Annotated in this window: 47 protein-coding genes and 1 pseudogene (1 of these 48 only partly in view); 29 read left to right on the top strand and 19 right to left on the bottom strand. The window is 66.4% G+C overall.

The annotated features are described in order from the left end of the window. From AC1RMG_RS06165 to AC1RMG_RS06150, 4 genes are all read left to right on the top strand, one after another. Positions 1-682, top strand: partial view of an isopenicillin N synthase family dioxygenase gene (locus AC1RMG_RS06165; RefSeq protein ID WP_011061475.1) — the 3' portion only. 356 nt of this gene lie to the left of the window's left edge; 682 of the gene's 1,038 nt are visible here — the last part of the coding sequence; its start codon lies off the left edge, out of view; its stop codon occupies positions 680-682. Between the two features lie 28 nt (positions 683-710). Beyond that, positions 711-1,520 (top strand): MetQ/NlpA family ABC transporter substrate-binding protein, encoded by an 810-nt coding sequence (locus AC1RMG_RS06160; protein WP_011061474.1) that lies wholly within the window; start codon positions 711-713, stop codon positions 1,518-1,520. Next, positions 1,517-2,494, top strand: coding sequence for a methionine ABC transporter ATP-binding protein (locus tag AC1RMG_RS06155; protein WP_015635741.1), 978 nt, complete (start codon positions 1,517-1,519; stop codon positions 2,492-2,494). Before AC1RMG_RS06160 ends, AC1RMG_RS06155 begins: the two co-directional genes overlap by 4 nt. A 65-nt stretch (positions 2,495-2,559) precedes the next feature. Further along, on the top strand, positions 2,560-3,162 hold the full coding sequence (locus tag AC1RMG_RS06150; protein WP_169891845.1) for a methionine ABC transporter permease: 603 nt from the start codon (positions 2,560-2,562) through the stop codon (positions 3,160-3,162). A gap of 18 nt (positions 3,163-3,180) precedes the next feature. On the opposite strand, the gene AC1RMG_RS06145 is transcribed toward AC1RMG_RS06150, so the two are convergent. Beyond that, positions 3,181-4,092 (bottom strand): AraC family transcriptional regulator, encoded by a 912-nt coding sequence (locus AC1RMG_RS06145; protein ID WP_011061472.1) that lies wholly within the window; start codon positions 4,090-4,092, stop codon positions 3,181-3,183. 104 nt (positions 4,093-4,196) lie between these two features. Here AC1RMG_RS06145 and AC1RMG_RS06140 point away from each other — a divergent pair, with 104 nt between their 5' ends. The 5 genes from AC1RMG_RS06140 to AC1RMG_RS06120 are packed head-to-tail and all read left to right on the top strand — an operon-like array spanning position 4,197 to position 8,642. Continuing rightward, on the top strand, positions 4,197-4,757 hold the full coding sequence (locus AC1RMG_RS06140; protein ID WP_015635738.1) for a carboxymuconolactone decarboxylase family protein: 561 nt from the start codon (positions 4,197-4,199) through the stop codon (positions 4,755-4,757). A gap of 49 nt (positions 4,758-4,806) precedes the next feature. Beyond that, on the top strand, positions 4,807-5,877 hold the full coding sequence (locus AC1RMG_RS06135; protein ID WP_011061470.1) for an acyl-CoA dehydrogenase family protein: 1,071 nt from the start codon (positions 4,807-4,809) through the stop codon (positions 5,875-5,877). Then, a complete protein-coding gene (locus AC1RMG_RS06130) occupies positions 5,874-6,713 on the top strand; it encodes an ABC transporter ATP-binding protein (protein ID WP_011061469.1) in 840 nt (279 codons plus the stop codon). Before AC1RMG_RS06135 ends, AC1RMG_RS06130 begins: the two co-directional genes overlap by 4 nt. Next, positions 6,679-7,878 (top strand): ABC transporter substrate-binding protein, encoded by a 1,200-nt coding sequence (locus tag AC1RMG_RS06125; RefSeq protein WP_493168698.1) that lies wholly within the window; start codon positions 6,679-6,681, stop codon positions 7,876-7,878. Before AC1RMG_RS06130 ends, AC1RMG_RS06125 begins: the two co-directional genes overlap by 35 nt. Continuing rightward, positions 7,878-8,642 carry an ABC transporter permease gene (locus tag AC1RMG_RS06120; protein ID WP_011061467.1) on the top strand — a complete coding sequence of 255 codons (765 nt, stop codon included), beginning with the start codon at positions 7,878-7,880 and terminating at the stop codon, positions 8,640-8,642. The genes AC1RMG_RS06125 and AC1RMG_RS06120 overlap by 1 nt, the downstream gene beginning before the upstream one ends. Positions 8,643-8,938: 296 nt before the next feature. On the opposite strand, the gene AC1RMG_RS06115 is transcribed toward AC1RMG_RS06120, so the two are convergent. From AC1RMG_RS06115 to AC1RMG_RS06065, 11 genes are all read right to left on the bottom strand, one after another. Further along, the gene (locus AC1RMG_RS06115; RefSeq protein ID WP_011061466.1) at positions 8,939-9,736 is read right to left on the bottom strand and encodes an ABC transporter ATP-binding protein; all 798 of its coding nucleotides are present in this window, start codon (positions 9,734-9,736) and stop codon (positions 8,939-8,941) included. 9 nt (positions 9,737-9,745) lie between these two features. After that, on the bottom strand, positions 9,746-10,507 hold the full coding sequence (locus tag AC1RMG_RS06110) for an ABC transporter permease (RefSeq protein WP_015635737.1): 762 nt from the start codon (positions 10,505-10,507) through the stop codon (positions 9,746-9,748). 10 nt (positions 10,508-10,517) lie between these two features. After that, positions 10,518-11,285 carry an ABC transporter permease gene (locus AC1RMG_RS06105; RefSeq protein WP_125062340.1) on the bottom strand — a complete coding sequence of 256 codons (768 nt, stop codon included), beginning with the start codon at positions 11,283-11,285 and terminating at the stop codon, positions 10,518-10,520. Between the two features lie 250 nt (positions 11,286-11,535). Continuing rightward, positions 11,536-14,007 carry a TonB-dependent receptor plug domain-containing protein gene (locus AC1RMG_RS06100; protein WP_493168696.1) on the bottom strand — a complete coding sequence of 824 codons (2,472 nt, stop codon included), beginning with the start codon at positions 14,005-14,007 and terminating at the stop codon, positions 11,536-11,538. Positions 14,008-14,197: 190 nt separating this feature from the next. After that, the gene (locus tag AC1RMG_RS06095) at positions 14,198-16,468 is read right to left on the bottom strand and encodes a TonB-dependent receptor (RefSeq protein ID WP_404672656.1); all 2,271 of its coding nucleotides are present in this window, start codon (positions 16,466-16,468) and stop codon (positions 14,198-14,200) included. Positions 16,469-16,971: 503 nt separating this feature from the next. Continuing rightward, positions 16,972-18,030 carry an ABC transporter substrate-binding protein gene (locus tag AC1RMG_RS06090; protein ID WP_011061460.1) on the bottom strand — a complete coding sequence of 353 codons (1,059 nt, stop codon included), beginning with the start codon at positions 18,028-18,030 and terminating at the stop codon, positions 16,972-16,974. A 37-nt stretch (positions 18,031-18,067) separates the two neighbouring features. Beyond that, complete coding sequence (locus AC1RMG_RS06085) at positions 18,068-19,120, bottom strand: ABC transporter substrate-binding protein (protein WP_011061459.1); 1,053 nt, start codon at positions 19,118-19,120, stop codon at positions 18,068-18,070. Positions 19,121-19,139: 19 nt separating this feature from the next. Then, positions 19,140-20,297 carry an LLM class flavin-dependent oxidoreductase gene (locus AC1RMG_RS06080; RefSeq protein ID WP_041118346.1) on the bottom strand — a complete coding sequence of 386 codons (1,158 nt, stop codon included), beginning with the start codon at positions 20,295-20,297 and terminating at the stop codon, positions 19,140-19,142. 272 nt (positions 20,298-20,569) lie between these two features. Beyond that, positions 20,570-22,477 carry an ABC transporter ATP-binding protein gene (locus AC1RMG_RS06075; RefSeq protein ID WP_493168693.1) on the bottom strand — a complete coding sequence of 636 codons (1,908 nt, stop codon included), beginning with the start codon at positions 22,475-22,477 and terminating at the stop codon, positions 20,570-20,572. Then, on the bottom strand, positions 22,470-24,251 hold the full coding sequence (locus AC1RMG_RS06070; RefSeq protein ID WP_493168691.1) for an ABC transporter ATP-binding protein: 1,782 nt from the start codon (positions 24,249-24,251) through the stop codon (positions 22,470-22,472). The genes AC1RMG_RS06075 and AC1RMG_RS06070 overlap by 8 nt, the downstream gene beginning before the upstream one ends. A gap of 241 nt (positions 24,252-24,492) precedes the next feature. Then, positions 24,493-25,740: an acyl-CoA dehydrogenase family protein gene (locus AC1RMG_RS06065; protein WP_103291222.1), complete on the bottom strand. Its 1,248-nt coding sequence runs from the start codon at positions 25,738-25,740 to the stop codon at positions 24,493-24,495. Positions 25,741-26,312: 572 nt separating this feature from the next. On the opposite strand from AC1RMG_RS06065, the gene AC1RMG_RS06060 reads away from it, so the two are divergent. The 9 genes from AC1RMG_RS06060 (at position 26,313) to glsB (ending at position 36,529) form a co-directional block, all read left to right on the top strand. Beyond that, the gene (locus AC1RMG_RS06060) at positions 26,313-27,368 is read left to right on the top strand and encodes an ABC transporter substrate-binding protein (protein WP_493168689.1); all 1,056 of its coding nucleotides are present in this window, start codon (positions 26,313-26,315) and stop codon (positions 27,366-27,368) included. Between the two features lie 15 nt (positions 27,369-27,383). Beyond that, positions 27,384-28,115, top strand: a complete 732-nt coding sequence (locus AC1RMG_RS06055; RefSeq protein WP_493168687.1) for a class II aldolase/adducin family protein — start codon at positions 27,384-27,386, stop codon at positions 28,113-28,115. Between the two features lie 187 nt (positions 28,116-28,302). Further along, positions 28,303-29,502: an LLM class flavin-dependent oxidoreductase gene (locus AC1RMG_RS06050; RefSeq protein WP_493168683.1), complete on the top strand. Its 1,200-nt coding sequence runs from the start codon at positions 28,303-28,305 to the stop codon at positions 29,500-29,502. Positions 29,503-29,512: 10 nt separating this feature from the next. Beyond that, positions 29,513-31,084 carry an ABC transporter substrate-binding protein gene (locus AC1RMG_RS06045; protein ID WP_493168679.1) on the top strand — a complete coding sequence of 524 codons (1,572 nt, stop codon included), beginning with the start codon at positions 29,513-29,515 and terminating at the stop codon, positions 31,082-31,084. Beyond that, positions 31,077-32,138 (top strand): ABC transporter permease, encoded by a 1,062-nt coding sequence (locus AC1RMG_RS06040; protein ID WP_493168675.1) that lies wholly within the window; start codon positions 31,077-31,079, stop codon positions 32,136-32,138. Before AC1RMG_RS06045 ends, AC1RMG_RS06040 begins: the two co-directional genes overlap by 8 nt. A gap of 23 nt (positions 32,139-32,161) precedes the next feature. Beyond that, positions 32,162-33,007, top strand: a complete 846-nt coding sequence (locus AC1RMG_RS06035; protein ID WP_052470412.1) for an ABC transporter permease — start codon at positions 32,162-32,164, stop codon at positions 33,005-33,007. Beyond that, the gene (locus AC1RMG_RS06030) at positions 33,004-34,794 is read left to right on the top strand and encodes a dipeptide ABC transporter ATP-binding protein (RefSeq protein WP_493168671.1); all 1,791 of its coding nucleotides are present in this window, start codon (positions 33,004-33,006) and stop codon (positions 34,792-34,794) included. Before AC1RMG_RS06035 ends, AC1RMG_RS06030 begins: the two co-directional genes overlap by 4 nt. 185 nt (positions 34,795-34,979) lie before the next feature. Beyond that, positions 34,980-35,438, top strand: a complete 459-nt coding sequence (locus AC1RMG_RS06025) for an REP-associated tyrosine transposase (protein WP_125063969.1) — start codon at positions 34,980-34,982, stop codon at positions 35,436-35,438. Positions 35,439-35,620: 182 nt separating this feature from the next. Further along, on the top strand, positions 35,621-36,529 hold the full coding sequence (gene glsB, locus AC1RMG_RS06020; protein WP_011061446.1) for a glutaminase B: 909 nt from the start codon (positions 35,621-35,623) through the stop codon (positions 36,527-36,529). Here glsB and AC1RMG_RS06015 read toward each other — a convergent pair whose 3' ends face one another. Next, on the bottom strand, positions 36,530-36,991 hold the full coding sequence (locus AC1RMG_RS06015; protein WP_011061445.1) for an LEA/WHy family protein: 462 nt from the start codon (positions 36,989-36,991) through the stop codon (positions 36,530-36,532). Positions 36,992-37,158: 167 nt separating this feature from the next. Then, a complete protein-coding gene (locus AC1RMG_RS06010) occupies positions 37,159-38,598 on the bottom strand; it encodes a nucleobase:cation symporter-2 family protein (protein WP_011061444.1) in 1,440 nt (479 codons plus the stop codon). 258 nt (positions 38,599-38,856) lie between these two features. Here AC1RMG_RS06010 and AC1RMG_RS06005 point away from each other — a divergent pair. From AC1RMG_RS06005 to chrA, 8 genes and pseudogenes are all read left to right on the top strand, one after another. Then, positions 38,857-39,354, top strand: a pseudogene (locus AC1RMG_RS06005) (RNA polymerase sigma factor); the annotation flags it as partial. Between the two features lie 7 nt (positions 39,355-39,361). Then, positions 39,362-40,321: a FecR family protein gene (locus AC1RMG_RS06000; RefSeq protein ID WP_041118335.1), complete on the top strand. Its 960-nt coding sequence runs from the start codon at positions 39,362-39,364 to the stop codon at positions 40,319-40,321. A gap of 122 nt (positions 40,322-40,443) precedes the next feature. Beyond that, positions 40,444-42,921, top strand: coding sequence for a TonB-dependent receptor (locus tag AC1RMG_RS05995; RefSeq protein WP_210484056.1), 2,478 nt, complete (start codon positions 40,444-40,446; stop codon positions 42,919-42,921). A gap of 276 nt (positions 42,922-43,197) precedes the next feature. Further along, positions 43,198-43,914, top strand: a complete 717-nt coding sequence (locus AC1RMG_RS05990) for a helix-turn-helix transcriptional regulator (RefSeq protein ID WP_015635716.1) — start codon at positions 43,198-43,200, stop codon at positions 43,912-43,914. A 52-nt stretch (positions 43,915-43,966) separates the two neighbouring features. Then, positions 43,967-44,296, top strand: coding sequence for a nuclear transport factor 2 family protein (locus tag AC1RMG_RS05985; RefSeq protein WP_493168669.1), 330 nt, complete (start codon positions 43,967-43,969; stop codon positions 44,294-44,296). 176 nt (positions 44,297-44,472) lie between these two features. After that, entirely contained in the window at positions 44,473-45,600 is a 1,128-nt protein-coding gene (gene zapE / locus AC1RMG_RS05980) for a cell division protein ZapE (RefSeq protein WP_072441752.1), read from the top strand. 158 nt (positions 45,601-45,758) lie between these two features. Next, entirely contained in the window at positions 45,759-46,250 is a 492-nt protein-coding gene (locus AC1RMG_RS05975) for a GNAT family N-acetyltransferase (protein WP_011061437.1), read from the top strand. Further along, the gene (chrA, locus tag AC1RMG_RS05970; protein WP_493168666.1) at positions 46,250-47,437 is read left to right on the top strand and encodes a chromate efflux transporter; all 1,188 of its coding nucleotides are present in this window, start codon (positions 46,250-46,252) and stop codon (positions 47,435-47,437) included. The genes AC1RMG_RS05975 and chrA overlap by 1 nt, the downstream gene beginning before the upstream one ends. Here chrA and AC1RMG_RS05965 read toward each other — a convergent pair. From AC1RMG_RS05965 to AC1RMG_RS05945, 5 genes are all read right to left on the bottom strand, one after another. Further along, a complete protein-coding gene (locus AC1RMG_RS05965) occupies positions 47,434-48,855 on the bottom strand; it encodes a heavy metal sensor histidine kinase (RefSeq protein ID WP_072450262.1) in 1,422 nt (473 codons plus the stop codon). The two genes, chrA and AC1RMG_RS05965, sit on opposite strands and share 4 nt — an antisense overlap. Then, complete coding sequence (locus AC1RMG_RS05960; protein ID WP_011061434.1) at positions 48,852-49,526, bottom strand: heavy metal response regulator transcription factor; 675 nt, start codon at positions 49,524-49,526, stop codon at positions 48,852-48,854. The genes AC1RMG_RS05965 and AC1RMG_RS05960 overlap by 4 nt, the downstream gene beginning before the upstream one ends. Before the next feature lie 318 nt (positions 49,527-49,844). Beyond that, positions 49,845-50,069 (bottom strand): hypothetical protein, encoded by a 225-nt coding sequence (locus AC1RMG_RS05955; RefSeq protein ID WP_015635710.1) that lies wholly within the window; start codon positions 50,067-50,069, stop codon positions 49,845-49,847. Positions 50,070-50,361: 292 nt separating this feature from the next. Beyond that, positions 50,362-52,104: a phosphoethanolamine transferase CptA gene (locus AC1RMG_RS05950; protein WP_053151775.1), complete on the bottom strand. Its 1,743-nt coding sequence runs from the start codon at positions 52,102-52,104 to the stop codon at positions 50,362-50,364. A 244-nt stretch (positions 52,105-52,348) separates the two neighbouring features. After that, entirely contained in the window at positions 52,349-52,525 is a 177-nt protein-coding gene (locus tag AC1RMG_RS05945; RefSeq protein ID WP_015635709.1) for a DUF6026 family protein, read from the bottom strand. Positions 52,526-52,934: 409 nt separating this feature from the next. Here AC1RMG_RS05945 and gnd point away from each other — a divergent pair, with 409 nt between their 5' ends. The 3 genes from gnd to AC1RMG_RS05930 are packed head-to-tail and all read left to right on the top strand — an operon-like array spanning position 52,935 to position 56,247. Beyond that, positions 52,935-53,915 (top strand): phosphogluconate dehydrogenase (NAD(+)-dependent, decarboxylating), encoded by a 981-nt coding sequence (gene gnd / locus AC1RMG_RS05940; protein WP_015635708.1) that lies wholly within the window; start codon positions 52,935-52,937, stop codon positions 53,913-53,915. After that, positions 53,912-55,429 (top strand): glucose-6-phosphate dehydrogenase, encoded by a 1,518-nt coding sequence (gene zwf, locus AC1RMG_RS05935; protein WP_047286745.1) that lies wholly within the window; start codon positions 53,912-53,914, stop codon positions 55,427-55,429. The genes gnd and zwf overlap by 4 nt, the downstream gene beginning before the upstream one ends. After that, positions 55,411-56,247, top strand: coding sequence for an HAD family hydrolase (locus AC1RMG_RS05930; protein WP_065364119.1), 837 nt, complete (start codon positions 55,411-55,413; stop codon positions 56,245-56,247). The genes zwf and AC1RMG_RS05930 overlap by 19 nt, the downstream gene beginning before the upstream one ends. Positions 56,248-56,282 lie beyond the last annotated feature (35 nt).

Here is a 56,282-nt window from a genome sequence, read left to right as displayed (position 1 = left end):
CCCGCCCTGGACCCGCTTGCAGGGCCCCAACCAATGGCCGGCGCAACTGCCGGCGTTCAAGCCCGTGCTGCTGGAGTGGCAGCAGGCAATGACCGCCATGTCCCTGCGCCTGTTGCGCGGCTTTGCCCAGGCATTGTCACTGCCGGAACAGGCCTTCGATGGGCTGTACGGCGAACGGCCCAACGAGCACATCAAGCTGATCCGCTACCCTGGCCGCGCGCCGGGGCAGAGCAACCAGGGCGTGGGAGCCCACAAGGATTCCGGGTTCCTCAGCTTTCTGCTGCAGGACCAGCAGGCCGGCCTGCAGGTGGAAGTGGAGGAGGGCCGCTGGATCGACGCGCCGCCCCGGGACAACACCCTGGTGGTGAACATCGGCGAGCTGCTGGAGCTGGCCACCCACGGCTATCTGCGCGCCACCGTGCACCGGGTGCAGTCGCCGCCCGCGGATCGCCAGCGGCTGTCCATCGCGTTTTTCCTCGGTGCCCAACTCGATGCCCGGGTGCCGCTGTATCCCTTGCCCGAAGCCTTGTTGCGCGAAGCCCGGGGCCCGGCCAGCGACCCCGACAACCCGCTGTTTCGCGAAGTGGGCTGGAACTACCTCAAGGGCCGCCTGCGTTCGCATCCGGACGTGGCCCGGCGTTTCTACCCCGATGCCCTGGTGCCCAAGGCACTGAGTGCCTGACCTTCATCCGCTGCTCAAGGACACTGCCATGCTGAAGAACACCGTCTTGACCCTGGCGTTGCTGGCCAGCCTGGGGGCGGCCCTGCCGACCACTGCGGCGCAGCCGTTGCGGGTAGCCGCCGACCCGGTGCCCCATGCCGAGATCCTCGCCTACGTACAAAAACTCGACCCGCAATTGCAGCTCAAGATCATCGAGATTCCCAATGGCGTGAACTCCAACGAACTGCTGGCCCACGGCGATGTGGACGCCAACTACTTCCAGCACCTGCCGTACCTCAAGTCTCAGGAGCAGGCCCTGGGCCAGCCCTTCGCCGTGGCTGCCAGCGTGCACATCGAGCCCCTGGGGATCTATTCCAAGCGTCACCAGCGCTTCGAGCAGTTGCCCCAGGGCGCCAGCGTCGCGGTGCCCAACAATGTCACCAACCTCAGCCGCGCGCTGTACCTGTTGCAGAGCTACCAGTTGATCCGCCTCAAGCCCGGTTTCACCGACCCGGCCCGGGATCAGGCGACCCCCAGGGACATCGCCGACAACCCGAAACAGCTGAAGATCCTGGAGATCGAATCGCCGCAGATCCCCCGGGCCCTGGACGACGTGGACCTGGCGGTGATCAATGGCAACTACGCCCTGGAGGCCGGGCTGGTGCCGGCCAAGGATGCCCTGGGCCTGGAAAAGGCCGAGCACAATCCCTACGCCAACATCCTGGTGACCACCCCCAAGCTGCAGGATGACCCGCGCATCCGTCAGTTGGCCAAGGACCTCAACTCGCCGGAAGTAGCGGCGTTCATTACCCGCACCTACTCGGGCTCGGTGATTCCCGTCACGGACCGCCAGCCATGATCGAGGTCCAGCAGCTTTGCAAGGTCTACGGCGAAGGCCAGCCCGCGGCACTGGATCGGGTTTCGCTGACGGTTCCCGACAGGGCGGTGTACGGCATTCTCGGGCGCAGCGGCGCCGGCAAGTCGACCCTGTTGCGCTGCCTGAACCTGCTGGAGCGGCCCAGCAGCGGGCGCATCCTGATGGACGGCCAGGACCTTGGCGCCTTGTCCGCGAGCGAGCTGCGCCGGCAGCGCCAGGGCATCGGCATGATCTTCCAGGGCTTCAACCTGCTGCATTCGCGCACGGTTCAGGACAACGTCGCGGTGCCTCTGGAAATTGCCGGCCTGGGCAAAAGCCAGCGCCGCGCGCGGGTTCTGGAACTGCTGGAACTGGTGGGTCTTGGCGACAAGGCCCAGGCCTATCCTTCGCAACTGTCCGGTGGCCAGAAGCAGCGGGTGGGCATCGCCCGGGCCCTGGCCGCCGGGCCGCGTTACCTGCTGTCGGATGAGGCCACCAGCGCCCTGGACCCGGAAACCACGGCGTCGATCCTGCAATTGCTGGCGCAGATCAACCGCGAGCTGGGGTTGACCATTGTGCTGATCACCCACGAACTGGAAGTGGTCAAGGCCATTTGCAGCCACGCCGCGTCCCTGGCGGGCGGCCGGCTGATGGAGAGCGGGGCGGTGGCCGAACTGCTGGGCAACCCGCAGTCGGCCCTGGGCCGGGCGCTGTTGCCGGGCTACAACCTGCCGTTCAACGGCAGCCAGCCCCAGGCCGAACTGACCTTTTTCGACAACCAGCGCGCGGCGCCGCTGCTGGAGCAACTGAGCCGCCAGCAGGCGCTGGAGCTCAAGGTCCTGGCCGGTGGTGTCGAAGCGGTAGGCGGCCGGCGGGTAGGGCGCCTGCGCATCGCCGCCGCCCCCGCCGACGCCGGCAAATTCCAACAACTGCTGACGGCCCTGGCCCAGCGAGGAATTCGGAGTGAACGCCTGTGAACCGCAGCCTCGATTGGCAGGAACTGGCGCAGCTGCTGCTGACCGCCACGGGTGAAACCCTGTACATGGTGCTGCTGGCCTCGCTGTTCACCCTGTTGATCGGCCTGCCCCTGGGGGTGCTGCTGTTCATCAGCCGCAAGGGCGGCCTGTACCCCATGCCAAGGCTCAACCGGCTGTTGGGCGGGCTGGTCAATCTGGGGCGCTCGCTGCCCTTCGTGGTGCTGCTGATTGCGCTGATCCCCCTGACCCGGCTGGTGGTGGGCACCACCCTGGGCAGCACTGCCGCGGTGGTGCCCATCACCATCGGCGCCTTTCCGTTTTTTGCGCGGATCGTCGAGAACGCCCTGGATGAAGTGGACCGCGGTCGGGTCGAGGCGATCCTGGCCATGGGCGGGCACATCGGCCATGTGATCTTCAAGGCGCTGCTGCCGGAAGCCTTGCCGGCCCTGCTGGCAGGGCTGACCCTGACCCTGGTGATGCTGATCGGTTTTTCCTCCATGGCCGGCGTCATCGGCGGTGGCGGCCTGGGGGACCTGGCGATCCGCTACGGCTATCAGCGGTTCAACAACCAGATCATGGTGGCCACGGTGCTGGTCCTGGTGCTGCTGGTACAGGGGGTACAGAGCTGCGGCGACCGCCTGGTGCGGGCCCTGGCCCATCGCCGCTGAGTACATTCGGGGCGCGTTTCAGCGCCCTTCGTGCTGCTTGCGATAGGCCCCGGGCTGCAGGCCCACGGCCTTGGTGAAGGCCCGGGTGAAGGCGGCGATCGACTGATAGCCCACGGCGGCGCCCACTTGCTCCACTGTCTGGTTGGCCTTGAGCAACTGGCAGGCGTGGCGCATGCGCAGGGCCAGCAGTACCTGCCCCGGGGATTGCCCGGCCAGTTCATTGAACCGCTTGAAGAACGCCGAGCGCGAAAGCCCGGTCAGGGCCGCCATGCTTTCCAGGGGCCAGGCTTCGCCGGGGCGCTGGATCAACTGCTCCAGCAGCGGTGCAAACCCCGGGTGGCGGGCCAGGGCCACCAGGCCGCCGAGGTCCTGGTTGGCGTTGACCTGTTGGCGCAGCACATACAAAAACAGCAGATGGCTCAGGCGTTCCAGCAGCGCCGAGGAGGGCGCCGGGGTGCGCTGGCATTCTTCGAGAATCAGCTGGAACAGCGCCCGGGCGGCGCTCAGGGACGGGTCGCCGGCCCGCAGGATGAGCCAGCCCGGCAGGCTGTCGATGATCAGCGAGGACAGCCCGGGCTTGAAATGGAAAAAGCCGCAGACCAGCCCCACACCGTCCTGGGCTCCCGGCTCCAGGGGCACCATGGGCGTGCGCGGCAGTTGCTGCGCCGCTTCAGCTTGCTGGGCACTGGACAGCCGGTAGCCCAGGTCCTGCAGCAGGAATACCGCGTCCCCGGCATCCAGGCGCAGGGCCTGGGGCGCGCCGTCGATATGCAGCCAGCAATGGCCCTGGACGATCAGGTGGAAGCTGGCCCGGGCCAGGCCCTGGGTGCTGGCGTGCCAGCCTCCGCAGTAGCGTCCGACGTGAAACAGGCTGGCATCGAGTTCCAGGCCTTCTAATAACCAATCAACCAGTGGGCTTGACGAAATCATCTAAGGGAAACACTCAGAAGCAAGTAATCGCTACTTTAGAATATGGATCGGAATTCTTATAACCAACAGACTTGACGCACACCTACACAGCAGGAGTCCACTCCATGTCCCGCGTCACTCTACACACCTTGCACACGGCTCCAGAAGCCGCTCGGCCCTTTCTTGAGAACGCGCTGAAGAACTCGGGCTTTATCCCCAATCTGCTGGGCATCCTGGCCAATGCCCCGGCGGCCCTGGAAACCTACGTCACGGTGTCCGCCCTCAACGGCAAGGCCGAGTTGAGCCTGGCGGAGCGTGAAGTGGTGCAATTGGTGGCCGCCACCACCCATGGCTGCGATTTCTGTGTCGCAGGTCATACCTCGGTGGCCCTGAACAAGGCCAAACTTGCGGACCCGGTGGTCAGCGCCCTGCGCGAGCAGAGCACCTTGCCCGAAGCCCGGCTGGAAGCCCTGGCGGCATTTGCCCGGGAAGTGATCGCCACCCGGGGCAAGGTCAGCGACGCCGGCTATGCCCAGTTCAAGGCGGCAGGATACAGCGAAGGCAATGCCCTGGAAGTGATCCTGGGCATCAGCCTGGCCACCCTGTGCAACTTCGCCAACGTGTTCGCCGGCACTGAACTGAACCCCGAGCTGGCCAAGTATCGCTGGTCAGTGCAAGGTCAATGAGCCAGGGCGCCGGCGGTTGCGCGGCGCCCCCTTTCAAGGAGAAAACCACATGCTCGATGCGCAATTGAGTGAATGGCTGGATGCCCAGGCCCAGGCACTCGACCAGGGCCAGTGCGACCCGCAGCAGGTCCTCGCCCGGCTGGCGGGCGCCGAGGTACTGCGGGTCGGTATCGACCCGGCTCAGGGCGGCAGCGGCGGCGACCTGACCGATGCTCTGGAAGTCATGGCCAGCGTGGCCAGCCATTCCCTGGCGGCGGCCTTTGTCTGCTGGGGCCAGCGAGCCTTTATCGAATACCTGCTGCACAGCCCCAATGCCGGTTTGCGCCAGCGCCTGCTGCCCTCGTTGCTCAGCGGCGAGCTGGCCGGTGCCACCGGGCTGTCCAATGCCATGAAGTTTCTCTCGGGGATCGAGGCCTTGCAGGTCCGGGCCCGGGAACAGGAGCAGGGCTGGAGCCTCAACGGTCGTTTGCACTGGGTCACCAACCTGCGCAAGAGCGGGTTCGTGGTGGCGGCGGCCATCGAGCGCGAGGAGGGCGGCGCGCCGTTCATCCTGGCGATCCCCGATGCCTTGCCCGGGTTGCAGCGCTCCGATGACCTGCAACTGATGGCCCTGCAATCGAGCAACACCGCTGCCCTGGAACTGAACCAGGTGGCGGTGGCCCGTGACTGGCTGCTGCACGAGGATGCCCGAGTGTTCCTGCCGGCGGTGCGCCCGGCCTTTCTCGGCCTGCAATGTGCCCTGGCCATCGGCCTGGCGCGCCGGGCCCTGAGCGAGGTGGAAAAGCACGTCGAGGGCGCCCGTTCGATCCTCCACGAACCCTTGCTGGAACAACGCCAGCACCTGGAGCAGACCGTCGGCGAACTCAAGAGCGGCCTGCTCGACGGGCGCTTCCTGAGCCAGCCCGGGGCGCTGTTCCGGGTGCGCATCGCTCTGGCGGAAGCCACCGCCAACGCCGTGCAACTGGAGCTGCAGGCCAGCGGCGGCAAGGCCTACCTCAGCGAGTTCGGCAGCGGCTTTGCCCGGCGCTGGCGCGAGTCGGCCTTCGTGCCCATCGTCACCCCGAGCCTGGTGCAACTGCGCGCCGAACTGCAACGCCAGGCGCGGAATGCGGCAGCATGAGCGGCCTGTTGAACGCACAGGCGATCAGCCTCGGCTACCCCGCGGCGCAAGGCTGGCACACGGTGCTGGAGGATTTCGACCTGCACCTGCAGGCCGGCGAGGTGGTGTCCATTCTCGGCCCCAGCGGGGTCGGCAAGTCCAGCCTGCTGCGGGTCCTGGCCGGCCTGCAGAAGCCCCACGCCGGGCAGGTCAGCCTGTTGGGCGAGCCCCTCGACGGCCCTCATCCGCGGGTCGCGGTGGCATTCCAGGACCCCAGCCTGCTGCCCTGGCTGAACCTGGAGCACAACGTCGCCTTCGGCCTGGATTTTGCCCGCCAGCCGCACCTGAGCCCGCGCCAGCGCAAGGAGCGCATCGACCAGGCGATTGCCGCAGTGGGCCTGGAACACGCCCGCCAGCGCTATCCGGCCCAACTGTCCGGCGGCATGGCCCAGCGCACCGCACTGGCCCGCTGCCTGGCGCGCCAGCCCCAGGTGCTGCTGCTGGATGAACCCTTCGGCGCGCTGGACGAGGTGACCCGCGCCGACATGCAGCAACTGCTGCTCAAGGTGATCGGCCAGCACCGTACCGCGGCGCTGCTGATCACCCACGACATCGACGAAGCCCTGCTGCTGTCCGATCGGGTGCTGCTACTGGGTAACAGCCCGGCGCGCACCCTCGGCCAGTGGCACATCGAGCTGCCGGCGCCGCGCGCCGAGCGGATCGAGGAACTGGGCGCGCTGCGCATCGAGATTCTCAAGACCCTTCGGCGGGCGAGCCGCAACCCCCACACTTCCCCTTTGCCTGCACCGTCGGAGATTGACCATGTGCCTGGACGACTTCACTCATACCCGTCGTGACTTTCTCAAGCTCAGTGCGCTGCTGACTGCCGGCGGCGCCTTGCCGCTGCTCAACAGCCTGCAGGCCCGCGCCGCCCAGGAACCGGACGCGCCGGTGCGCATCGGCTACCTGCCGATCACCGACGCCACGCCCTTGCTGGTGGCCCACAACAACGGCCTGTTCGAGGCCGAGGGCATCAACGCCGAGCGCCCGGTGCTGCTGCGCAGTTGGGCCCAGGTGATCGAGGCGTTCATTTCCGGGCAGGTCAACGTGATTCACCTGCTGTCGCCGATGACCGTCTGGGCCCGCTACGGCAGCCGGGTGCCGGCCAAGGTGGTGGCCTGGAACCACGTCGGCGGTTCCGGCCTGACCGTGGCCCCGGGCATTACCGAGGTCAAGCAACTGGCGGGGCAGTCGGTGGCAATCCCGTTCTGGTATTCGATCCATAACGTGGTGGTGCAGCAACTGTTTCGCGACAACGGCCTGGTGCCGGTGAGCAAGGCCGCCGGCAGCGCCCTGGGGGCCAACGAGGTCAACCTGGTGGTGCTGCCGCCTTCGGACATGCCGCCAGCCCTGGCCAGCAAGCGGATTGCCGGCTACATCGTCGCCGAGCCGTTCAATGCCCTGGCCGAGGAACTCAAGGTGGGCCGGGTGCAGCGCTTTACCGGGGACGTGTGGCGCAACCACGCCTGCTGCGTGGTGTTCATGCACGAGCATGACCTGGACAACCGTCCCGAATGGTCGCAGAAGGTGGTCAACGCCATCGTCAAGGCCCAGCTGTGGACCCGCGACCACCGCGCCGAGGCCGCGCAACTGCTGTCCAAGGATGGCGCCAACCGCTACACGCCCCATGCGCCCCAGGTGCTCAACCGGGTGCTGGCGCCGGCGGCGGCCGACCGCGAGGCCTACCTGGCCAGCGGCGCGATCCAGCACAGCCACTGGGACGAGCAGCGCATCGACTTCCAGCCGTATCCGTTCCCCAGCTACACCGAAGAGTTGGTCAAGCGCCTCAAGGACACCCTGATCGAGGGCGACAAGGGCTTTCTGGCCGGCCTTGACCCGGCACACACCGCCAAGGACCTGGTGGACGATCGCTTCGTGCGCAACGCCATCGCCTCGGTGGGCGGGCTGAAGGCCTTCGGCCTGGCGGACAGCTTCGAGCGCAGCGAGGAGTTCGGTCTTTGATGGGCAAGCAACCTTCTTCCCTGAGCCATTGGCTCCTGGGGCTTGCCGGGCTGTCGAGCCTGCTGCTGGGCTGGTGGCTGGGGGTGCACCTGCTGGGCGATGGCAACGGCCTGGCTGCGCGTTTCTCCCCCGAGGCGACCTTCGCCAGCCTGCTGGAACTGCTGGGGCGTGGCGAGCTGTACGAGCATGTGCTGGTGAGCCTCAAGCGGATCCTGGTGGGTTTGCTCCTGGCCTTGCTGATCGGCGTGCCCCTGGGCCTGCTGGTGGGCAGCTACCGGCACCTGGAGGCAGCCACCACCCCGGCGTTCCAGTTTCTGCGGATGATCTCGCCGCTGTCCTGGATGCCGGTGGTGGTGATGCTGATGGGGGTAGGGGACCAGCCGATCTACTTCCTCCTGGCGTTCGCCGCGCTGTGGCCGATCCTGCTCAACACCGCGGCCGGCGTGCGCCAGCTGGACCCGCGCTGGCTGCAACTGAGCCGCAGCCTCAGCGCCACCCGCTGGGAGACCCTGCGCAAGGTGATCCTGCCCGGGGTGCTGGGGCATGTGCTGACCGGGGTACGGCTGTCCATCGGCATCTTGTGGATCGTCCTGGTGCCCTGCGAAATGCTTGGGGTCAGCGCCGGCCTGGGCTACTTCATCCTCGACACCCGGGACCGCCTGGCCTATTCGGAACTGATGGCCATGGTGCTGCTGATCGGCGTGCTGGGTTTTGCCCTCGACGCCCTGGCCCGTGGCCTGCATCGCCGCTGGTCCCACGCCTGATGCCCGCCGGTGGGCCCGGCGCGACACCGGCGGCGCCCCCGTAGGAGCCGGCTTGCCGGCGAATGGGCCCTCAAGCCTTTCACCGCTCCAGCGGGCGCCTTCGCTGGCAAGCCAGCTCCTACGGCCCAGCGTAATCGCGGTGCTACCTGCGTAGGAGCCGGCTTGCCGGCGAATAGGCCCTCAAGCCTTGCACCGCCTCTGCGGGCGCCTTCGCTGGCAAGCCAGCTCCTACGGCCCCGGCGTAATCGCGGCGCTACCTGCGTAGGAGCCGGCGCAGCGCCGGGGTGCCTGGACGATCAATGCCCCACCAGTTCCTCCAGCAACTGCTCTTTGTAGCCTTGCAACACGGGTGAAGAGCGGTCCCGGGGATGGGGCAGGTCGACGCGGATCTCATGCTTGATCCGCCCCGGATGCGCGTCCATCACGATTACCCGGTCCCCCAGGTACAGGGCTTCTTCAATGTCATGGGTGACCATGATCACCGTGCAGCGCTGCTGCACCCAGATACGTTGCAGTTCGTGCTGCAGGCGCACCCGGGTCAGGGCATCCAGCGCCCCCAGGGGTTCGTCCAGCAACAGCACCTTGGGCTGGTTGATCAGCGCCCGGGCAATGGCGCCGCGCTGGGCCATGCCGCCGGAGAGCTGATGGGGGTAGGCCTGCTCGAAGCCTTGCAGGTTGACCAGGGCGATATGCTCGGCCACCCGGCGCTGTTTCTCGGCTTCGGACAAGGGGTGGTTCTTCAGTGCCAGGGCGATGTTCTGGGCCAGGGTCATCCAGGGAAACAGCCGATGGTCCTGGAACACGATGCCCCGTTCCAGGCTGGTGCCGGTCACTGGCTTGCCGTCCAGCAGCATCTGCCCCTGATAGTCACCCTCCAGGCCGACGATCAGCCGCAGCAGGGTGGATTTGCCGCAGCCGCTGGCACCGACAATGCTGACGAACTCTCCGGGCTGGACGTCCAGGTCGATGCCTTGCAGTACCGGCAGGGCCTGGCCCTGGATCCGGTAGCTCTTGTTCAGGCCGCGGATCTGTAGGGCCCCGGTCCGGGCGTGGAGATGAGTGGGGAGCGGGGCGTGTTGGGCGATCGCATTCATGGGGAGGCCTTAACGGGTAGGGCGCCAGCGCAGCAGGCGGCGGCTCAGAAGGGTCAGCAGCAATGTCATCAGGTAGCCGCACAGGCCGATGCACAGCACGCAGAGCACTATCACTTCCATGCGTGAGCCGGCTTCGGCGTTCATCATCAGGTTGCCCAGGCCGGCCCCGGAGGACAGGAACAGCTCGCTGCCCACCGCCGTCACCCAGGCAAAGGCCAGGGCCTGCAACAGGCCGGTGGCAATGCTCGGCAGCGCCGCCGGCAGCAGGATGTGCCGCAGCCGCTGCGCCGGGTTTAGCACCAGCACCTGGCCGACCTCGCGGTAGCGCCGTTCCACCTGGCAAAAGCCCTGGTAGGTGTTAAGCACCATGGGGTAGAAGGCCGCGAGGCTGACGATCAGCATCTTGGAAAACTCACCGTTGCCGAACCACATGGCAATCAGCGGAATCCAGCCGAGCATCGGCACCTGGCGGATCGAATGGAACAGCGGGCCGATCAGGCGGTTGGCCAGGGTCGAGAGGGCCATCAGGGCTCCCAGCATGACCCCGGCCAGGGTCCCCAGCAGCAGGCCGCCGCTGGCCCGGCCCAGGCTGGCCAGCAGGTTGACCGGCAACTCGCCGTTGCCCAGCAGTTCCAGCAAGGCGCTGGCGATGGTGGAGAGCGGCACGAAGGCGTAGGCCCCGGCGGCGTCCTGGCGGGACAGGTATTCCCAGCCGCCGATCAGCAGCAGGGGCAGCAGCAGGCCGCGAAACTTGGCCAGTAAAGTGGTCATGCAAGGGCTCCTAGCGGGTTTGCCAGCGCAGCACGCGCTGTTCCAGGCGGCGGAAGGAGAAGTCCAGGGCAAAGCCGATCACGCCGGTGACCACTATCCCCACCATCACCACATCGATGCGCAGCATCTGCCGGGCCATCTCGATCATCTGCCCCAGGCCGCTGTCGGCGGCCAGCAGCTCGGTGGCCACCAGCACCACCCAGCAGCGGGTCAGGCCGATGCGCAGGCCGGTGATGATCGGTGGTGCCGCGGCGGGCAGGGCGATCTGGCGCACCAGGGTCGGCCAGCGCAGGCGGTAGACGTCGGCCACCTCGAAGTAACTGCGGGGAATGGCCTTGACCCCCTCGCTGGCGGCCAGGGCCACGGGGAAGAACGCAGTCTTGGCGACGATGACGATCTTGAAGGTTTCATCGATGCCCAACAGCAGCACGAACATCGGGATCAGGGCGATGCTGGGGATCTGCCGCAGGGTATGGAACAGCGGCGCGCAGTACGCCTCGACGGTCTTGGACAGGGCCATCAGCACCCCGAACACCAGGCCGCCAAGGGCCCCCAGGGCAAAGCCCAGGCCCAGGCGCGACAGGCTGTTGTGCAAATGCTCCAGCAACTCGCCGCTGGCCAGCAGGGTTTCGAAGGTGTGCAGCACCTGGGCCGGCGGTACCAGCAGGTTGCGCGGGAAGATCCCGGCCTGGGCCACCAGGGTCCAGAGCATCAACAGGGCCAGGGGCGAGACCAGCCAGGTCAGGGAGGTGAGCGTGCAGCGCAAGGAATGAGCCATGGCGGTTCTTATATCGGCGAAGTACCCGATGCCTATCGCAAGACCTGTGCCATCGCGCGCTCGTAGGAGCTGGCTTGCCAGCGAAGGCGTCGGCCGGGGCGATGCAGGGCTTGCGGGCCTGTTCGCCGGCAAGCCGGCTCCTACGGGAGGAGCGGCGTGTGGGTGGGTTGTGGGCGCTGGCGTGCCAGCGAAACTGATGCCTGGGCAGCAGCCGCTGCTGCCAGGGCAACACCCCGGCAGCAGTCCGGCCTCAGAAGTCGTAGCTGAGGCTGGTGTAGTAGAACGCGCCCTGGGCGCCCTCGGGGCTGGTGATGGAGTATTTCGGCACGCCATACAACTGTGCCCCGGATGCCTTGTCCGGGTGGGTGTCGAACAGGTTGATGGCGCCCACCGACAGCTTCAGCGCCTTGTCGAAGCTATAGGAAATGTCCAGGTCAGTGACCCATTGCGCGCTGAAGGTCTGGTCCAGGGTCGGGTTGCTGGCGTTGAGGCTCTTCCATTGCCCGTACCGGCGCTGCGCCAGGGTCAGGCCCCAGCTGTCATACAGCCAGTTGGCGCTCAGGGTCAGCTTGTTCTTCGGGGTGCCGTCCTCGATCAGGCCCTGGGTGGTGCGGCCGACGATCTGCGAGCCGGCGATGTTGCCCACGTCCCGCAGGGCGGTGATCCGGGTGTTGTTCTGGCTGTAGCCGCTGGACAGGTTCAGGCGCCCCCATTGCTGCAGGTCCAGCTGGTAGTTGCCGGTCAGCTCGACGCCATCGGTGCGGGTGTCGGCGACGTTGGTGTAGAACGCCGCGCTCTGGATGTTGGCGTACGGGGTGCCGGCGAAGATCGGCGTGACCACCGAGGCCGGCAACTGGTCGGACAGGGTGATGCGGTTGTCGATGTTGATCCGGTACGCATCCAGGGTCACCGAGGCGTTGGCCAGCGGCCGCCAGACCAGGCCCAGGGAGTAGTTGGTGGACTCCTCGGGCTTCAGCGCCTTGCCCCCCAGCAGCTTGGCTTCCGGGCTGTCGGCGCGCAGGGTGCGTTGCTGCACCTCGACGTAGTTGCCGCTGCCCGGCGGTTGCTCCACCACTTGCACGCTGAACGAGGACAACCCGCTCTGCACCAGGGACGGCGCCCGGTAGCCGGTGCTGGCGGTGGCCCGGGCGGCGAGCTGCGGGGTGAAGTCGTAACGCAGCGACAGCTTGCCGTTGGTGGTGTCGCCAAAATCCGAGTAGTGCTCGGTGCGCACCGCGACCCCGGCCTGGAATTTCTCGGTGATCTGGCCTTCGACGTCGATATAGGCGCCCCAGACCTTGCGCTCAAGGGATGCGGCGTCGACCTGGGTAATGCCCGAGTAGTAGCCGGGAATGCGCCGCCCGGTGACCGGGTCCACGGTATTGAACAGCGGCCCGTTCTGCCAGCCCGCCGCTTCGCCGGCGCTCAGTTCGTAGTTCTCCTGGCGCCAGGCCAGGCCCGCCGACAGGGTCAGGGGCTTGAACAGGAGGTCGGTGGGGAAGTCCCGCACCCAGTCCAGGGTCAGGTTGGTCTGGTCGGCCTCGCGCTTGCCGGTGTAGATCTTCGCCGGGCTGGCCTCGCCCCAGCTGGGGTTGATGGCGTTGCGGTCGGCGGATTTCAGGCTGTTGTCACCGTGGTTCAGCGCCAGGTCGAACTTGCCCAGGCGTTCGTCCTCGTAGCGCAGGCCACCGGTCAGGGCATAGTCCTCCAGCGAGTAGCGGGTGATCGGCAGGCGGCCGTCGGGGTAGCGTTGCAGGGCGTCGCTGCCGTAGTTGTTGCGCAAGGTGGTGGGCGGGTCGAAGAAGCCTTCGGCGTCGGTGTTCTTGTGGGAGTAGGTGGCAAAACCGTAGGCGGTCAGCCCCTCGCCCAGGCCGAACTCGCTGTTGGCGGCGAAGTTGTACTGGTCCGAGACATTGCCCGAGCCCCAGCGCCAGGTGCGGTAGCGGTTGTTCTGTTCCCGGGGGGTGCTGGTGCTGGTGGAGCCGGGGTAGAAGATCCGGTTGTCGGGGTTGGTGTCACTGGCCGGGTCCTGGCTGCCGGCATCGAAGCTCAGGGTCAGGAAGCCGTCGTTGGGCAGGCTCAAGCCCTTCCAGCCGCTGAGCTTGCGCTGCAGGCCGTCGCCCTTGTCGTAGCCGCCGAAACGGTAGCCGAGGTTGCCGCCGTCGTCCTTTTCCTTGAGCACGATATTGATCACCCCGGCGATGGCGTCGGAGCCGTACTGGGCGGCGGCGCCGTCGCGCAGGATCTCCACTCGCTCGATGGCGCTCAGGGGGATCAGGCTCAGGTCCACCGCGGCGGCGCCGCGGCCGTTGACCAGGCTCTGGCGGGTGACGTTGGCGCTGGTGTGGCGGCGCTTGCCGTTGACCAGCACCAGCACCTGGTCTGACGCCAGGCCACGCAGGGAAGCACCCTGGGCGATGGAACCGGCGAAGGCGCCCTGGGGCGACTGCGGGTAGCTGAACGAAGGCGAGAGGGCGGTGAGGGCGCCGGACAGGTCGCTGGCCCCGGTCTGCTGCAACTGCTGGGCGGACAGCACGTCCACCGGTGCGGCGCTTTCCAGGGCCGTTACATCACTGCGCCGGGTGCCCAGCACCACCACCGTGTCCAGGTGATCGGCGCTGGCGCCGGGGGCATTGCTTGAGGTCTGGGCAGCGAACGCGGGCACGGCAAGGCTGCCGACGACCAGCGCCACAGCGCCGGCCAACGGATTGCGATGGAACATCTTTGGATTCCTTGTGAAATGAATGACCCCAACCGCCCCTGTAGGCGCTGGCTTGCCAGCGAAGGCGTCGTCATGGACGGCGCAAGGCTTGCGGGCCTCTTCGCCGGCAAGCCGGCTCCTACAGGGTGGGTGCGGTGGTGGGCGATACCGGCGGCCCGGAAATCAGGGTTCGGGTGGCCTGCCGCGGGGCTCAGAAGCGGCTGGTGACGCTCAGGCCCACGGTGCGCGGGTCGCCGTAGGTGATGACGTATTGCCCCAGGGTGCCGTTGGGCCGGCCATGGACCTGGTAGCGGCGGTCGGTGAGGTTGTTGACGAAGCCGGTGACGCTGAGCTTTTCATCCGGGCTGAACCAGGTCAGGCGGGTGTTGGCCAGGGTGTAGTGGGGCTGGCTCAGGGTCTTGTCGGCGCTGCTTTGGCGGTCGGCGAGGAAGTATTCCTTGTCGCGGAAACTCACGTCGCCGCCGGCCACCAGCTTGCCGCCGATCTCCAGGGGAATGGTGTAGTCGGCCCCCAGGGACACCACGTTGCGCGGCGAGCGCACGAAACTGTTGCCGCTGTAGTCGCCGGTGACCGCGCCGGTGTTGGGGTTGGTGTTCTTGAAGTCGGTGTACTCGGTATCCAGGAACGAGATCGCCGCCCGCAGGTGCAGATAGTCGGTGGGCTGGCCTTCGAGCTCCAGTTCCGCGCCCTTGACCTTGCCCTTGGCGCCATTGGTCAGGGCCGTGGTGAGCACGCCGTTGTTGACCGTCAGCAGGTTCACCTGGATGTCCGAGTAGTCGTAGTAGAAGACATTGGCGTTGGCGGTCAGGCGATGGTTGAACCATTCCGACTTGAGGCCGATCTCGTAGGCGTCGAGTTTCTCCGGGTCCACCGTGGTCAACTGCGCCAGGCTGGTGGACAGCCCGGTATTGAAGCCCCCGGAACGGAAACCGTGGGCGTAGCGGAAGAACACCCGGACGTTGTCGTTGATCCGGTATTCCGGGGTCAGATCGTAGGTCCAGGCTTCCCAGGTCTTGCTCTCGTCGCGGCTGCCGTTGCTGCCGGCGGCGCCCAGGGGGATCAGCGGGCCGTTGGCCGTGGCCCGGGTGAGCTGGGTCAGGTCCAGGTCGATGTCTTTCTTTTCCTGGGTCCAGCGCAGGCCGCCGGTCACGGTGAAGTTGTCGGTGAAGTCGTAGGTCAGGTTGCCGAACAGCGCGTAGCTGTCGGTGGTGTGCTGGTAGTTGAGGTCGCGAAAGTCGGTGGCGCCGCCGGTCTGGTTGGAGCCGGTGCCGTTGGGCGTGGGGCCCGGGGTGATGAGGCGCTTGGCCGAGCTGTCCAGGTCCTCATGGAAGTAGTGCACCCCCGCCAGCCAGCGCAGGGTTTCCTGCTGCGGCGAGGCCAGGCGCAGTTCCTGGGAGTACTGGTTGTAGCGGTTGTCGCTGATGGCCGCGCCGTTGACCTCGTAGGGGGTGTAGTCGGCGTCGCTGGTGGACTGCCCGCGAATGTAGTCGTAGGCGCTGATGGAGGTCAGGGTGTAGTCCCCCAGGTGCCAGTTCAGGGTCAGGGACGTACCGTCGTGATCGAGCTTGGCATCCTCGTTGACGTTGAGGGCGATGTTGCGTCCGTCGGGCCGCTGGTAGCCGACGTTGTAGTAGCGGCCCACCGGCAGCGAGCCGTTGCTGCCGTCGCCCTTGTATTCCCGGGCGTGGATCTTCAGCAGGGCGTCCAGGTCCGGGTTGAGCCTGGCCAGGAACTGCAGGCGCACGGCCTTCTTGTCGACGTCGCCGTAGGTATGGTCGTCGGTGAGGTTCTTCTGGAAGCCGTCGCGTTCTTCCGAATACAGCGACAGCCGCGCCGCCAGCCTGTCATCCACCAGGGCACCGCCGATGGCGCCATTGAGGATGCGCTCGCTCTTGCTGCCGATGCCCAGGGTGCCGTAGCCGTCGGTGTCGAAGGTCGGCTTTTTGGAAATCACATTGACCGCACCGGCAGTGGTGTTCTTGCCGTACAGGGTGCCCTGGGGCCCGCGCAGGATCTCGATGCGCTCCAGGTCGAACAGCGGCCCGCCGCCGGCGATGGGCGCGTTGAGGTAGACATCATCGGCGTAGATGCCCACCGGGAACACCGTGGCCGCCCCGGTGTCGCCCGTGCCCAGGCCGCGGATGTACCAGCGTGGGCGGCCGTCGCCGTCGGGGTTCTTGGCCGAGGCGTTGGGGATGAAGGTGGTGATGTCGCCCATGTTGCGCACCCCGTCGGTCACCAGGCTGGTGCCCTGTACGGCGGACACCGCCACCGGAACCTCTTGCAGGGTTTCCTCCCGGTGCTGGGCGGTGACGGTGACGGTCTTCAGGGCGGGTTCGCTGCTGTTCCCGGTGGTGTCGGTGCCTGTGGTTTCGGCGGCCAGCAGGCCCTGGCTGAATGTGCCCCCGGTGAGCGCCAGTGCCAGCCATAGACTCTTGGTGATCGGATTAAGCTTATGCATGTTGAACTCCCCCATTTAAAGTTTCGCTAAGAGGGCTAGAGCAGAGAACGTGCCAAGAGGCTTATTGGGTTTTATGGGTAAGCGTTAGTTTGATCAAGTCATTGAAAAACAAGGCTTAATTTAAATTCGTTTGAGTGTTTTAGAGAGGGGTTTGGCAGGCGTGAAAAGTTGCGGGCCAGAGGTTTAAAACATCCTGCGCAGCATTCAGCAGAAGTTGCTTGGCTGGTGCTGCTGGAGCAGCACCGATTGCCCGCTGGACTGTTGCTGCACCAACACCGGCTCCCCAGCCCGTAGGAGCCGGCTTGCCGGCGAAGAGGCCCGCGAGACATGCATCGCCTGGGCTGACGCCTTCGCTGGCAAGCCAGCTCCTACGCAGGGATGCGGTGTACCTGCTTATGTAGGAGTCGGCTTGCCGGCGAAGAGGCCCGTGAGACATGCGTCGCCTGGGCTGGCGCCTTCGCTGGCAAGCCAGCTCCTACGGGTTCCACCGTCAGTTCGTGGGGTTATACCGCCACGCGGGAGGTGGAGCCGATGACCGTCTCCAGCACACTGAAGTCGATCCACTCGCGCACGTCGAAACGCCGTGGAATGAACTGCCAGCGATGCAGGAAATCGGTGAAGTCCTGCAAGGCCTCGATGGATCGCGCATCCAGGGTGGTGCGCAGGCGTCGGTGGGCATCCTCGCCATAGGCGGCCGCCACCCAGTACTCGCTGGTGTTCAGTTCCCGGGCCAGGAAGCGCCGGGTTTCCTCGGGGTTGGCCCAGGCCCATTGTTCGGTGCGCAATACGGTGTCGACGATCTTCACGCTGGCGTCGAAGTGCTCGCGCAGCAGGTGGGTGTCCACGGTCAGGGTACGCGGGGTGCCGTTGTTGGAGCGGATCAGCGGGTCGGGGTGGGAACCGGTGTCCACCACCACCTGCAGGCCGAACTCGTTGGCCAGGTGCACGGCGTGGGCGCCCTTTAGGAAGATCGCGTCGATATCGCCCCGCAGCAGGCCGATCAGTTCGTTGTTGCGCCGGCTGAAGCGGGTCACCCCAAGGCTCACTTCGGAACCGTACAGGTGCTGCTTCTGCTCGTCGCTGTAGGTGCCGCCGTAGGGGTAGTCCACCAGTTCCACGTCGGCCACTTCCAGGCCTTCTAACCTGAGGGCGTTCTCCAGGCCGCGCAGGGCCTGGGCCCGGGTGAAGTCGATCTGCACGTTGGCCCACTTGGGCAGGCCGAAGCGCCGGTTCTTCAGGTCGCGGATGCTCTTCACGCCGCTTTCGGCGGTGGTCAGGATCAACTGCACCTCGTCGCTCCAGGACAAGCCCAGGACCCGGGTCTGCACGCCGCTGGAGTAGGCCCAGATGGCCGGGATGTTGCCGCCGTGGCGCACCGAGTTCTGCAGGTGGTGGTCGTAGTGGGCCTCGCGCACTTCGCGTTCGCTGGATTCGCGCAGGGACTGGATATTGGTGCCGAACGGCAGGAAGGCCTCTGCCAGGCGTCCGGACTGTACCGCGATGCCGAGCCCGGTGGGCACCGGGCTGTGGGTGTACCAGAGGGTATCGAGTGATTTGCTCATAAGGGTCTTCAGTTCGAATCCATGAAACCTGGCGCGGTCAGCCGGCCAGAGCGGTAGGGGTAGCCAGCAGCGCATCCAGCGGCCGGCGGTCGATCCATTGGCGCACATCCACCTGCTGCGGGATGAAGCGCCAGCGCCGCAGGAAGGCGCTGAAATCCTGCAGCGCGTCGATGGCCTGTTCTTCCAGGCCGGTGCGCAGGCGCAGGTGGGCATCCTCGCCATAGGCGGCGCTGGTCCAGTACTCGCTGCTGTTGGTTTCCCGGGCCAGGTAGCGGCGGGTGTCTTCCGGGTGGTGGCGGGCCCAGTCTTCGGCCCGCAGCACCGCGCCGAGAATCCCGGTGGCGACGTCCAAGTGCTGCTCCAGCAGATGACTGTCCACTGTCAGGGTGCGCGGTGTGCCGTTGTTGCAGCGGATCAGCGGGTCGGGGTGGGCGCCGGTGTCGATCAGGGTACGCAGGCCGAACTCATGGGCATGGCGGGCGGCACTGGCGCCCTTGAGGAAGATCGCGTCGACTTCGCCTCGCAGCAGGCCCTGCAGTTCCAGGTTGCGTCCGCTGCTGGGCTGGGCGCTGACCGGGGTGTCGGCCAGGGTCTGCACCTGGGGGTCGCTGAAGGTGCCGCCGTAGCGGTAGTTCACCAGTTGCAGGTCGCCCACTTGCAGGCCGTCCAGGCCCAGGGCGTTTTCCAGGCCGCGCAGGGCCTGGGCGCGGGTGAAGTCGATCTGTGCGCCGGCCCAGTCCGGCAGGCCGAAGCGTCGGCCCTTGAGCTCCTTGATGCGGTGGATGCCGCTGTCGGCACGGGTCAGGATCAGTTGCACTTCATCGGCCCAGGACAGGCCGATCAGCCGGGTTTCCCGGCCCTGGGCCCGGGCCCAGAGGGCCGGGATGCTGCCGCCGTGGCGCACCGAGTTGCGCAGGCTGTGATCGAAGTGCGACTCGCGCACGGCCTGGTCGCTGGACTCGCGCAGCGACTGCACCTGGGTGCCGAGGGCGCCGAGGCTGTCTTGCAGCCAGCCTTTCTGCACGGCAATGCCCAGGCCCGTGGGGACCGGGCAGCGGGTGTACCAGAGGGTATCCAGAGGATGGGACATGAACGGGCTCCTTATAGGCTCAGGCGCGGGCCTGTAGCGGCGTCGCCTGGGCGACGGGGCGTTGCTGCACCAGGGGCAGGACTTCCTGGCCGATGCGCAGGGCTTCTTCCAGGTGCGGGTTGCCCGCCAGGATGAAGGTGGAGAAACCGGCATCGCGGTACTCCGCCAGGCGCTCGGCAACGTTCTGGTGGCTGCCCACCAGGCCCACGGTGGGCCCCGGCTTGGCCTTGGCGAAGCCGGCCCAGAGGTTGGGGCCGAGGATCAGGTCGTCGAAGCGGTCGACGTTCTGGTGGTAGGCGGTCTGCCGCGCAGCGCCCACCGAATCCGAGCCGCTGGTGAAGTTCTTGGCGATCAGGCTGCCCTTGCCTTCGAGCTTGTCGAACTGACGGCGCAGGTCGGCCCAGGCCTGCTCTTCGGTTTCCCGGGCGAACAGATCGACCCGCAGGCCGAAGCGCACCGTGCGCCCCTGTTTGTCCGCCAGCTCGCGAACTCGCTCGATGTGGGGCTTGAGCTGGTCGATGGGCTCGGCCCAGTTGAGGTAGACGTCGGCGTGCCGCGCCGCCACGTCCAGGGCCGCATCGGAGAAACCGGAAAAATACACCCCCGGCTTGCGTTCCTGCTGCAGGCCCGGGGGCAGGGCGCCGTTCTCCAGCTGGTAGATATCGCCGTCATAGGAGAAGCGTTCGTTCTGCCACAGGCCCTGGATGATGTCGAGGAACTCGCCGGTACGCTGGTAGCGCCGGTCGTGGTCCAGGTAATCGCCATTGGCTCGCTGGCTGACCGGGTTGCCGCCGGTGATGATGTTCCAGTCCAGGCGGCCGTGGCTGAGGTTCTGCAGGATCGCCGCCTGTTGGGCGGCGTAGGCCGGCAGGGTCCAGGTGGCCTGGAAGGCGATCAGAAAGCGGATGCGCCGGGTTTCCCGGGCCAGGGCCGCGGCCACCACCCAGGGCTCGGGGCCGGTAGGCAGCAGGGCGCCTTCGAAGCCCGCCAGCTCGGCGGCCTTGGCCACCTGGGCGATGTAGTCGATGTAGGTGAAACCGTCGGGCTCGCCGTTGGCCAGGCGCCCGGGGGCGATATGCCCGGCACGGGGGTGGGGGTTGCCGCGATTGTGCTTGTCGGTGCTCAACTGCGGGCCGTCGGTGCCCAGCGGCAGGCGCCAGAAAAATTCAGTGCTCATGGGTGCTCCTGATTCAGTAACCCGTTGCGCCGCGCGGGTGCGAAGACGCCTGTCAGGGGGTAATTGCAACGGCCATGCCATGGCTGTCGCAGCCCACCATTGCGGGGGTTCGGGGGCTTCAGCCGGCCTAGCGCAGGGCCCTGGTGCTGCTGTAGCAGCACCCCGGCAGCAACCGCTGCTGAGCGCGCAACAACCCAGCGCCGTCCTTGCCGGCGAAGAGACCCTTGAGCCTTGTGCTGTCCTTGCGGGCGCCTTCGCTGGCAAGCCAGCGCCTACAGCTGGCGCGATATCGGCGGTGCTTGTGTAGGAGCCGGCTTGCCGGCGAAAGGGGCCGCGGGGTTTGCGCCGCCGGGTTGGTCGGCGCTACGCAGATAGGCCTGGTACAACGCCGCATAGGCGCCGTTCTGCCGGATCAACTGCTGATGCGGCCCCTGTTCCACCAGTTGGCCGTGGCGGATCACCGCGATCCGGTCGGCGTCGCGGATGGTTGCCAGGCGGTGGGCGATGATGATCGCCGTGCGCCCCTGGCACAGCCGGCGCAGGGCGCGCTGGATGCGCCGCTCGGTGTGGATGTCCACCGCCGAGGTGGCTTCGTCCAGTACCAGCACCGCCGGGTTGGCCAGGTAGGCCCGCACCAGGCACACCAGTTGCCGCTGGCCATGGCTCAGGTGCCCACCCAGGGGGCCGACCTCGCTGTGGTACTGGTGGGGCAGGCGTTCCAGCACCTCGTCGGCCCCCAGCTCCCGGGCCGCGGCAATCAGCGTTGCATCATCGGCGCCGGGGGCTGCCAGGCGCAGGTTGTCGAGGATAGTGCCGCTGAACAGCACATTGTCCTGCAGCACCACGCCCACGGCCCGGCGCAGGTCGTGCTGGGCCAGGTGCCGGATGTCCACGCCGTCGAGCGTCACGGCGCCGCCCTGAACGTCGTAGAAACGGGTCAGCAACTGCACCAGGGTGCTTTTGCCATGGCCCGAGGGGCCGACAATCGCCAGCACTTCGCCGGCCTTGATCTGCAGGTCCAGGTTCTGGATCACCGCGTTTTTGCTCCTGGGGTCGTAGGCGAACCGCACCTGTTCGAAACCGACCTCGCCCCGGGCCCGCTGCATGCGCTGGGGCTGGGCCGGGTCGAGGACCTGGGGCCGGGTGTCCAGCAGCAGAAAGATCCGCTGCGCCGAGGCCGAGCCGGTGGCGTAGCGTTCGAACAGGTCAGAGAGTTCCTGCAACGGGCCCAGAAACAGAAACACGTAGAACAGGCTTTCCGCCATCTGGCCAACGCTGATCTGGTTATCGGCCAGCCCATAGCCGCCCACCAGCAGCAGCGCGGCCATGCCGGCGGTGCTGAGCAGCGCGGTGAATGGGGCGAACCAGCTGGAGCGCAGGCTGCCGCGGATCAGCGCCTGGTTGAAGTCATCCAGCAGGCCGCGATAGCGCTGCAGGTTGGGTTCCTGCTGCCCGCATTGCTGGAGCATGCGCGCGCCGCTGACGCTTTCCACCAGGTGCGCGGTGAAGCGGCTGCGGTTCTCCGCGACCCTGGCCCAGTTGCGCTGGGAGATGCGCTTGAAGCCCCAGGTCGACAGCGCCAGCAGCGGCACCGTGGCCGCCAGGCTGAGGAAGAAGCGCGGGTCGATGCGCCACAGCATCAGCGCCGCCAGGGCGCAGCGCAGCAGGGCCCCCAGCAGCTCCGGCGGACCCTGGATCAGCAGTGGTTCCAGGCTGTCGACGTCGCGGTCGGCGCGGGAAATGATGCGCCCGGCGCGGGTCTGGTCGAAGTAGCTGACGCTCAGGGCCTGGATATGGGCAAAGACCTTGACCCGCAGGTCGTTGAGCACCCGGATCGCCGCGCTGCCGGCGACGAACTGCGACAGCCCGGCCAGGACGAAGCGCCCCAGCCAGCTGGCCGCCAGCCCCAGGCCCAGCCACAGCACCAGGGACTCGTCCAGCAGCCAGTGACCCTGGTCCGGGACCAGCCCGCGGTCCAGCAGTTCGCGCACGAACCAGGGCCGCAGGAACACCGTGAACACCAGCAGCAACTCGATGCCGATCACCGTCAGGATCGGGCCGCGGATCGGCCGCAGCAGGGGCAGCAGGCGCGACAGCATGCTGCGGTCCAGGGCCTGGCGGGCAAGCATTTCCTCGATTTCGATATCGCTCAGGGCCTTGCCGGCGATTGGATTAGCCATGGTCGACTCCCAGCAGGTCGCGGTAGTGGGCGTTGGTCTTGAGCAACTCGGCGTGGCGGCCGCTGGCGCGGATTCGCCCGTCCTGCAGCAGCAACACCCGGTCCGCCAGAAGAATGGTCGAGAGCTTGCTGGAGATCACCAGCAAGGTGGTGGCCCGGCCCTGGTCTCGGCGCAACTGGCGGATGTTGTCCAGCACCTGGCGTTCGCTGATGGCGTCCAGGGCGCTGGTGGCGTCGTCGAGGCAGAGAATGTCCGGCTCCCCCAGCAGCGCCCGGGCCAGGCTCAGGCGCTGGCGCTGGCCACCGGAGAGGGTGACCCCGCGATCGCCGAGGCGGCTGTCCAGCCCTTGGGGCAAGCGTTCCAGTACGTCTTCGGCGGCTGCCAGGGCCAGGCCCTGGCGCAGTTGCCGGTGGCTGGCGTCGGGGGCCGTGAGGCGCAGGTTGGCCGCCAGGGTGTCGGAAAACAGGAAGCTTTCCTGGGGCACCACATGCACCCGGCGCCGCAGCTGTTGCAGGTCCAGGTCGCGCACGTCCTGCCAGCCGCTGAGTTCCGAGCCCAGCAGCACCCGGCCGGCACCGGCCTCGGTGAGGCGCGGCAGGAGGCTGGCCAACAGGCTCTTGCCGGTGCCGGTGGCGCCCACCAGGGCCACCACCTCGCCGGGCTCAAGGCTCAGGGTGCAGTCATCGAGAATCTTCCGGCCACCGCCGGGGGCGCTGACGCTGACCCCCTCCAGGCGCAACCCCAGGGGCGCCTGGGGCAGCCGGGCGTTGCCACTGCGGATGTGCAGCGGCTCGTCCAGCAACTGCCAGATGCGCTCGGCACTGGAGCGGGCATCGGCGAAGGTCTGCATCACCCGGCCGATGCCTTCGATGCGAAACACCAGGGTGGTGACGATCAGCAGGGCGCTGACCAGCTCGCCGATCCCCAGCTGCCCGGCCGCCACCTGATGAGCGCCGTAGACCAGGATCCACACGTGGCTGAGGGCGACCACGGCCTGGGGCAGGGGGATACGCGAACTGGAATAGGCCAGGGCCCGGCGCGCGTGCTCGGCGAACAGCCCGACCTGGGCGGCAAAACCCTGGATGCGGCTGTGCTCCAGGGCGAAGGACTTGATCACCCGCACCCCGCCGATGCCCTCGCTGAGTTCCTGGTTGACCCGGTCGTAGGCAGCGCCCACTGCGCGGTCGAGGCTCACCAGGTGCTCGGTCTGGCGCACGAAGATCCACAGTCCGCAGGCGGTGAGCAGCAGCGGCACCACCGCCAGCCAGGGGCTGTACCAGGCCAGCAGGCCGACCGTGGCCAGCACCACCAGGGGCGTTTCCACCACCTGGCGCCAGAAGCTGATCAGGGCATCGCGGACCTTGTCCGCATCGCGGGTGGTGCGGGTGATCATTTCACCCATGCCGTGCTGCCAGTGGTAGCCCAGGTGCAGGCCCTGGACCTGCTGCAGGATACGCTCGCGCAGGCGGGTCAGCAGTTCCTGGCTGAGCACCAGGGACAACACCGTGGCGGCGTACTGCAACAGGCCGCGGCCCAGGGCCACCGCCAGCAGCAGCCACAGCCAGTACCAGCCCAGGCTGGCATCCAGGCTGCCGTCGGCCAGGTGCTTTACCGCCTGCCCGCTGCTGACATCGTTGACCGCATGGCCGATCAGCCACTGCTGCCAGACCAGCCCGAGGTTGACGGCGACATAGAGCAGCGCCACCAGGGTGAAGCGCCAGGGCACTTCCCGGTAGATCGCCAGCGCGCGCAAAAGAGGGTGTTTTTCGATCATGCAGGGCTCGTTCAAAAAATCGGCCACCCCAGTAGGAGCCGGCTTGCCGGCGAAGAGGCCCTCGAGCCTTGTGTCGGTCTTGAGGACGCCTTCGCTGGCGAGCCAGCTCCTACGGTGTGCGTGATGCCATGGTTATTGGTAGGAGCCGGCTTGCCGGCGAAGAGGCCCCCGAGCCTTGTGTCGGTCTTGAGGACGCTTTCGCTGGCAAGCCAGCTCCTACGAGGGATGGCGGTGGTTGGGGTTATGGCGCGGGGCGGGTCGCGCCCTGTTGCTCCTTGGCGTTGAGGATCGCGGTGTATTCGCCCGGGTCGACGCCGTTGAGGTAGTAGTTGCCCACGTGGTGCAGGCGCCAGCGGATCGGGTCGTGGGTGGTGTGCACCCGGGCATTGCGCCAGAAGCGGTCGAGGTTCCATTTGCTCAGGGAGGAACTGGCCCCCAACAGCGAGAAGATGTCGCTGGAGATCTTCAGCGAGGCGCTGTCGGAATGGGCCCGGGCGGTGGCCACGGACAGGATCAACTGATCTTGCAGTTCCTTGTTGTCCGGGTCCTGCTCGTGTTCGTCGAACACCCGCGCGGCATCGCGCAGCAAGGATTCGGCAGCACGCAGGGCCACGGCGTATTCACCGATCTGCTTGATGATGTGCGGCTCTTCGCTGGCGTGGTCGACGCCGCTTTCCACCCAGGGCCGGGCGTGCTGCTTGAGGTAGTCCACCGCGGCCCCCAGGGCTCCGGCGGCGATCCCGGTGTCGATGGCTGCATGGAGGATCTGCGGGAAGGTCAGGCCGGTGCGTTTCATCGGGCCCTTGCGCGGCGAGACAAAGTCTTCGTCCAGTTCGATGTTGTCGAACAGCACCGTGCCGCTGACCGAATTCTGCTGGCCGAAGGCATGCCAGTCGTCCACCAGGGTCAGGCCCGGAGCGTTGCGGTTGAGCAGCACCCCGGCGCCGCCTTCTTCGCTGGCGGCGGTCAGGGAAATCCATTCGGCCAGGTAGGAACCGGTGGAGTAGAACTTGCTGCCGTTAAGGATCAGCTTGCCGTCGGCGCGGCGCTCGATACGGGTCTTGAGGGCGAACTTGTTCTTGCCGCCGACCTCCGCCAGGGCATTGCCCAGGCGCTTGCCGGCCAGCACGTCGCTGACCACGCGGTCGCGCACGGCATCCGGGTAACCGTTGAAGATGCCCCGCAGCATCACGTTGTGGATCTGCAGCAACTGGCCCACACCGCCATCAGCCACCGAGATCAGGCGCACCGTTTCGACGATGGTGGCCACCGAGGCCCCCAGGCCACCGAAGGCCTTGGGCACACCGATGGCGGTCAGGCCGCTGTCGGACAGCAACTGCGCCTGGCGCCGCGGCAACTGGCCGTTGGCCTGGCTGTCGGCGGCGATGGCGGCGATTTCCGTGGCGATTTCCCGGGCCACGGCGATGGCTTCGGCCTCGCTGCCCAGGACACGGACCGGAGTGACAGGAAGGGCTTGAACGCTACTCATGCTGGTACCTCTATCTGAAGAAATCTGCCCCCAGGGGCGTGTGTATCGACCTGATCCGTAGGAGCCGGCTTGCCGGCGAAAGGGCCCTTGAGCCTGGCGCCGGTCTTGGCAATGCCTTCGCTGGCAAGCCAGCTCCTACAGGGGCGTGTGTATCGGCCTGATCCGTAGGAGCCGGCTTGCCGGCGAAGAGGTCCTTGAGCCTGGCGCCGGTCTTGGCAACGCCTTCGCTGGCAAGCCAGCTCCTACGAAAAAGGGCTGGGTTTGAGGAGGCTTGAGCAAGTTCTGCGCCAGGGCCTTTTCAGTGTGCTGAAAATCCGTTGCAGGCCTTGTGCGACAAGGCTGGCGGGCGGGTGCGCAATGGGTGCTAAAACGCCTGCTGCTGCTCCAGCAGCAATGCTCGTCGGCCCGTTGCTCCGACAGCAGCAGTCGCCGCGCAATGCTGCTGGTCGGGCAGCAGTCGGCGAGGTGCCGGTTTCGCGGGCAGCGGCCCCGGCCCCGTAATCCGGGGCCTTGCCCGGTTGGCACAGGCGCTGCAATAGCCCTGGCAACAGCCATTGCACAGGAACTCGTTCATGACGCTTGCCGCCACATTGCCCACGTCCGCTGCCCAGCCTGAACTGGAGCAGATCTGGTTCACCCGCTGCCCGGTGCCCACGGCTTCCGGGATCGCCTACAAGCTGGGCTGGCTCAGCGAGGAGTTTGCCGCCGACGGCCTGCCGGTCGCGACCCTGCAGGAAGCTCGGCAACTGGGCCATCACCATTACGATCACCAATTGCCCGGGCTGTTTCGCGAGGGCGGCAACGTGCCGGCCCTGGCTGCCCGCGCCGCCGCTTCCCCCAGCCGGCTGATCGGCCTGACCTGGATCGAGGAATGGCAAACCTTGCTGGTGCGCCCGGATTCCGGCATCAGCCGCCCCGAGCACCTCAAGGGCAAGCGCCTGGCGCTGCCGGCCTGGGGCGAAAACCGCCCGGGCAGCATCGCCCGGGCCATGAGCCTGCACGGCTACAAGGGCGCCCTGAGCCTGGCGGGCCTGGGTTTCGACGATGTCGAGCTGGTGGAAGTGGCGCTGCAGGACCAGGAGCGTGCGGCGACGCCCCAGGAAGGTTTGCAGCGCCTGTGGTCCGGCCTGGACTACCTAGTGCGCGGCGAGGTGGACGCGGTCTACGTCAAGGGGGCTGCCGCCGCCGATGCCGCGCGGCGCCTGGGGCTGGTGGTGGGCATCGACCTGGACCTGATCGCCGAGCCGCGCTACCGCATCAACAACGGCACGCCGCGACCGATCACCGTGCACCAGAGCCTCTTGGACAATCACTTCGACCTGGTGGTGCGCTTTCTCGCCCAGACCCTGCGCGCCGCCGATTGGGCGGCCCACAACCGGCCGGCCCTGAACGCCATCCTGGAAGAGGAAACCCGGGCCGGCAGTGCCGGGGTGAATGAGGCCTACCGCGGCGATTTCCACACCACCCTGGCGCCGGACCTGTCGCCCCAGCGCCTGGAGTTCCTCGATATCCAGAAAAACTTCCTCTATCGCCATGGCTTCCTGGAACGGGATTTCGCCATCGCCGATTGGGTCGACCCACGTCCCTTGCACGCCGCCCATGAACTGCTGGCCCAGCGCCGCGCCTGAACCCGGAGAATCGCCATGACCGTATTGATCAACGAACAACCCATTACCCAGGAACTGCAGGCCTTCATCGATCAGGTGCTGCTGGAGGCCGAACAGGCATTCACCGTGTTCCGCGAAACCCAGACCATCACCGCCAACGGCACCGTGGGCTTCATCGAGCGGGTACCGGGCCAGGAACTGCTGGTCTCGGTGAACTACGGCGGCCCGTGGAACTACCGCAAACCGTTGCAGGCCACGGTCACCGACTTTGCCGGCAAGGTGATCCTGGGCCAGGGCAAGGGCGGCCTGGGACGCTATACCAAGCTGTTCCAGCAGCATGCCGACATCACCACCGTGTCCCACGTGCACTCGCCGTACCTGGGCGCCTGGGCCCAGACCCACCGCACGCTGCCGTTCCACTATGTGCCGGTGCAGCGCTACCAGCTGGCCCGGGAGCTGCCGGTGTACATCGACCGGCGCCAGCCCGAGGTGGACTTCATCCTCGACAGCATTGACCAGAACCCCTTCAACCTGGCGATTCTCGAAGCCAACGGCGGCTCCACGGTATGGGGCAAGCAGGGCCTGCGGGCCACGGCGGAATTCATCCTGTTGCTGGAAGAAGGCGCGCAACTGCAACTGCTGGCCGACGCCCTGGGTGGCTCCCGCCCTTATGGCCCAGGCGTACTGACCCAGCAATGGAAGATGAGCGGCCTGTACGAGCGCGCCACGGAACTGGGCCTGGTGCCCGCCATCGACCGCCGCAGCTGACCTGCCGCCCCCCGGGCAGCGGCTATCGGAGCTGTTGTAGGAGCTGGCTTGCCAGCGAAAGCGCCCGCAAGGGCGATACAAGGCTTGAGGGCCTCTTCGCCGGCAAGCCGGCTCCTACGCGGTGGGGGTGGTCGGTGGGCGGGGCAGCGATGGCTGTACAGGCTTCAATCATTCAAGGAACAGCTACATGGCAGTCAAGATTCTCTGGTACCTCACCACCCCCGACGGCCCCTATCCCTGGGAGCCGGAAGGGCGCTGGAACACCGATTTCCAGCACCTCAAGCAACTGGCGGTGGCCAGCGATCGCCTGGGCTACTACGGTTCGCTGCTGGGCTCTAGCCCCAATGAAAGCCTGGCGGTCTCGGCGGCGCTGATCGATGCCACCCAGCGCTTGCGCTTTTTGGTGGCACAGCACCCGGGGGAGTTGTCGCCGGCGGTGCTGGCCAAATGGGCGCTGACCTTCGATCAGTTCTCCAACGGCCGCCTGCTGTTCAACGTGGTCAACGGCAGTGACGCCGGGCTGGCCACCCTGGGGGTGCACTATCCCCACGATGAGCGCTATGACTTCAGCCTGGAGTACTGGCGGGCGTTCCAGGGCTTCTATGCCGGGGACACCGACGGCTACGACGGCCGCTACGTCAAGCTGGCGCCGCGCTCGCCGGCCGCGGCCGGCCATCCCCTGGGCGGCTGGCACGCGCCGAGGCAACGCCCCGGCATCCCGCTGTGGGGCGCCGGCACCTCCGGCCCGGGAGTGGCCCATTCGGTGCAGTTGCTGGATGTGTACCTGAGCTTTGCCGACACGCCGCCGAAACTCGGCGAGAAATTCCGCAAGGTGGCCGCCGAGGCGGCGAAGATCGGCCGTGAGCTGAGCTTCGGTACGCGCCTGCAGATCATCGTCCGGGAAACCGAGGAGGAGGCCTGGGCCCACGCCGAGAAACTGCTGCAGCGCACCTCGCTGCAGACCGCCCGGGCTTCCATCGAACGCCAGTTGCCGCCGGGGGAAACCCTGGGCAGCTTCCACAGCGACGACCCGCAGATCCAGCGCAATGTCGAGGCGATCCGCGCCGGCCGCCTGCCCAAGGCCCGGGACCTGGAGATCTACCCTAATGTCTGGCTCGGCCCGAGCCTGTTCGGTTTCAACATTCTCGGGCCCGCCGCCGGCACCTACCTGGTGGGCAGCGCGCGGCAAGTGGCCGAGCGCATTCGTGAATACGAAGAGCAGGGCACCTCGGCCTTCATCCTTTCGGGCTTTCCGCTGATCGACGAAGCCCACCGGGTGGCCGACCTGCTGTTCCCGCTGCTGGACCTGGACCACGGTTTCGAGGTGCCGCGCCTGGGCGCCACGCTGGCGGCCAGGCAACCGGCCAAGGCCACCGAGCAGGCCTGAGGAGCGAGCCATGAGCGAGGCATTTTCCCGCCGGGTATTCCTCGGCCATTCCCTGGCCGCCGGTGGCGGCCTGTTGCTGGGCAGCAGCCTGCTCAGCGGCTGTGACAACGGTGCGGCGCCCGGTGCCGCGCCGCTGCTGCCCGGCACCCCGGTGCGCGGCGGGCGCCTGCGGGTGGGGATCATCGATGGCGACCAGTCCGGCAATCTCGACGCCCACAAACCGGTGGGCGGCGGGATCATTCGCGGCTGGGCGCTGTACAGCAAGTTCTGGGAATGGAACCCGGACGTCAGTACCCGGCTGGCCCTGGCGGAGTTCGCCGAGCCCAATGCCGACGCCAGCGTCTGGACCATCCGCATCAAGCCGGGGCTGGAGTTCCACCACGGCAAGAGCATCGGCGCCGACGACATGCTGTTTTCCATCCTGCGCCTGACCGACCCGCAACTGGCTTCGCCCTTTGCCGGGCTGGTGGGGGCCATCGATCGCCAGGCCCTGCGCAAGCTCGATCAGCGCACCATCGAAATCCGCTTCAAACAGGGCCAGAGCTTCTTTCCCCTGGACGAAACCCTGATCAGCTTCGGTGCCATAGTGCCCACCGATTACCACCCGCAGACCAACCCGGTGGGCGCTGGCCCCTACCGGCTCAAGCGCTTCATTCCCGGCCAGCGTTCGCTGTACAGCCGTTTCGAGAACTACTACAAGCCCGGCCAGCCCTACGCCGACGAACTGGAGATCATCGAGTTCAAGGACCAGGTGTCGCGGGCGGCGGCGCTGCGGGCCGGGCAGATCGACGTGGCCAGCGGCGTACAGGCCGAGCACAGCGCGCTGCTCAAGGCCGATCCGCGGCTGCGCTTCTACGCCTCGCCGAGTACTTCTTTCACCGGCTTCAACCTCAATCTGGCCAAGGCGCCGTTCCAGGATGTGCGGGTGCGCCAGGCATTCCGCCTGCTGGCCGACCGCCAGGAGCTGGTGGACCGTGGGCTCAATGGTTTCGGCCGAGTCGCCAATGACCTGTATTCGCCCCACGACCCCACCTACAACCACGGCATTGCCCAGCGGCCCCATGACCTGGAACAGGCCCGTGCGCTGTTGCGTCAGGCCGGGCACAGCGACCTGCGGGTGGAGCTGACCACCACCCCGGGCCCGGGGGTGAACGCGGCGCTGGTGTTCGCCCAGCAGGCGAAGAGGGCCGGGGTCGAGGTCAAGGTGACCCAGGTTGACGCTTCGGTGTTCAACGGCCCCCAGCGCGAACAGTGGCTGCTGTCGCCCGGGGCCACGCCGGCCCGGGGCTTTCTTGCCTCGGCGCTGCACAACGACGCCCCCCAGGCCATCTACAACCGCAGCAACTTTCACGACCCGCGATTCACCCAGCTGTACCAGCAGGCCCTGGCCCAGCCCGATCTGCAACTGCGCCGGCAATGGGTGCACGAAGCCCAGGCCATCCAGCACCAGCGCGGCGGGCTGCTGATCTGGGGCTTCAACGATGTGCTGGACGCGGCCTCGGTGCGGGTTGGCGGGCTGGTGCCGGAACAGACGACCTTCGCCTCCTGGCGCTTTGACGAAATGTGGTTGAACAATGCCTGACACCTGCCGCAACACGCCCCGTACCCCGGCCTGGCTGTCCTGGTTCGTCGGCCGCCTGGGCTACGGCCTGCTCACGGCCTGGGTCATCAGCCTGGTGGTGTTCATCGCCACCCAGGCGCTGCCCTCGGACCCGGCGCGGGTGATCCTTGGCCCCGATGCGCCCCTGGAAAGCATCCTCACCCTGCAACGGCAACTGGGGCTGGACCGGCCCCTGCTGGAGCAGTACCTGCACTGGCTGAGCCAGACCCTGGAAGGCGATCTGGGGCAGTCCCTGGATTCCAGCGCGCCTGTGGCCGACGTCCTCTTCGCGCGCCTGGGCTACACCCTGGCGTTGCTGGCCGGGGTCATCGCGCTGGTGGTGCCCGCGGCGCTGCTGCTGGGGGTGACCCTGGCCCTGCGTCGTGATAGCCGCCTGGACCGCTTGAGCCTGTCGTTGCTGATCTTCCTCAAGGCTACCCCGGGTTTTCTTCTGGCCATTGGCCTGGTGCTGCTGTTTTCCATGCCCCACATGGACCTGCTGCCGGCGGTGTCGATCCTCGACCCCCAGCTGGCACTGTGGCGCCAGCTGCAATTCCTGGTACTGCCGGTGCTGGCCTTGAGCCTGTCGGCCTTGCCCTACCTGACGCGCATGGTACGCGCGGCAATGATCGAGGCCCTGGAATCGGACTACGTGATCGCCGCGAGGCTGCGGGGCATCCCTGAGTGGCGCATCGTCTGGCGCCACACCCTGGCCAATGCTCTGGTGCCGGCGGTGCAGGGGCTGGCCCTGACCCTGCGCACCCTGATCGGCGGGGCCCTGCTGGCGGAAGTGGTGTTCAGCTATCCGGGGATCGGCACCGCCCTCAACTCGGCGATCCAGATGCGCGATCTGCCGATGATCCAGGCCATCGTGCTGGTGATCACCCTGGGGGTGGTGCTGATCAACCTGTTGGCAGACCTGGCCACGGTGCTGCTGACCCCCAAGTTGCGTACGGCGCGGCGGGCCGGCCTGATCCGCCGCAACCGACGAGGCCTCCAGCCCTGGTGGCGCCGCTCGGCGCCCAAGGCTCCCTGAACCTGCGGCATGAGAACCTATCCATGAACGACTTACGCATTTCCCGCTGGCGCCTGTGGCTGGGCGAACCGCAAACCCGCAAGGGCGCATTCATCACCTTGCTGGTGGTCCTGCTGGCGCTGTTCGGGCCCTGGCTGGCGCCCCATGGCAGCACCGACATGCTGGGCCCGGTATACGGCGCGCCCGCTGCCGGCGCCTGGCTCGGCCATGACTTTCTTGGCCACGACGTGCTTTCGCGGTTGCTCAGCGGGGGCCTGTCGGTGTTGTGGATGTCCCTGGCGGCGGCCTCCATCGCCCTGCTGGTGGGCAGCGCCCTGGGGTTGCTGGCCGGCCTTTCGCGGCGCCGGCTGGACACGTTGATCAGTTGGCTGGCGGATGTGTCCCTGGCCTTTCCCGACCTGATCCTGGTGCTGCTGATCGTTTCGATGCTGGGGCGCGCGCCCTGGTTGATCGTGCTCACCGTGGCCATCGCCTTCACCCCCGGGGTGGTGCGCCTGGCCCGGGGCAGCGCGGTGGCGGTGGCGGGGCAGGAGTTCGTCGAGGCGGCGCAGATGATGGGCTATTCGCGCTGGCGGATCCTCTCTGGGGAAATCCTGCCGAACATCCTCACGCCGCTGCTGGTGCACTTCGGCAACATGCTGACCTGGGGCGTGGGCATGCTGTCGGGGCTGAGCTTCCTCGGCTATGGGGTGGCGCCGCCGGCCGCCGACTGGGGGCTGATGATCAACGAGAACCAGGCCGGGCTGCTGGTCCAGCCCTGGGCGGTGCTGGCCCCGGCGCTGCTGATCGGGGTGTTCGCCTACGGCACCAACATCCTCGCCGAGGGCATCGGCCGCAGTCAGGCGCGGATCGGGGAGAAAGGCCCATGAACGCCGTGGTGGAAGTGACCCGAGAGGCCCGGGTGCTGCAGGTTGAGGGATTGCGGGTGGAGCTGGCGGGTGGCGTGGAGGTGTTGTCCGGAGTCGGCTTCAGCCTGGCCGCGGGGGAAATTCTTGGCCTGGTGGGGGAGTCGGGCTCGGGCAAGACCACCCTGGCCACGGCCCTGCTGGCCCATGCCCGGCGGGGCGCGCGGATTGTCGAAGGGCGGGTCGAGGTGGCCGGGCAGTCGTTGCTGGACCTCTCGGCGCAGGACCTGCGCCGGGCCCGGGGCGGCCTGATCGGCTATGTGGCCCAGGACCCGGCCACCGCCCTGAACCCGGCGCTGCGCATTGCCGACCTGCTGGAGGAAACCCTGGCGGTGCATCCATCGCACCTGGGCCGCCACGGGCGGCAGCAGCGGATCCGCGACACCCTCAAGGATGTGGGCTTGCCGGCGGATCGCGAGTTCCTGCGGCGCTTTCCCCATCAGCTGTCCGGCGGCCAGCAGCAGCGGGTGATGCTGGCCCTGGCCTTTGTCCTGCGGCCCCGGCTGATCGTGCTCGATGAGCCCACCACGGCCCTGGATGTGACCACCCAGGCGCACATCCTCGGCACCTTGCGCCACCTGTGCAAAAGCCTGGGTGTGGCGGCGATCTATGTGTCCCACGACCTGGCCGTGATCAAGGACCTGGTGGACCGGGTGCTGGTGATGTACGCCGGGCGGATCGTCGAAAGCGCCTCCCGCGAGGCGCTGTTTCGCCAGCCGGCCCACCCCTATACCCGGGGCCTGCTGGCGGCGATTCCCGATGTCGGCCAGCGCCGGCCCCTGCTGGCGATACCTGGGCAGGCCCCGGCGCCGGGGCAGCGGCCGGCGGGGTGTGCCTTCGCGCCCCGGTGCCCGCGCCAGCGTGCCCAATGCACAGCGGGCGAGCCGTTGCTGCAAGGGCTTGCAGCTGATGTCCAGGTGGCCTGTATCGACCCTTATCGGCAGGCGTTGCCCATGCCGGCGCCCGTGGTGGCGGTGCAAGCGGCTGTGTCCGGCAGCGAACGACGGCCGCTGCTGGAGGTGCAGGGCCTGAACCTGGCCTATGACCGCCAGGTGCTGTTCGACGTCAGCCTGCAAGTGGTGGCGGGGGAGTGCCTGGCGCTGGTGGGCGAGTCCGGCTCCGGCAAGACCAGCCTGGCCCGGGCCCTGGCCGGGCTTGGCGAGCACGCCGAAGGCCGGGTGCGGTATGCCGGCCAGCCTCTGAGCCTGTCGGCCCGGCAGCGGAGCAAAGGGCTGCGGCACCAGATCCAGTACATTTTCCAGAACCCCTATCGGGCGCTGAACCCGCGGCACACCCTGTACCAGACCCTGAGCGCACCCCTGGAGCACTTTTTCGGCATCCAGGGGGCCGAGGCCAGGGCGCGGGTCCATGCGGTGCTGCAACGGGTGTCGCTGTCGCCGGCCCTGGCGGACCACTATCCCCACAGCCTGTCCGGGGGCGAACGACAGCGGGTGGCGATTGCCCGGGCCCTGGTGTGCGAACCCAAACTGCTGATCTGCGATGAAGTCACCTCGGCCCTGGACGTCTCGGTACAGGCCTCGATCCTCGCGCTCCTGCGCCAGTTGCAAGACGAAGGCCTGACCCTGCTGTTCGTCACCCATGACCTGGGCGTGGTACGGGCCATTGCCGACCGGGTGCTGGTGCTCAAGCAGGGACGGGTGGTGGAGCAGGGCGCAGTGGACGCCGTGCTGGACCGACCCGAGCACATCTACACCCGGACCCTGCTGGAGAATTCGCCACGGCTTGGGTGACATCTTCAGAAACTCTTGCACCGCCTTCGCTGGCAAGCCAGCTCCTGCAGGCCAGCTCTCAACCGTAGGAGCCGGCTTGCCGGCGAAGAGACCCTCCCAGAAATACCCGGATCCACAATGCCCCGGCGCACCCGTACCCACGGGTTAGCCTTGACTTGTGTATCCGTCACACGGAGGGCATCGCAATGCCCCAGCGCTTCCACGGCAACCGGCTGCGTACCGGGCGCTACTCTCAAACCGGCCAGCTCTACCTGCTCACTGCTGTGACCCACCACCGCGAACCATTCTTTGGTGATTGGCGTATCGGCCGCCTGTTGGTGCGACAACTGCACCAGGCCCAACTTGAAGGTCGTGCCAGTTCCCTGGCCTGGGTGGTGATGCCTGATCATTTCCACTGGCTGCTGGCGCTGGGGACGGGCTCGCTATCGGCCCTGATGCGCGGCATCAAATCCCGCAGCGCACGGGACATCAATGCTTGCCTGCAGCGAACCGGTCGCGTCTGGCAAAAGGGTTACCACGACCGCGCACTGCGCCGGGAAGAGAACCTGCTGGGGGTCTCCCGTTACATCGTCGCCAACCCGATTCGCGCCGGCCTGGTCACCCGCGTGCACGATTACCCCCTCTGGGACGCCATCTGGCTGTAGGAGCCGGCTTGCCGGCGAAAGGGCCCGAAAGGCATGTGGCGAATCTGCCGACGCCTTCGCTGGCAAGCCAGCTCCTGCAGGGGCTTGGGTTGTGGGGCATTTGCCGGTGGACTGTGCTGCGCCGGCCCTGGCGTGCGTCTAGCTGCCATAGCCCCGCAGTCGTATCGGTAATGAGCCAGAACATGCAAGACCTGTTGAACCAGATTCTCGATGAAGTCCGCCCCCTGATCGGCCAAGGCCAGGTGGCCAATTACATTCCGGCCCTGGCGGATGTGCCGGCCAATCAGTTGGGCATTGCCGTGTATGGCAACGACGGCCAGGTGTTCAGCGCCGGTGACGCCGATACGCCGTTCTCGGTGCAGAGCATTTCCAAGGTCTTCAGCCTGGTGCAGGCCATCGGTCATTCCGGCGAGGCGATCTGGGAGCGCCTGGGCCACGAGCCCTCGGGGCAGCCGTTCAATTCCCTGGTGCAACTGGAATTCGAGCGTGGCCGGCCGCGCAACCCCTTCATCAATGCCGGGGCCCTGGTGATCTGCGACATCAACCAGTCGCGCTTTGCCGCGCCGGCCTTGTCCATGCGCGACTTTGTCCGGCGCCTGTCGGGCAACCTGCAGGTGATGGTGGACGGTCGGGTGGCCGAGTCGGAGTACCAGCACCGCGCCCGCAACGCGGCCATGGCCTACCTGATGCAGTCCTTCGGCAACTTTCACAATGATGTGGAGGCGGTGCTGCGCAGTTACTTCAGCCACTGCGCCTTGCGCATGAGCTGCGTGGATCTGGCCCGGGCCTTCTGCTTCCTGGCCAACGACGGCTTCTGCAAGCACAGCGGGGAGCAGATTCTCACCCGGCGCCAGACCCAGCAGGTCAACTCGATCATGGCCACCAGCGGCCTGTACGACGAGGCCGGCAACTTCGCCTATCGGGTCGGCCTGCCGGGCAAGAGCGGGGTGGGCGGGGGAATTGTGGCGGTGGTGCCGGGGCAGTTCACGGTCTGCGTCTGGTCGCCGGAGCTCAACAGCGCCGGCAACTCGCTGGTGGGCATGGCGGCCCTGGAACTGCTCAGCCAGCGTATCGGCTGGTCGGTGTTCTAGTTACCAGGCGCCGGGGTTGCTCAGGCTGAGCTGCCCGCGATCGATGAAGCGCTGGGTGCCGAACAGCCCGCCGGCAAGCTTGCCGCGCAGCACGTAGGGCAGGTTGTCCAGGCTTTGGGTCTGGCTCAGGCCCAGGGTCTGGCGCAGCACCGAGAAGGCCGAGACGCTGACCGGGATCACCAGGATGTCTTCCGAGTAGCGGCCGATATGCCCCTGCTGGTCGCTGACCCCGGAGGCCAGGGGGCGGCCGTTGACTTCCAGGTCCAGGGCCACGCCGTTGTAGTCGATGGGGCTTTCGTTGGGGTTCTGCAGACGCAGTTTCACCGCGAAACGCATTTCCAGATCCTGGCTCGGCAGTGGCTCGATGCCCACCACATTGATCGCCAGTGGATCGCGATTGGGCAACAGCGCACAAGCGCTCAGGCTGAGCAGTACCAGGGTCAAGGCGATCAATCTACGCATGGAATACCTGTCGGCAATGGAAATGAATGGCTGGCCGGCACCTTGTAGCCGCTGCCGACCCGCGAGGCTGCGACAAGGCCAGCAGGGCCTTGCCTGGCAAACCCCCGGCCAGCCTTCCACGGCCGAGGGCCCATCACCAGCGCTCGCAGCATAGACGCCTGCGAGCCTCAGGAGTTCGCTTTGCCGCTCATGTCCGGGTCTTGCATGACCTTGAGGGTCGCCGCTTCCGGATCGAACTCGTCTTCTTCCAGCTCAAGGAATTCCTCCGGCAGGAAGATGTTCAGGAAGATCGCGCAGAAGGCGCCCACGGTAATCGGCGACTCGAAGATGTTGTGCAGCGCCTTGGGCAGCTCGCGCAGCACTTCTGGCACCGCCGCCACGCCCAGGCCCATGCCCAGGGAGATGGCCACGATCAGCACGTTGCGCCGGTGCAGCCCGGCCTCGGCGAGGATCTTGATCCCGGCCACGGCCACGGTACCGAACATGATCAGGGTGGCGCCGCCCAGCACCGGCTTGGGCATCAGTTGCAGCACCGCGCCGATCACCGGGAACAGGCCCAGCAGCACCAGCAGCCCGGCAATGAAGTAGGCCACGTAGCGGCTGGCGACGCCGGTCAGTTGGATGACCCCGTTGTTCTGGGCAAAGGTGACCATCGGCAGGCTGTTGAACACCGCTGCCACCGCCGAGTTGAAACCGTCCGCCAGCAGCCCGGACTTGATGCGCTTGATGTACAGCGGGCCTTTCACCGGCTGCTGGGAAATCATCGAATTGGCGGTCAGGTCGCCGGCTGCTTCCAGGGGGGAAATCAGGAAGATCACCGCCAGGGGAATGAAGGCGATCAGGTCGAAGGAGAAACCGTACTTGAACGGCACCGGCACGCTCACCAGGGGCACCTCGGGCATGGCCGCCATGTCCACCCGGCCGAGCATCCAGGCCACCACGAAACCCAGGGTCAGGCCGATGACGATGGAGCCCAGGCGCAGCATCGGGTGGTTGAAGCGGTTGAGTACCACGATGGTCAGCAGCACCAGCGCCGCCAGCCCCAGGTTGCTCGCCGCGCCCAGGTCACTGGCACCGTAGCCGCCGGCCATGTCGGTGACCGCCACCTTGATCAGCGACAGGCCCATCAGGGTGATGATGGTGCCGGTCACCACCGGGGTGATCAGCTTGCGCAACTTGCCGATGAACTGGCTGAGGAACATCTCGATAAAGGCTGCGACAAAGCAGATGCCGAAGATGGTGGAGAGGATTTCGTTGGTGTCGCCACCCCGGCCCTTGACCATGAAGCCGGCACTGAGCAGCACGCTGATAAAGGAAAAGCTGGTGCCTTGCACGCACAGCAGGCCGGAACCGATGGGCCCCAGGCGCCGGGCCTGGACGAAGGTGCCCAGGCCGGAGACGAACAGCGCCATGCTGATCAGGTACGGCAGCTCGCTTTCCAGCCCCAGGACCCCGCCGAAGATCAGGGTCGGGCTGATGATGCCGACGAAACTGGCCAGCACATGCTGCAGGGCGGCGAAGATCGCCGCGCTGAAATGCGGACGGTCGTTGAGGCCATAGATCAGGTCTGACTTGTAGCGGGGAGGGGAGCGGTCGGGTGCGGTCATGGGAAAAGGCCTGCCAGTGACGTGTGAAAACTACGGGGGCACACGTCGGAAAGTGGACGGGACTTGGGCCGCAACGCCATGTCATGGACAAGACGTGCGCACCCGGTCAGAAAAAAGGAGGCGCAGGATGCCAGAAAGGCGCCGCAGCCAGAAGGGCAAACAGGCGGAAAAAGCCAAGTTGGAAAGGATACGAAAGATACTGTTTCTCATTTGCCTTTATGGAATAATCCGCCTCCCCGATCTGCGGACCGCCCCCCGATGCTGCCGACCCCCAGCCTGCTGCGCAGCTTTCAAGAGCATTACGACGACCTGCTGAAGTTTCTCACCCGGCGCATGAGCGATCGCCAACGGGCGGCGGACGTGGCCCAGGAGACCTACCTCAAGTTGCTCAAGGTCGATCCGCAGACGGTAGAGGTGCACAACGACCGCGGTTTCATTTTCCGTGTGGCCGGCAACCTGGCCATCGACACCCTGCGCCGCGAGCAGCGCCTGGCGGCCAACCTCAGCGACGGCCAGGAGCACACCGAAGCGGTGGACCCGGCCCCGGCACCGGAAGCCGTGCTGCTGGCCAAGGAGCGCCTGGCGGTGCTCGACGAGGCCCTGGCGCAACTCTCGGACAACGCCCGCCAGGCCTTGCTGCTCAATCGCCTGGAAGGCCTGACCCAGGCACAGATCGCATTGCGCCTGGGCGTTTCCGAAAGCATGGTGGCAAAATACATCGGCCAGGCCCTGCGCCATTGCCGCGACTGGCTGAAAGTCCACCATGAATGATTCCTTCTTGCCTGCCGCCGATGCCATGACCGACCACCCCGAAAGCCTCGAAGACGCCGCCATCGACTGGCTGGTGCTGCTGCACTCCGGCAACGCCACGCCGGCCCAGCGCATGGCCTTCCAGCAATGGCGCCAGCGCAGCCCGGCCCATGCCGCAGCGGCCGCCGAGGCCCAGCAACTGTGGGGGGACCTGGGGCAGACCGAGACCGCGCGGCAACACCAGGCGCCGCCCGTCATGGTGCGCCGGCCACGGCGCTTCTGGCCGGCGCTGGCCGCTTCGCTGCTGCTGGCGCTGGGGGCTGGCCTGGGCTGGCAGCAGTGGCCGGCCTTGACCTCGGACTACCACACCGGGGTCGGCCAGCAACAGAGCATCACCCTGGCGGACGGCTCGCGGGTCACCCTCAACAGCGCCAGTGCGCTGTCGGTGGCCTACTCGGCGGATGAGCGCCGGGTGATCCTGCGCAGCGGCGAAGCACTGTTCGAACCGCTGGCCGACCCGCAGCGGCCTTTCGTGGTCCAGGCCCAGGCCCAGCAACTGCAAAGCGCTGCCAGTGCCTTCAGCGTGCGCCGCGACGGCCACCAACTGACGGTGGTGGTGCGCGAAGGGCAGGTGCAGTTCAGCGGTGACCACGCACCAGTGCTGCTCCAGGCCGACCAGCGCCTGCAATACCAGCCCGGCCAGCCGCTGCTGGCCCAGCAGACCGTGGACGCCGCCAGCCTGACCGCCTGGCAGCGCGGCAAGCTGATCTTCAACGGCCGCCCGCTGGGGGAGGTGATAGGTGAACTGGAGCGCTACCAGCACGGGCGCATCCTGATTTCCGACGGTCAGTTGGCGGCCCTGGCCATCAGCGGCGTGTTCGACCTGCATGATCCGCAAGGCTCGCTCAAGGCCCTGCAGCAGCGCTACCCGCTGCACGTCACCTATCTGCCATGGCTGGCGGTCCTGCACTGAGTCGAATTTTTTTTGCCTGGGCACTGCAAGTTCCCCTGGGGGAAATCGTCGTAGTGAGACTGAGAAGACAATCATTCTCATTGACGTCATTTCAACCGGCTGGGAAGGAACACGTGAAAGCAATGTTCAAGCTGTCGACACTGGGGCGCGGTCACCACATCATGCGCCGCACATTACTGGCCCAGGCCCTGTTCGCCGGGGCCTTGAGCCCGGTCCTGGCCCAGGCCCAGGAGGCCGCCACGGTCAGCCAGGCCGGCAGCGCCCAGGAGCGCCGGGTCTCGTTGAACCTGCCGGCCCAGCCCCTGGACCAGGCGCTGACCCGCTTCGCCGATCAGGCCGACCTGCGCCTGCTGTATACCACCAGCGATGTCGAGGGCCTGCAATCCACCGCCCTCAACGGCGAGGTCACGGTGGCCCAGGCCCTGCAAAGCCTGCTGGCCGGCAGTGGCATGAGCTGGTCGTTCAGCGACGGGCACACGGTGATCCTGCGTCGGGCTGGCGTGCCGGCCGCCAGCCTCAACCTCAAGCCGACCCAGGTCACCGTGGCGTCACGCACCAGCGCCGCCATCAGCGAGATTCCCGGCACCGTGTGGGTGGTGGAGCAGAGCCAGCTGCGCGAGCAGTTGAGCACCGGGGTCAGCCTAAAGGAAGCCATCGGCAAGCTGGTACCGGGCCTCGACCTGGCCCCGGAAGGGCGCACCAACTACGGCCAGAACATGCGCGGGCGCAACGTGCTGGTGATGATCGACGGGGTCAGCCAGAACAGCTCCCGGGGCCTGTCCCGGCAGTTCGACAGCATCTCGCCGTTCAACGTCGAGCGGGTCGAAGTGCTGTCCGGGGCCAGCGCCATCTACGGCGGCGGCGCCACCGGCGGCATCATCAATATCGTCACCAAGAAAGGCGAACCGGGCCCGGCGCGCTTCGAGACCCAGCTGGGGGCCAGCAGCGGCTTCAACAACAGTGACGACCTGACGACCCGCATCGCCCAGTCGGTGAGTGGCGGCAACGAAGCCATCAGCGGCCGGCTGGCGGTGGCGGGGGAGCAGAACCAGGCGTTCTATGACGGTGCCGGCAAGCAGATCTTCATCGACAACACCCAGACCGACCTGCAGTACAACCGTACCCTGGACCTGATGGGCAGCCTGGCCCTGCAGTTCAACGAAGAGCAGAGCCTGGACCTGCTGGCCCAGTACTACGACTCCGGCAACCATGGCAGCACCGGGATCTACTTCCCCAACCTCAAGTACAAGGCGCCGTCCAACCTGGAAGACGCCGAGCTGCGCGGCGGCTACTCCACCGACCTGGAACCGCGTACCAAGCGCCTGCTGCTCAACGCCAACTACCACCACAGCGACGTGCTGGGCCAGGATTTCTACCTGCAGGCCTCGTACCGCAAGGAAGACGACAACTTCTTCCCGTTCCCCTACTACAACAGCGGCAGCCCCGCAGGCTCCAAGGGTGTGTACTTCGCCGCGTCCCAGCAGAATTTCGAAGTCACCAGCCTCAAGGCGCTGTTCGCCAAGGAGTTCGAGGCGTTCAAGCTGACCTACGGCGTGGACCTGGACCGCGAGCGTTTCAATGCCCAGCAGAGCACCTTCGACCAGAGCATCTCCTCGGGCAGCGGCGGCCTCGACCTGGTGACCCAGAGCAAGGCGCCGCGCTATCCCAGCTACCGGGTCGACGGCCTGTCCGGCTATGCCCAGCTGGACTGGCACGCCACCGACAACCTGACGGTATCCGGCGGCTACCGGCGCCAGCAGATGGACGTGGACGTGGGCCAGTTCAAGAACGTACCCGGCGGCAGCAACGACTATGCGGTCAACCTCTACAACCTGGGCACCATCTACGACTTCAAGAACGGCCACCAGCTGTGGGTCAACTACGGCGAGGGCTTCGATCTGCCGGACCCGGCCAAGTTCTACGGCAAGCCGGGCCTGAGCGTGGACGACAACCCGCTGGCCGGGATCAAGAGCCGCCAGGTGGAGACCGGCTGGCGCTTCTCCGATAGCGACTGGGATGCCCAGGCGGCGCTGTACTACATCTGGTCCGACAAGGTGATCACCACCGACCAGGCCACCCTGACCATCGACGTCAAGGACCAGAAAAGCCGCGACTACGGTTTTGAGAGCGCCCTGACCCGGCACTTCCAGAACGGCTGGGAGCTGGGCGGCACCCTGCACGCGGTGCGTTCCGAGGAGGAGGGCAAGAACGGCGGCTGGCAAAAGCGTGATGCGCGGTATGCCTCGCTGTCGAAACTCACCGCCTTCGTCGGCTGGAAGGACGACAGCAGCAGCGTGCGCCTGCAGGGCAACCATGCCTTCACCCTCAAGGACGACGCGGTCAAGCAGATCGACGCCACCCACAGCGTGGATGCGCCCAACACCATCGACGGCTACACCACCTTCGACCTGCTGGGCAGCCACGACACCGAGTTCGGCACCTTCAGCGGCGGCATCCAGAACCTGCTGGACAAGCAGTACAGCACCGTCTGGGGCCAGCGCGCCAAGCTGTTCTACTCGCCGACCTACGGCCCGGACTACCTTTACGACTACCAGGGCCGTGGCCGCACCTACACCCTGACCTGGACCATGGCCTACTGATGCCCCGGGGGCTCTTGCGGCCCCTGTAGCCGCTGCCGAGCCCCAGCGAGGCTGCACAAAGGCCCGCAGGGCCTTGCCTGGCAACTCCCAGCCGAACCCTGGGCGCATCAGCAGCCTTGCGACCCTGCGACGCAGTGCCTTCACCGCCTGCGCCAGCGGCTACAGGACCCTGGCATAACCATGCCTGGCAATGTCCCGCCAAACCCCATCCTCCTGACAGAAACTGTCAGGAGGCTCTGGTAATCTGCGCCGGTGTTTTTTCCGGAGTGCACCTGCGTGTCGCGAGCCAGTCGTTTACTCACCCTGCTGCAGATGCTGCGGGGCAAAAGCCGTCCGGTGACCGCCGCGACCCTGGCCTCGGAGCTGGAGGTTTCCGAGCGCACCCTGTACCGCGATATCGCCGAGCTGACCGCCCTGGGCGCGCCGATCTACGGTGAGGCGGGGATAGGCTACGTGCTGCGCAGCGGGCTGTTCCTGCCGCCGTTGATGCTCAATGCCGATGAGACCGAGGCCGTGGTGCTGGGCCTGCGCTACGTCGATCAGCGCGGCGACGAGGAACTGAGCAAGGCCGCCGCCGATGCCATGGCCAAGATCGCTGCGGTGCTGGCCCCCGCGGCCCAGGACGCACTGCGCAATCCGACCCTGTTGCCCGGCCCGGCGGGCTACGGCTTCCCCGACAACCCGGTGTCGCTCAATGTGTTCCGCCAGGCGATCCGCCTTCAGGCCAAGCTGCTGATCGACTATGCCGACGTCAACCAGAATCCCAGCCAGCGCCGGGTCTGGCCCCTGGCCCTGGGCTTTCTCAACGAGGCCCGGGTGATCGTGGCCTGGTGTGAATTGCGCGAGGATTACCGCACCTTCCGCACCGACCGCATTGCCGCCGCCCAGGAACAGGGCGAGCGGTATCCGGGGCGGCGCAGCGACTGGCTGCGAGCCTGGCGCAAACGCATGCACAGCGATGAGCAGGGCCGTTTTACTGCTGACAGGAAATGACACGCGGGGGCTTTAGCATGGCCCGCTCATTCAACAGCAAGGAGCTTTTGTCATGTCGGCCACAGTCCCTTCCCTGGCCCCGGCCATCGCCGCTTATGTCACGGCCATCAACAGCGGCGACCGCGCAGTGGTGGCGTCGATCTTCGCCGACCGCGCCCAGGTCTTCGATGAATGCGAGCACTGCGTGGGGCCCCAGCAGATCGCCCGCTGGATGGGCAAAGGCGCGTGCCGCCTGGAAATCCTCGGGGTCCAGCAGCGCACTGGCAAAGTGCTGCTCGACAGCCGGGTGTGCGGTGACTTCCCCGGCAGCCCCCAGGCCCTGCGCCATACCTTCCGCCTGGACGCCCAGGGGCGGATCGAACGCCTGGATATTTCCCGCTGATGTAGCCGCTGGCGCAGGCGGCGAAAAACCTGAGCATGCCCAAGGTTTTGCTGGAGAGCGCCAGGCAAGGCCCTGCGGTCCTTTTCCCAGCTTCGCAGGCTCGGCAGCGGCTACAGGTCGGCCTGGAGCGGCTCATGCTGGCATACTGCGGCTCTTTGCCAGGAGGCCCGAGCCCCATGCCATTCGATTCCCCCATGAGCGCCTACCAGTACGCCCTGGAGCAGCAGGGCTTTGTCGCCGACGCGGCGCAGGCGCGGGCGGTGCAGGCCTTGCAGCAATGCCATGAAGCCCTGCATCAAGGGCGCACGGCGGTGCCCGGGGTCTATCTGTGGGGGGCGGTTGGGCGGGGCAAGACCTGGCTGATGGACCAGTTCTACCAGAGCCTGCGGGTCCCGGCGCGGCGCCAGCACTTTCATCACTTCATGGGCTGGGTGCACCAGCGTTCGTTCCAGCTGACCGGTATTGCCGACCCCTTGCAGGCCCTGGCCCGGGAGCTGGCCGAAGAGGTGCGGGTGCTGTGTTTCGATGAGCTGTTCGTCAATGACATCGGTGACGCGATCATCCTCGGGCGCCTGTTCCAGGTGATGTTCGACCAGGGCGTGGTGCTGGTCTGCACCTCCAACCAGCCCCCGGAGCAGCTGTATGCCGATGGCTTCAACCGCGAGCGCTTCGTTCCGGCGATCAGCGCCATCCGCCAGCACATGCAGGTGGTGGCGGTGGACGGCGAGCAGGATCACCGCCTGCACCCGGGCGCCGCCGAGCAACGCTACTGGCTTGGCGCCGAGGGGCAGCCGAGCGCCCTGGGGCCGGTGTTCGAGCGCTTGAGTGCCGGGCAGCCGGCGAGCAGCGAGCCGCTGTTGCTCGGCTATCGCCCGTTGCAGGTGGTCAAGGCGTGCGGGACGGTGGCCTGGTGCAGCTTCGTCGAACTGTGCGAACAGCCGTTTTCCGCCATGGACTTCATGGCCCTGTGCGACCGCTTCCAGGCCATTCTCCTGAGCGATGTGCCCAACCTCAGCGCTTGCCAGCGCCCCGCACGCATTGCCCGGGGCACCGAGGATGGTGCCGAGCGGGTGGTGGCCGGGGATCGTGAGTTGCCGCAGCTGTCGGTACATGACGACGCGGTGCGGCGTTTCATCGCCCTGGTGGACGAGTGCTACGACCGCAAGGTGCCGCTGTACCTGGAAGCCCGGGTGCCCATGGAACAGCTGTACACCGAGGGCTACCTGGAGTTCGCTTTCCGCCGCACCCTCAGCCGCCTGCAGGAAATGCAGTTGCAGCGTTTTGCCGGTGGGCCCGCGGCCTGAAGGGAAACCTTTCCGGCTGCCGTGGATCCCGGCCGCTGCTTAGGATTTTTTCTGTAGTGCGCGGGTTAAAAATCTTCGTTTGGTCAAATCCCCCAGCCTACAATCGAGGCTGCCTGAGCCCTGAGCGCTCACTTTCAATACGTTGATCGAGGATGAACATGGACGTTGCCGATGTCGTGGTGTTGCAAGCCAGTTACAGCAACCCGGTGCATGCCGAAGCCATAGGCGTGTTGCTCAACCACTATGCCGAGGACCCCATGGGCGGCGGCCAGCCCCTGGACGCAGACCGGCTCCAGCAGTTGCCGGCGGAGCTGGCCAAGCGGCCCCAGGCGTTCAGCGTGCTGGCCTTTGCCGGCGGGCAGCCGGTGGGCCTGGTGAACTGCTTCGAAGGCTTCTCCACCTTTGCCTGCCGGCCCCTGGTAAATATCCATGACGTGGTGGTGCTGGACAGCTACCGCGGCCAGGGCCTGAGCAAGCGCCTGCTGCAGAAGGTCGAGGACATCGCCCGGCAACGGGGCTGCTGCAAGGTCACCCTGGAAGTGCTGGAGGGCAATGCCCAGGCCCAGGCCGCCTATCGCGCCTGCGGTTTCGCCAATGCCATGCTCGACCCGGCTCACGGGCGCATGCTGTTCTGGAGCAAAGCCTTGTAATGCACGCCCCCAACCCCTGCGCGCCGGTCCCGGTAGAAACACCCTGGCGGATCTTCCTGGTGTTTCTGCGCCTGGGCCTGAGTTCGTTTGGCGGGCCGCTGGCGCACCTGGGCTACTTTCGCCAGGAATTCGTCCAGCGCCGGCGCTGGCTGGGGGAGGCGGCCTATGCCGAGCTGGTCGCGCTGTGCCAGTTTCTTCCCGGACCTGCCAGCAGTCAGGTCGGCATCGCCCTGGGATTGTCTCGCCGTGGCCTGCCCGGGGCCCTGTGTGCCTGGGCCGGCTTTACCTTGCCTTCGGCCCTGGCCCTGGCACTGCTGGCCCTGGGGTTGGGGGGCGGGGTCCCGGCCGGGGCGCTCAAGGGCTTGCAACTGGTGGCGGTGGCGGTGGTGGCCCAGGCCTTGTGGGGCATGGCCCGCAGCCTGTGCCGGGGCGCCTTGCAGATCGTCATTGCAGTGCTGGCCGCGGCGCTGGTGCTGCGCTGGCCGGGCCTGGGCGGGCAGTTGCTGGTGATGCTGCTGGCGGCGCTGCTGGGCCGCTGGCTGATCAGGCCGGTGTTCCAGGTGCAGGTCCAGAGCCCTCCCTCTGGGGCGAGTCGCCGCCTGGGGGCGTGTTGCCTGGGGCTGGCGCTATTGCTGCTGGTGCTGTTGCCGGGGCTGGTGCTGCTCTGGCCGGGGCGCCTGCTGAGCCTGTTCGATGGTTTCTACCGGGTCGGCGCTCTGGTATTCGGCGGCGGCCATGTGGTGCTGCCGCTGTTGCAGGCGCAGGTGGTGGAGCTCGGCTGGGTCAGCAGCCCGCTGTTCCTGGCCGGGTACGCCAGCGCCCAGGCGATGCCCGGCCCGCTGTTCAGCGTCGCGGCCTTTCTCGGCGCGGCCATCGATGGCTGGAGTGGGGCGGTGGTGTGCCTGCTGGCGATCTTTCTGCCAGGGCTGTTGCTGGTGATCGGCGTGGTGCCCTTCTGGCAGCGGCTGCGCCACCGCCAGGGCATCCAGGCGGCCCTGGCCGGGGTCAATGCCGCGGTGGTGGGCCTGCTGGCGGCAGCGTTGTACCAACCCCTGTGGACCAGCAGCGTGACCGGCGCGCCGGAACTGGTGGCGGTGTTGCTGGCGCTGCTGCTGTTGCGCAGCGGCCGGGTGCCGCCCTGGGCCCTGGTGCTGCTGGGGGCCGGTGCCGGTGCCTGGCTGCTCTAGAGGTCGTGCTGCGCCGGGTCGAGCCTTGGGAATACCAGGCGGAACTCGGTCAGGAGTTCCGGGATGCTGCTGACCTCGGTGCGCCCCTGGTGCAGGTTCATGATCGAACGGACGATGGCCAGGCCCAGCCCGGTGCCGCCTTCGGCCCGGGTGCGGCTGCTGTCGACCCGATAGAAGCGCTCGAACAGATGGGGCAGGTGGCTGGCGGCGATGCCCGGGCCGGGGTTGCCCACGCTCAGGCTCACGGCCTCCATGCTCTGCTCCACCCGCAGGCTGATCTGCCCCCGCGGCGGGCTGTGGCGAATGGCGTTGGACAGCAGGTTGGAAATGGCCCGCTGGATCATCAGCCGGTCCCCCAGCACCCAGGCATCGCCACTGGGCTGCAGTTGCAGCTGCTTCTCTTCGGCGCTCAGGGCGAACAGGTCGATGACCCGGCGCGCTTCTTCCCCCAGCGAGACCCGGGCGAACCGGGCCTGGGACGCCGGCTGGCTGACCTGGGCCAGGAACAGCATGTCGGCGACGATCCGCGTGACCCGCTCCAGCTCTTCGATACTGGCCTCCAGCACCGCCTTGTACTCCTCTGGCGGGCGTTCCCGGGACAGGGTCACCTGGGCCTTGCCCATCAGGTTGCTGATGGGCGAGCGCAACTCGTGGGCTAGGTCGTCGGAGAACTGCGACAGGCGCTGCACGCCGCCGTCCAGGCGTTGCAGCATGACATTGATGCCCTGGCCCAGCTCCGCCAGCTCCCGGGGCAGGCCCTGCAGCTTCAGACGGTGGGTCAGGTCCTGGGTGGTGACCCGCGCCGCGACCCGGCTGAACTGCTGCAGCGGCAGCAGGCCCCGTTGCACCAGCCACCAGGCGCCGAAACCGATCAGCAGCAGCAACAGGGGCAGGGCGATCACCGTGGAGCGCAGGTAGGCGCTGAGCAGCGCCTGATCGTTGCTGCGGTCCAGGGTCAGTACCACCTGGACCTGCTCGCCGTTGCGCAGGCTCATCTGCCGCAGGGCGCTGAGCAAGGGGTTGCCGCGGCTGTCGCGCCAGTCGACATAGCCATCGCCACCGATATTGCCCAGGGGTTCGGGCAGGGACTCCTGGGCCATGCCGCCGACAATCAGCAGGGGTTCGGCCAGCGGATCGCTGCCGAGGATGCTCAATTGCAGGTTGTCGTGGCCCATCACCAGGTCCAGCAGGGAATGGGGGCGGGCCGCCAGGTCACTGCTCTTGAGGTCGCTGGTGAGGCTGTGCCGGATCTGCTCCAGCTTGCTGTCCAGGCCCTTGCGCGCCAGGTTGTCCAGCTCATGGTTCAACGCCAGGTAGGCCAGGGTTGCCAGCAGCACCACCAGTGCCGCGCCCATCAGGGCGACGGTCAGCCCCAGGCGCATGGACAGGCTGCTGGCCGCGGTGGGGCGCGCTGTCATGGGCGTGCTTCCAGGACATAACCGACACCGCGCAAGGTATGGATCAGCTTGACGTCACTGGCGTCGTCGATCTTGCCTCGCAAGCGGCTGATGGAGACTTCCACCACATTGGTGTCGCAGTCGAAGTTCATGTCCCAGACCAGGGAAATGATCTGGGTACGGGTCAGTACTTCTCCGCTGTGGCGCATCAATACATGCAGCAGGGTGAATTCCTTGGTCGTCAGGTCGATACGCCGACTGCCGCGATAAGCCCGATGACGGCGCGGGTCAAGTTGCAGGTCGGCAACTTGCAGAACTTCCGGTTGGACAATGACTTCACTACGACGCATCAGGGTACGAACCCGGGCCAGCAACTCGGGAAATTGAAACGGTTTGACCAGATAATCATCGGCGCCCATATCCAGGCCCTTGACCTTGTCTTCCAGGCGCCCGCGGGCAGTCAACATCATGACCCGTGCGGGATAGTTTCCCTGCAGTTGTTCAAGAACTTGCCAACCATCTTTGCCGGGTAGGTTGATATCCAGGATTACCAATTCATAGGGTTGTTGTTGAATCAGGTGCAGGCCGTCCACGCCATTGTTCGCCCGGTCCACCACATAGCCACTTTCACTCAGGCCCTGATGCAGGTAGTCGGCCGTCTTGGGTTCGTCCTCAATCACCAGAATGCGCATTGCAATATCCTCTTCAAAGCTGTCGGGGCTGTCGAGCGAGCGCAGGTTAAAGTCTGTAGTAGCTATAGGGTCAATAAAATAACCCAGCTAATTCAACTGATTAACCAGGCTGTCCGATCAGTGGCGAGTGGCATGGTGCGGCGATACTAATTGAGCCGGGGCACTGCGGGCGGCAGATGACCGGGTTGTCATCTGCCTGTCATGCGGGTGCAAGAGAAGGAGGGCAGCCCCTATGAAAAAGGCGCCCGCAAGGGCGCCAAACATCCACTTCTGGCAAAGGAGCAGATTGCCGGGAAGGGGTATCGCTGGAACTGGGGGTCAGGCACCAGGCTGTTGTTGCTTGGCATCCGAGGCGGAATAGTTGGGCTCGGATTTCTGCTTTTCGGCTTTTGCGGTGTTTTCGGTCTTGTCGCCGTGAAGTTGCTGCTGGCTAACGCGGAAGTTGTCATAGAAGCGCTGCATATTTTCCGAGCCACCTTCGGCAAAGGCCGCGCTGGAACCTACCAGAATCAGGCCGCTTAATACCAAAGTTGAAAGTTTCATGCTGTTTTTCCTGCTTAAGAATGTTCGGTACTTGTTACGTCCCTGCACAAGAAGTGATGGGCGAAAGTTTCACCGAAGTGTATTAAGCGAGGGTTAACGTCAGCCTGAAGTGCTGATTACAATTTCGACATCATGTGTCTTTGCCGGCGCTTGGCCGCGCTGGTCGGCAAGGGCACCTCCTTGAAGGCGCCGCCTGCGGACGCGGCCTGGTGCAAAAAAAAGCCCCGGGAACCGGCCAGGGTTCTCGGGGCTGTTTGCCGGCAAGCCGGATCCTGCGGGCGTGGCGGGGGGCTTACTTCTGTACCACCGTGGCTTCGACCGGGGCCTTGGGTTTCATCAGGCTGAAGTCGATCAAGGGCCTGCTCTGGCGCGAGTAGGGGTCGCCGATCAGCAGCGGGCGTGGCTTGAAGCTGTCGCTCACCAGGCTGCGGCTGTGGTCCAGCTCATCGAAACTCAGGCCCGCCAGGTCCGCCCAGGTGTGAATCAGCTGGGAACTCATGTAGGGGCGGCTGAGGTCTGAAGCGAAGCTCCAGTCATGGGTTTCCCGCCATTTCGGCGAGGCCCAGGCCATGAACGGAATGGTGTACATCGGCGCCGTCGGCCGGGCTTCGTTGCGGCCCAGGGTGTCATGGCCGGCGGAGTCGAAGACGTCCTCGCCGTGGTCCGAGAGGTACAGCAGGAAACCGTTGGGGTCGGTCTTGGCGTAGTTCTTGATCAGGTTCGAGACCACGAAGTCGTTGTACAGCACGGCGTTGTCGTAGCTGTTGTAGGTGGGCAACTGGTCGTCGCGCACGCCGGCCGGTACGCCCTGGCGATCATTGAACTTGTCGAAGCTGGGCGGATAGCGGTACTGGTAGCTCATGTGGGTGCCCAGCAGGTGGACCACGATGAACTTGCGCGGTGCGCTGTCGGCCAGGGCCTTGGAGAACGGTTCGAGCACGTCGCCGTCGTACTGGCGGGCGTTCTGGTTGCGGTTGTTGTTCAGGTAGACCTGCTCGTCCGCCTGTTCGGAGAAGGTGGTGAGCATGGTGTTGCGCTTGGTCATGGTCTGCTGGTTGGTGATCCAGTAGGTCTTGTAGCCGGCCTGCTTCATCACGCTGACCAGGGACGGGCTCTTGAGGTACAGGTCGGGGTTTTCTTCGTCGGCGAAGGTCAGTACTTGCTGCAGCGCCTCGATGGTGTAGGGGCGCGGGGTGATGACGTTGTTGAAGATCGCCAGCTGATCCTTGAGCTTGTCCAGCTCCGGGGTGGTCTGGCGCGGGTAGCCGTACAGGCTCATGCGCTGGCGGTTGGTGGATTCGCCGATGACCAGTACCAGGGTCGCCGGCTGGTTGGCCATGCTGTCCTTGAGGTTGGTCAGGGGGGCGATCTTGCTGGCGCTGGCGAGCATGCCCTGCATGCCGTCCAGTTGCTCGCGGTAGCGGCGATAGGCAATCACCATCTGCCAGGGCACGGCGGGCTCGATGCGGGTTTCGAATTTCTCCAGGCCGGCGGCCAGGGTATCGGCGCGGGAGATCTGCTTGACCAGCGGGTAGCCGACGATGGCCACCAGGATTGCCGTCGCCGCCACCAGGGCCTGGCCCCGAGGCAGGTAGACCGGGCGCAGGCGGGTCCAGAGGAAGAAGGCGAATGCGCTGTGGGCGAGGAACGCCAGGAGCATCCACCAGGCAAAGTACTGGGTCAGGTATTCACCGGCTTCCGAGGGGTTGGACTCGAACATGATGAAGATGACGCTTTGCGAGAACTCCTGCTGGTAGACGAAGAAGTAGCCCAGGCTGGCCATGGAACAGGCCCAGAGCACCACGCCGATCACGGCGGCCATGACTTTGGTGCGCGCCGGGAACAGCAGCATCGGTGCCAGCCAGATGGCGCTCATGAAGAACGCCTGGCGGAAACCGGTGAAGCCGGAGGTGTCGGTCAGCTGGATCAGCAGTTGGGTGATGCCGGAGAAATACCAGAAGAACAGGAACAGCCAGAGCAGCCCCATCCAGTCAAAACCTTTCGCAGATGCACTACTGCGTTTGAACAATGCCATTGAGCGCTCCCCAGGGATCCAGATTCATTGCGCGCCAAGGGCGTCGCGAATGAGCGCCGTCTTGTAACAAGACGGCCACAATGGCCGGGAGTATCGACAGGCAAGTGTGAAAACTTTGTCAGCTGTATGTCGCTATTTTGTGGTTTGCAACGGGAGGCTGTGGCGGTATGACGAGGGACGGCGGCTTGGCCCGGGACCTGCAGCGGGGCTGAACGCAGGTCGGGCCTGCGTTCAGGGGCGAGGCTCAGCTCGCGGAAGAGAGGTGTAGCGGCGCCGGTTGACCTTGGCTTTGCAACTGCAGGCGCAATTGTGCGAGCTCCCGTTGCAGTTGATCGCGTTCGTCTTTGAGTTGACGCAATTCGTCACGACGAATGGTGACGTACAGGGTTTGTGCTGGTCGTGCCGGTAGTACTGTGCCCATTGCTTCACCTCGCAAATGGCGTGTCTCAACTATGCTTCGCTGGCCGCATCCCTTGCGCAAAGCACTATCGGCGGCAATTTTATTTCTTTTTCGGGCAAAGGGAACTTTTTTATTTTTCGCGGTCGCTGTGTCTTCGCGCAGACTTGCAGCGTTATCCACCCAGGGCCAGGGAAACTTCAGGGGCTGGCACGGGACTAATCTTCATTGTTCTGCTGCCCGTCAGGGGAATCGGCTGGGGCCGGTCGATGGATAATTCGCGCCGTCGGGGGTAAAAAACTCGGAATCTGCCTGAAGATTGCGCTGTCTTGGGGCTTCTTGCCTTGTATAGTTGCGCCCCTCGGGATTTTGCCCCGGCCCACTGGGCTATAACTTTTTTTGATCAGAATTTTTGCAGTAGGAGCATCAGCACATGCAACTGGGGATTATTGGACTGGGCCGCATGGGCGGCAACATTGCACGGCGCCTGATGCTCAATGGGCACGAGACCGTAGTCTTTGACCGCAACACCGACTTCGTCAGCGCCCTGGCCGCTGAAGGCGCCAAGGGCGTCGCCGACCTGCCGGCCCTGGTGGCGGGCCTGGAAAAGCCCCGGGCGGTCTGGGTCATGCTGCCCGCGGGCGCACCCACCGAAGACACCATCGACACCCTCAGCCAGTTGCTGGAGCCGGGCGATGTGATCATCGACGGTGGCAACACCTACTATAAAGACGACATCCGCCGCGCCCGCGACCTGGCGCAAAAGGGCCTGAAGTACATCGACGTCGGCACCTCCGGCGGCGTCTGGGGCCTGGAGCGTGGCTACTGCATGATGATCGGCGGCGACGCCGCCGAAGTGCTGCGCCTGGACCCGCTGTTCGCCGCCCTGGCGCCCGGCATGGGCACCATCCCGCGGACCAAGGACCGGGTCGCCGATGACGACCGTGCCGAACGCGGCTACATCCACGCCGGCCCGGCCGGCTCCGGTCACTTCGTCAAGATGATCCACAACGGCATCGAGTACGGCATGATGCAGGCCTTCGCCGAGGGCTTCGACATCCTCAAGACCAAGGCCTCGGAAAGCCTTCCGGAAGACCAGCGCTTCGACCTCAATGTCGCCGATATCGCCGAAGTCTGGCGCCGTGGCAGCGTGGTGTCCTCCTGGCTGCTGGACCTGACCGCCGATGCCCTGGCGGGCGATCCGAAGCTCGACGGCTTCTCCGGCTCGGTGGCCGACAGTGGCGAAGGGCGCTGGACCATCGAAGCGGCCATGGAGCAATCGGTGCCGGTGCCGGTACTGTCCAACTCGCTGTTCTCCCGCTACCGCTCCCGCGGCCAGGGCACCTACGGTGACAAGCTGCTGTCGGCCATGCGCTTCGGCTTTGGCGGCCATGTGGAGACCGGGAAAAAATGACCACCACGCGAAAGAAGTCCAAGGCGTTGCCGGCGCCGCCGACCACGCTGTTCCTGTTCGGCGCCCGCGGTGATCTGGTCAAGCGCCTGCTGATGCCGGCGCTGTACAACCTCAGCCGCGACGGTTTGCTGGATGAGGGGCTGCGGATTGTCGGCGTTGACCACAACGCGGTGAGCGACGCCGAGTTCGCCACGCTGCTGGAAGACTTCCTTCGCGATGAAGTGCTCAACAAGCAAGGCCAGGGGGCGGCGGTGGATGCCGCCGTCTGGGCCCGCCTGACCCGGGGCATCAGCTATGTCCAGGGCGATTTTCTCGACGACTCCACCTATGCCGAACTGGCGGCGCGGATTGCCGCCAGCGGCACCGGCAACGCGGTGTTCTACCTGGCCACCGCACCGCGCTTCTTCAGTGAAGTGGTGCGCCGCCTGGGCAGTGCCGGGTTGCTGGAGGAGGGGCCGCAGGCTTTTCGCCGGGTGGTGATCGAAAAACCCTTCGGTTCCGACCTGCAGACCGCCGAAGCCCTCAACGGCTGCCTGCTCAAGGTCATGAGCGAAAAGCAGATCTATCGCATCGACCATTACCTGGGCAAGGAAACGGTCCAGAACATCCTGGTCAGCCGTTTTTCCAACAGCCTGTTCGAGGCATTCTGGAACAACCATTACATCGATCACGTGCAGATCACCGCGGCGGAAACCGTCGGCGTGGAAACCCGTGGCAGCTTTTATGAACACACCGGTGCCCTGCGGGACATGGTGCCCAACCACCTGTTCCAGTTGCTGGCGATGGTGGCCATGGAGCCGCCCGCTGCCTTTGGCGCCGATGCGGTACGTGGCGAAAAGGCCAAGGTGGTGGGGGCTATCCGCCCCTGGTCCGTGGAAGAGGCCCGGGCCAACTCGGTGCGCGGCCAGTACAGCGCCGGAGAAGTGGCCGGCAAGGCCCTGGCGGGCTACCGCGAGGAAGCCAACGTGGCGCCGGACAGCAGCACCGAAACCTACGTTGCGCTGAAGGTGATGATCGACAACTGGCGCTGGGTCGGGGTGCCGTTCTACCTACGCACCGGCAAGCGCATGAGTGTGCGCGACACCGAGATCGTCATCTGCTTCAAGCCGGCGCCCTATGCACAGTTCCGCGATACCGAGGTCGAGCGCCTGTTGCCGACCTACCTGCGGATCCAGATCCAGCCCAACGAAGGCATGTGGTTCGACCTGCTGGCGAAAAAGCCCGGGCCGAGCCTGGACATGGCCAACATCGAACTGGGTTTTGCCTACCGCGACTTTTTCGAGATGCAGCCCTCCACCGGCTACGAAACCCTGATCTACGACTGCCTGATCGGCGACCAGACCCTGTTCCAGCGCGCCGACAACATCGAGAACGGCTGGCGCGCGGTGCAACCCTTCCTCGATGCCTGGCAACAGGACGCCAGCTTGCAGAGCTACCCGGCGGGCGTGGATGGCCCGGCAGCCGGGGATGAACTGCTGGCCCGGGATGGCCGCGTATGGCGACCCCTGGGGTGAGTGGCGTGCAGGCGCGGCCTATCGAGTTCCTCCTCAGTGACATGGACGGCACCCTGTTGCGCCCCGACCACAGCCTCAGCCCCCGCACCCTGGATGCGGTCCGTGCGCTGCGCGAGGCCGGGGTGGCCTTCAGCCTGGCCACCGGACGGCCGCCGCGGGCCATGCTGCAGCAGATCGAGGCCCTGGGCGTCGACCTGCCCACTGCCGGCTTCAACGGCGGCAGTATCGTCAAGCCCGATGGCAGTTTCCTGGCTCGCCACCATGTTCCGGTGGAAGCGGCGGTCACCGCCTTGCTGCTGTTCGAACCCTGCCCACAGGTCGAGACCTGGGTGTTTGCCGACAACGAATGGCTGCTGCGCAACCTGGACGGTGCCCTGATGCCCCTGGAGCGCCAGGCGCTGGGTTACGCCCCCAAGGTGGTGGACAGCTTCGAGGAATACCTGCCGCGCATCGACAAGATCGTCGCCGCCAGCAGCGATCACCGCTTGCTGGTGCAGTTGGAGGCCCGCTTGCAGGCCGCCACTGCAGGGCAGGCCCAGGCGTCCCGTTCCCAACCCAGGTTCCTCGATCTCACTGCCTTGCAGGCGGACAAGGGGCAGGCCCTGGTGACCCTGGCCGAATACCTGGGGGTGCCGCTGGAGCGCACTGCGGCCCTGGGCGATGGCGGCAACGACCCGGCGATGTTCCAGCGTGCCGGCCTGTCGATTGCCATGGGCCAGGCGGAAGAACAGGTCAAGCGCCAGGCTGATGTGATCACCGGCAGCAACCTGGAAGACGGCGCAGCCGAAGCCATCGAGCGCTATATCCTCATGCGTTGAGGGCCGTGGGGGGGGGGGGGGGGGGGGGGGGGGGG

The sequence above is a fragment of the Pseudomonas sp. GW822-FHT04H02 genome, assembly GCF_058800645.1.
Note: the sequence above shows the minus strand (reverse complement) of the source record. Positions and strands in the feature narration are given on the sequence as shown.

What these genes read in the sequence shown, in the direction of transcription:
- AC1RMG_RS06160 (WP_011061474.1), top strand. Translation starts at nt 711, where the DNA reads ATGCTGAAGAACACCGTCTTGACCCTGGCGTTGCTGGCCAGCCTGGGG.
- AC1RMG_RS06155 (WP_015635741.1), top strand. Translation starts at nt 1,517, where the DNA reads ATGATCGAGGTCCAGCAGCTTTGCAAGGTCTACGGCGAAGGCCAGCCC.
- AC1RMG_RS06150 (WP_169891845.1), top strand. Translation starts at nt 2,560, where the DNA reads ATGGTGCTGCTGGCCTCGCTGTTCACCCTGTTGATCGGCCTGCCCCTG.
- AC1RMG_RS06145 (WP_011061472.1), bottom strand. Translation starts at nt 4,092, where the DNA reads ATGATTTCGTCAAGCCCACTGGTTGATTGGTTATTAGAAGGCCTGGAA.
- AC1RMG_RS06140 (WP_015635738.1), top strand. Translation starts at nt 4,197, where the DNA reads ATGTCCCGCGTCACTCTACACACCTTGCACACGGCTCCAGAAGCCGCT.
- AC1RMG_RS06135 (WP_011061470.1), top strand. Translation starts at nt 4,807, where the DNA reads ATGCTCGATGCGCAATTGAGTGAATGGCTGGATGCCCAGGCCCAGGCA.
- AC1RMG_RS06130 (WP_011061469.1), top strand. Translation starts at nt 5,874, where the DNA reads ATGAGCGGCCTGTTGAACGCACAGGCGATCAGCCTCGGCTACCCCGCG.
- AC1RMG_RS06125 (WP_493168698.1), top strand. Translation starts at nt 6,679, where the DNA reads ATGTGCCTGGACGACTTCACTCATACCCGTCGTGACTTTCTCAAGCTC.
- AC1RMG_RS06120 (WP_011061467.1), top strand. Translation starts at nt 7,878, where the DNA reads ATGGGCAAGCAACCTTCTTCCCTGAGCCATTGGCTCCTGGGGCTTGCC.
- AC1RMG_RS06115 (WP_011061466.1), bottom strand. Translation starts at nt 9,736, where the DNA reads ATGAATGCGATCGCCCAACACGCCCCGCTCCCCACTCATCTCCACGCC.
- AC1RMG_RS06110 (WP_015635737.1), bottom strand. Translation starts at nt 10,507, where the DNA reads ATGACCACTTTACTGGCCAAGTTTCGCGGCCTGCTGCTGCCCCTGCTG.
- AC1RMG_RS06105 (WP_125062340.1), bottom strand. Translation starts at nt 11,285, where the DNA reads ATGGCTCATTCCTTGCGCTGCACGCTCACCTCCCTGACCTGGCTGGTC.
- AC1RMG_RS06100 (WP_493168696.1), bottom strand. Translation starts at nt 14,007, where the DNA reads ATGTTCCATCGCAATCCGTTGGCCGGCGCTGTGGCGCTGGTCGTCGGC.
- AC1RMG_RS06095 (WP_404672656.1), bottom strand. Translation starts at nt 16,468, where the DNA reads ATGCATAAGCTTAATCCGATCACCAAGAGTCTATGGCTGGCACTGGCG.
- AC1RMG_RS06090 (WP_011061460.1), bottom strand. Translation starts at nt 18,030, where the DNA reads ATGAGCAAATCACTCGATACCCTCTGGTACACCCACAGCCCGGTGCCC.
- AC1RMG_RS06085 (WP_011061459.1), bottom strand. Translation starts at nt 19,120, where the DNA reads ATGTCCCATCCTCTGGATACCCTCTGGTACACCCGCTGCCCGGTCCCC.
- AC1RMG_RS06080 (WP_041118346.1), bottom strand. Translation starts at nt 20,297, where the DNA reads ATGAGCACTGAATTTTTCTGGCGCCTGCCGCTGGGCACCGACGGCCCG.
- AC1RMG_RS06075 (WP_493168693.1), bottom strand. Translation starts at nt 22,477, where the DNA reads ATGGCTAATCCAATCGCCGGCAAGGCCCTGAGCGATATCGAAATCGAG.
- AC1RMG_RS06070 (WP_493168691.1), bottom strand. Translation starts at nt 24,251, where the DNA reads ATGATCGAAAAACACCCTCTTTTGCGCGCGCTGGCGATCTACCGGGAA.
- AC1RMG_RS06065 (WP_103291222.1), bottom strand. Translation starts at nt 25,740, where the DNA reads ATGAGTAGCGTTCAAGCCCTTCCTGTCACTCCGGTCCGTGTCCTGGGC.
- AC1RMG_RS06060 (WP_493168689.1), top strand. Translation starts at nt 26,313, where the DNA reads ATGACGCTTGCCGCCACATTGCCCACGTCCGCTGCCCAGCCTGAACTG.
- AC1RMG_RS06055 (WP_493168687.1), top strand. Translation starts at nt 27,384, where the DNA reads ATGACCGTATTGATCAACGAACAACCCATTACCCAGGAACTGCAGGCC.
- AC1RMG_RS06050 (WP_493168683.1), top strand. Translation starts at nt 28,303, where the DNA reads ATGGCAGTCAAGATTCTCTGGTACCTCACCACCCCCGACGGCCCCTAT.
- AC1RMG_RS06045 (WP_493168679.1), top strand. Translation starts at nt 29,513, where the DNA reads ATGAGCGAGGCATTTTCCCGCCGGGTATTCCTCGGCCATTCCCTGGCC.
- AC1RMG_RS06040 (WP_493168675.1), top strand. Translation starts at nt 31,077, where the DNA reads ATGCCTGACACCTGCCGCAACACGCCCCGTACCCCGGCCTGGCTGTCC.
- AC1RMG_RS06035 (WP_052470412.1), top strand. Translation starts at nt 32,162, where the DNA reads ATGAACGACTTACGCATTTCCCGCTGGCGCCTGTGGCTGGGCGAACCG.
- AC1RMG_RS06030 (WP_493168671.1), top strand. Translation starts at nt 33,004, where the DNA reads ATGAACGCCGTGGTGGAAGTGACCCGAGAGGCCCGGGTGCTGCAGGTT.
- AC1RMG_RS06025 (WP_125063969.1), top strand. Translation starts at nt 34,980, where the DNA reads ATGCCCCAGCGCTTCCACGGCAACCGGCTGCGTACCGGGCGCTACTCT.
- glsB (WP_011061446.1), top strand. Translation starts at nt 35,621, where the DNA reads ATGCAAGACCTGTTGAACCAGATTCTCGATGAAGTCCGCCCCCTGATC.
- AC1RMG_RS06015 (WP_011061445.1), bottom strand. Translation starts at nt 36,991, where the DNA reads ATGCGTAGATTGATCGCCTTGACCCTGGTACTGCTCAGCCTGAGCGCT.
- AC1RMG_RS06010 (WP_011061444.1), bottom strand. Translation starts at nt 38,598, where the DNA reads ATGACCGCACCCGACCGCTCCCCTCCCCGCTACAAGTCAGACCTGATC.
- AC1RMG_RS06000 (WP_041118335.1), top strand. Translation starts at nt 39,362, where the DNA reads ATGAATGATTCCTTCTTGCCTGCCGCCGATGCCATGACCGACCACCCC.
- AC1RMG_RS05995 (WP_210484056.1), top strand. Translation starts at nt 40,444, where the DNA reads ATGTTCAAGCTGTCGACACTGGGGCGCGGTCACCACATCATGCGCCGC.
- AC1RMG_RS05985 (WP_493168669.1), top strand. Translation starts at nt 43,967, where the DNA reads ATGTCGGCCACAGTCCCTTCCCTGGCCCCGGCCATCGCCGCTTATGTC.
- zapE (WP_072441752.1), top strand. Translation starts at nt 44,473, where the DNA reads ATGCCATTCGATTCCCCCATGAGCGCCTACCAGTACGCCCTGGAGCAG.
- AC1RMG_RS05975 (WP_011061437.1), top strand. Translation starts at nt 45,759, where the DNA reads ATGGACGTTGCCGATGTCGTGGTGTTGCAAGCCAGTTACAGCAACCCG.
- chrA (WP_493168666.1), top strand. Translation starts at nt 46,250, where the DNA reads ATGCACGCCCCCAACCCCTGCGCGCCGGTCCCGGTAGAAACACCCTGG.
- AC1RMG_RS05965 (WP_072450262.1), bottom strand. Translation starts at nt 48,855, where the DNA reads ATGACAGCGCGCCCCACCGCGGCCAGCAGCCTGTCCATGCGCCTGGGG.
- AC1RMG_RS05960 (WP_011061434.1), bottom strand. Translation starts at nt 49,526, where the DNA reads ATGCGCATTCTGGTGATTGAGGACGAACCCAAGACGGCCGACTACCTG.
- AC1RMG_RS05955 (WP_015635710.1), bottom strand. Translation starts at nt 50,069, where the DNA reads ATGAAACTTTCAACTTTGGTATTAAGCGGCCTGATTCTGGTAGGTTCC.
- AC1RMG_RS05950 (WP_053151775.1), bottom strand. Translation starts at nt 52,104, where the DNA reads ATGGCATTGTTCAAACGCAGTAGTGCATCTGCGAAAGGTTTTGACTGG.
- AC1RMG_RS05945 (WP_015635709.1), bottom strand. Translation starts at nt 52,525, where the DNA reads ATGGGCACAGTACTACCGGCACGACCAGCACAAACCCTGTACGTCACC.
- gnd (WP_015635708.1), top strand. Translation starts at nt 52,935, where the DNA reads ATGCAACTGGGGATTATTGGACTGGGCCGCATGGGCGGCAACATTGCA.
- zwf (WP_047286745.1), top strand. Translation starts at nt 53,912, where the DNA reads ATGACCACCACGCGAAAGAAGTCCAAGGCGTTGCCGGCGCCGCCGACC.
- AC1RMG_RS05930 (WP_065364119.1), top strand. Translation starts at nt 55,411, where the DNA reads ATGGCGACCCCTGGGGTGAGTGGCGTGCAGGCGCGGCCTATCGAGTTC.